General features: G+C 74.3%; 34 protein-coding genes and 1 tRNA gene (2 of these 35 only partly in view). 20 read left to right on the top strand and 15 right to left on the bottom strand.

Features of this window, described 5'->3' with window-relative positions; genetic code table 11:
- The 3 genes in view from hutH to ACFO60_RS21645 are tightly spaced (at most 44 nt apart) and all read left to right on the top strand, a layout consistent with a single transcriptional unit that may run on beyond the window.
- Positions 1 to 457, top strand: the end of a protein-coding gene (hutH, locus tag ACFO60_RS21635; protein WP_380842798.1) for a histidine ammonia-lyase. It extends 1,091 nt beyond the left edge of the window; the window shows 457 of its 1,548 coding nt (coding positions 1,092-1,548); its start codon lies beyond the left edge, outside the window; it ends in the stop codon at positions 455 to 457.
- Positions 458 to 501: 44 nt separating this feature from the next.
- On the top strand, positions 502 to 1,518 hold the full coding sequence (locus tag ACFO60_RS21640; protein WP_380842800.1) for a chorismate-binding protein: 1,017 nt from the start codon (positions 502 to 504) through the stop codon (positions 1,516 to 1,518).
- On the top strand, positions 1,515 to 2,345 hold the full coding sequence (locus ACFO60_RS21645; protein ID WP_380842802.1) for an aminotransferase class IV: 831 nt from the start codon (positions 1,515 to 1,517) through the stop codon (positions 2,343 to 2,345). Before ACFO60_RS21640 ends, ACFO60_RS21645 begins: the two co-directional genes overlap by 4 nt.
- Before the next feature lie 18 nt (positions 2,346 to 2,363).
- Here ACFO60_RS21645 and ACFO60_RS21650 read toward each other — a convergent pair whose 3' ends face one another.
- Complete coding sequence (locus ACFO60_RS21650) at positions 2,364 to 3,755, bottom strand: LVIVD repeat-containing protein (RefSeq protein ID WP_380842804.1); 1,392 nt, start codon at positions 3,753 to 3,755, stop codon at positions 2,364 to 2,366.
- 128 nt (positions 3,756 to 3,883) lie between these two features.
- On the opposite strand from ACFO60_RS21650, the gene ACFO60_RS21655 reads away from it, so the two are divergent.
- Complete coding sequence (locus ACFO60_RS21655) at positions 3,884 to 4,516, top strand: DUF305 domain-containing protein (RefSeq protein ID WP_380842806.1); 633 nt, start codon at positions 3,884 to 3,886, stop codon at positions 4,514 to 4,516.
- A 117-nt stretch (positions 4,517 to 4,633) separates the two neighbouring features.
- Here ACFO60_RS21655 and ACFO60_RS21660 read toward each other — a convergent pair whose 3' ends face one another.
- Positions 4,634 to 5,047, bottom strand: coding sequence for an SsgA family sporulation/cell division regulator (locus tag ACFO60_RS21660; protein WP_380842808.1), 414 nt, complete (start codon positions 5,045 to 5,047; stop codon positions 4,634 to 4,636).
- A gap of 445 nt (positions 5,048 to 5,492) precedes the next feature.
- On the opposite strand from ACFO60_RS21660, the gene ACFO60_RS21665 reads away from it, so the two are divergent.
- Positions 5,493 to 5,567: transfer RNA gene (locus tag ACFO60_RS21665), tRNA-Val, on the top strand.
- 101 nt (positions 5,568 to 5,668) lie between these two features.
- On the opposite strand, the gene ACFO60_RS21670 is transcribed toward ACFO60_RS21665, so the two are convergent.
- Positions 5,669 to 5,803 (bottom strand): hypothetical protein, encoded by a 135-nt coding sequence (locus ACFO60_RS21670; protein ID WP_380842809.1) that lies wholly within the window; start codon positions 5,801 to 5,803, stop codon positions 5,669 to 5,671.
- A gap of 92 nt (positions 5,804 to 5,895) precedes the next feature.
- Positions 5,896 to 6,888, bottom strand: coding sequence for a quinone oxidoreductase family protein (locus ACFO60_RS21675; RefSeq protein ID WP_380842811.1), 993 nt, complete (start codon positions 6,886 to 6,888; stop codon positions 5,896 to 5,898).
- An 88-nt stretch (positions 6,889 to 6,976) separates the two neighbouring features.
- Between ACFO60_RS21675 and ACFO60_RS21680 the strand changes: the two genes are divergently transcribed.
- From ACFO60_RS21680 to ACFO60_RS21705, 6 genes are all read left to right on the top strand, one after another.
- Positions 6,977 to 7,399, top strand: coding sequence for a MarR family winged helix-turn-helix transcriptional regulator (locus tag ACFO60_RS21680; RefSeq protein WP_380842813.1), 423 nt, complete (start codon positions 6,977 to 6,979; stop codon positions 7,397 to 7,399).
- Positions 7,400 to 7,631: 232 nt separating this feature from the next.
- Positions 7,632 to 9,101, top strand: a complete 1,470-nt coding sequence (locus tag ACFO60_RS21685; RefSeq protein ID WP_380842815.1) for an amidohydrolase — start codon at positions 7,632 to 7,634, stop codon at positions 9,099 to 9,101.
- 68 nt (positions 9,102 to 9,169) lie between these two features.
- Complete coding sequence (locus ACFO60_RS21690) at positions 9,170 to 10,132, top strand: hypothetical protein (protein ID WP_380842817.1); 963 nt, start codon at positions 9,170 to 9,172, stop codon at positions 10,130 to 10,132.
- A gap of 137 nt (positions 10,133 to 10,269) precedes the next feature.
- A complete protein-coding gene (locus ACFO60_RS21695; RefSeq protein WP_380842819.1) occupies positions 10,270 to 10,929 on the top strand; it encodes a M15 family metallopeptidase in 660 nt (219 codons plus the stop codon).
- 275 nt (positions 10,930 to 11,204) lie between these two features.
- Positions 11,205 to 12,179 carry a cellulose binding domain-containing protein gene (locus ACFO60_RS21700; protein ID WP_380842821.1) on the top strand — a complete coding sequence of 325 codons (975 nt, stop codon included), beginning with the start codon at positions 11,205 to 11,207 and terminating at the stop codon, positions 12,177 to 12,179.
- Positions 12,180 to 12,687: 508 nt separating this feature from the next.
- The gene (locus ACFO60_RS21705; protein WP_380842823.1) at positions 12,688 to 13,167 is read left to right on the top strand and encodes a DoxX family protein; all 480 of its coding nucleotides are present in this window, start codon (positions 12,688 to 12,690) and stop codon (positions 13,165 to 13,167) included.
- Positions 13,168 to 13,264: 97 nt separating this feature from the next.
- Here ACFO60_RS21705 and ACFO60_RS21710 read toward each other — a convergent pair whose 3' ends face one another.
- From ACFO60_RS21710 to ACFO60_RS21720, 3 genes are all read right to left on the bottom strand, one after another.
- Positions 13,265 to 13,564, bottom strand: a complete 300-nt coding sequence (locus ACFO60_RS21710; protein WP_380842825.1) for a hypothetical protein — start codon at positions 13,562 to 13,564, stop codon at positions 13,265 to 13,267.
- A gap of 266 nt (positions 13,565 to 13,830) precedes the next feature.
- Positions 13,831 to 15,564 (bottom strand): FAD-dependent monooxygenase, encoded by a 1,734-nt coding sequence (locus tag ACFO60_RS21715; RefSeq protein ID WP_380842827.1) that lies wholly within the window; start codon positions 15,562 to 15,564, stop codon positions 13,831 to 13,833.
- A gap of 333 nt (positions 15,565 to 15,897) precedes the next feature.
- A complete protein-coding gene (locus ACFO60_RS21720) occupies positions 15,898 to 16,560 on the bottom strand; it encodes a TetR/AcrR family transcriptional regulator (protein WP_380842829.1) in 663 nt (220 codons plus the stop codon).
- Positions 16,561 to 16,756: 196 nt separating this feature from the next.
- On the opposite strand from ACFO60_RS21720, the gene ACFO60_RS21725 reads away from it, so the two are divergent.
- Both ACFO60_RS21725 and ACFO60_RS21730 read left to right on the top strand, forming a co-directional pair.
- A complete protein-coding gene (locus ACFO60_RS21725) occupies positions 16,757 to 17,755 on the top strand; it encodes a siderophore-interacting protein (RefSeq protein WP_380842831.1) in 999 nt (332 codons plus the stop codon).
- 96 nt (positions 17,756 to 17,851) lie between these two features.
- Positions 17,852 to 18,799 carry a methionyl-tRNA formyltransferase gene (locus tag ACFO60_RS21730; RefSeq protein ID WP_380842833.1) on the top strand — a complete coding sequence of 316 codons (948 nt, stop codon included), beginning with the start codon at positions 17,852 to 17,854 and terminating at the stop codon, positions 18,797 to 18,799.
- A 10-nt stretch (positions 18,800 to 18,809) separates the two neighbouring features.
- Here the strand turns inward: ACFO60_RS21730 and ACFO60_RS21735 are convergent, their stop codons facing one another.
- From ACFO60_RS21735 to ACFO60_RS21745, 3 genes are read right to left on the bottom strand one after another with little or no spacing between them, the layout of a single operon-like run.
- A complete protein-coding gene (locus ACFO60_RS21735; protein WP_380842835.1) occupies positions 18,810 to 19,634 on the bottom strand; it encodes an ABC transporter ATP-binding protein in 825 nt (274 codons plus the stop codon).
- 4 nt (positions 19,635 to 19,638) lie between these two features.
- Positions 19,639 to 20,724 carry a FecCD family ABC transporter permease gene (locus tag ACFO60_RS21740; RefSeq protein WP_380842837.1) on the bottom strand — a complete coding sequence of 362 codons (1,086 nt, stop codon included), beginning with the start codon at positions 20,722 to 20,724 and terminating at the stop codon, positions 19,639 to 19,641.
- Between the two features lie 2 nt (positions 20,725 to 20,726).
- On the bottom strand, positions 20,727 to 21,752 hold the full coding sequence (locus tag ACFO60_RS21745) for a FecCD family ABC transporter permease (protein ID WP_380842839.1): 1,026 nt from the start codon (positions 21,750 to 21,752) through the stop codon (positions 20,727 to 20,729).
- Between the two features lie 204 nt (positions 21,753 to 21,956).
- Here ACFO60_RS21745 and ACFO60_RS21750 point away from each other — a divergent pair, with 204 nt between their 5' ends.
- Positions 21,957 to 46,280: a non-ribosomal peptide synthase/polyketide synthase gene (locus ACFO60_RS21750; protein ID WP_380842841.1), complete on the top strand. Its 24,324-nt coding sequence runs from the start codon at positions 21,957 to 21,959 to the stop codon at positions 46,278 to 46,280.
- 126 nt (positions 46,281 to 46,406) lie between these two features.
- Positions 46,407 to 46,613: an MbtH family protein gene (locus ACFO60_RS21755; protein WP_380842843.1), complete on the top strand. Its 207-nt coding sequence runs from the start codon at positions 46,407 to 46,409 to the stop codon at positions 46,611 to 46,613.
- Between the two features lie 235 nt (positions 46,614 to 46,848).
- Here ACFO60_RS21755 and ACFO60_RS21760 read toward each other — a convergent pair whose 3' ends face one another.
- From ACFO60_RS21760 to ACFO60_RS21775, 4 genes are read right to left on the bottom strand one after another with little or no spacing between them, the layout of a single operon-like run.
- The gene (locus ACFO60_RS21760; protein WP_380842845.1) at positions 46,849 to 47,925 is read right to left on the bottom strand and encodes an iron-siderophore ABC transporter substrate-binding protein; all 1,077 of its coding nucleotides are present in this window, start codon (positions 47,923 to 47,925) and stop codon (positions 46,849 to 46,851) included.
- A 20-nt stretch (positions 47,926 to 47,945) separates the two neighbouring features.
- Complete coding sequence (locus ACFO60_RS21765; RefSeq protein ID WP_380842847.1) at positions 47,946 to 49,955, bottom strand: ABC transporter ATP-binding protein; 2,010 nt, start codon at positions 49,953 to 49,955, stop codon at positions 47,946 to 47,948.
- On the bottom strand, positions 49,952 to 51,694 hold the full coding sequence (locus ACFO60_RS21770; protein ID WP_380842849.1) for an ABC transporter ATP-binding protein: 1,743 nt from the start codon (positions 51,692 to 51,694) through the stop codon (positions 49,952 to 49,954). The genes ACFO60_RS21765 and ACFO60_RS21770 overlap by 4 nt, the downstream gene beginning before the upstream one ends.
- Positions 51,691 to 53,001: a lysine N(6)-hydroxylase/L-ornithine N(5)-oxygenase family protein gene (locus ACFO60_RS21775; RefSeq protein ID WP_380842851.1), complete on the bottom strand. Its 1,311-nt coding sequence runs from the start codon at positions 52,999 to 53,001 to the stop codon at positions 51,691 to 51,693. The genes ACFO60_RS21770 and ACFO60_RS21775 overlap by 4 nt, the downstream gene beginning before the upstream one ends.
- A gap of 494 nt (positions 53,002 to 53,495) precedes the next feature.
- Between ACFO60_RS21775 and ACFO60_RS21780 the strand changes: the two genes are divergently transcribed.
- From ACFO60_RS21780 to ACFO60_RS21800, 5 genes are all read left to right on the top strand, one after another.
- Positions 53,496 to 53,927, top strand: a complete 432-nt coding sequence (locus ACFO60_RS21780) for an SPW repeat protein (RefSeq protein ID WP_380842853.1) — start codon at positions 53,496 to 53,498, stop codon at positions 53,925 to 53,927.
- Positions 53,928 to 54,048: 121 nt separating this feature from the next.
- Positions 54,049 to 55,050: a DNA topoisomerase IB gene (locus ACFO60_RS21785; protein WP_380842855.1), complete on the top strand. Its 1,002-nt coding sequence runs from the start codon at positions 54,049 to 54,051 to the stop codon at positions 55,048 to 55,050.
- Between the two features lie 49 nt (positions 55,051 to 55,099).
- Entirely contained in the window at positions 55,100 to 55,525 is a 426-nt protein-coding gene (locus tag ACFO60_RS21790; protein WP_380842857.1) for a phage holin family protein, read from the top strand.
- Entirely contained in the window at positions 55,522 to 56,361 is an 840-nt protein-coding gene (locus ACFO60_RS21795) for a DUF3618 domain-containing protein (protein ID WP_380842859.1), read from the top strand. Before ACFO60_RS21790 ends, ACFO60_RS21795 begins: the two co-directional genes overlap by 4 nt.
- Positions 56,362 to 56,664: 303 nt before the next feature.
- Entirely contained in the window at positions 56,665 to 57,639 is a 975-nt protein-coding gene (locus ACFO60_RS21800; protein WP_380842861.1) for an alpha/beta hydrolase, read from the top strand.
- Positions 57,640 to 57,654: 15 nt separating this feature from the next.
- On the opposite strand, the gene ACFO60_RS21805 is transcribed toward ACFO60_RS21800, so the two are convergent.
- Positions 57,655 to 57,671: the end of a fluoride efflux transporter FluC gene (locus ACFO60_RS21805; RefSeq protein ID WP_380842863.1), read on the bottom strand. Its footprint extends 346 nt past the window's final position; the window shows 17 of its 363 coding nt (coding positions 347-363); its start codon lies off the right edge, out of view; the stop codon is at positions 57,655 to 57,657.

The following is a 57,671-nucleotide window of genomic DNA, read 5'->3' on the forward strand; positions in this document are numbered from 1 at the left end:
GCTGGACGTCGCCCGCAGCCACGGCCTGCCCGCATTCCTGGCCGACGACCCCGGCGTCGACTCCGGGCACATGATCGCCCAGTACACGCAGGCGGCCATCGTCTCGGAGCTCAAGCGCCTGGCCGTCCCCGCCAGCGTCGACTCCATCCCCAGCTCGGCCATGCAGGAGGACCACGTCTCCATGGGCTGGTCGGCGGCGCGCAAGCTGCGCCGCTCGGTCGACGGGCTCACGCGGGTGCTCGCCATCGAGATCCTCACCGCCGCCCGCGCCCTCGACCTGCGCGGGCCGCTGGAGCCCGCCCCCGCGACCGGCGCCGTGGTCGCCGCGCTGCGCCAGGAGGTCGCGGGCCCCGGCCCCGACCGGTTCATGGCCCCCGAGATCGAGTCGGTGGCCCGCCTGGTGGCCGAGGGCGGCGTCGTCACGGCCGCCGAGTCGGTGACCGGCCCGCTCGCCTGAGACGCGCATCGCGGGCCGCCCGGCGCACGCGGGAGAATGGACAGGTGTATTTCGCCCACGTCGGAGGCCTGCTGGCCACCGGGCTGCGCGATGTGACCACCGATCTCGGGGCTCTGGACGGGACCGGCTGGTGGGCCGTCGTGGTGACCTACGAAGGCAAGGTCACCTGCGCGCGCTTCGACCAGGTCAGGCGGGCGCCGCTGCCCGCGCCGTCCGGGCCGTGGCCGGCGTCCCTCGAGTGGACCGGCTCGCTGGACCGGCAGGGGTACGAGGACGGCGTGCGGCGGATCCGCGCGTACATCGAGCAGGGCGAGGTCTACCAGGCCAACCTGTGCCGGGTGCTGACCGCCGTGCTCCCGCCCGATTCCGACCCGCTGGTGCTGGCCGGGCGGCTCGCGAGCGGCAACCCCGCGCCGTACGCCGCCGCCGTCCGCGTGCCGGAGCTGACCGTGGTGTCGGCCTCGCCGGAGCTCTACCTGTCCCGGGACGGCGACGTCGTTGCGTCCCGGCCGATCAAGGGAACCGGCGTCACCGCCGGCGACCTGCTCGAAAAGGACCGCGCCGAGAACGTCATGATCGTTGATCTGGTGCGCAACGACCTCGGCAGGGTCGCCCAGGTGGGTTCGGTCACAGTCCCCGCCCTGTGCGAGGTCGAGCAGCACCCCGGCCTGGTCCACCTGGTCTCCACCGTCCGCGCCGAGCTGGCGGCGGGGCAGGGCTGGCCGGAGCTGTTCGCCGCCACCTTCCCTCCCGGCTCGGTGACCGGCGCGCCGAAGTCCTCCGCGGTTCGTATCATCAATGAACTCGAACCAGAGCCGCGGGGGCCGTACTGTGGGGCTGTGGGCTGGGTCGACGCCGACCGTCGGCGGGCCGCGCTGGCCGTGGGCATCCGCACGTTCTGGGTCGAGCACGACCTCATCCGTTTCGGCACGGGAGCCGGCATCACCTGGGGCTCCGATCCGCGGCGCGAGTGGCGCGAGACCGAGCTGAAGGCTTCCCGCCTCATCGCGCTCGCCTCAGGGAGGGCCGTGAGGAAGCAAGAATGGAGATTGGATAGATGAACGTTCCGGTCTGGGTCAACGGCGAACTGCTCGATCCCGCGCAGGCCAGCGTTTCCGTGTTCGACCACGGGCTGATGGTCGGCGACGGCGTGTTCGAGACGATCAAGTGCATGAACGGCGAGTCGTTCGCCCTCACCCGGCATCTGGACCGGCTCAAGCTCTCGGCCGAGCGCCTCGGCCTGCCCGAGCCCGACCTGGACGCGATCGCCGCCGGCGTGCGCGCCTGCCTTTCGGCCGCGCCGCCGTGGCCGCTCGGCCGCATCCGCATCACCTACACCAGCGGCAACGGCCCCCTCGGGTCCGACCGCGGCAACCAGGGCACCAACGCCGTCGTGATCGTGGGCGCGCAGGCCCCGTTCCCCGAGAGCGCCGCGGTGACCGTGGTGCCGTGGCCGCGCAACGAGCGCGGCGCGCTCGCCGGGATCAAGAGCACCTCCTACGGCGACAACGCCAAGGCGCTCGCCTACGCCAAGGAGCGCGGCGGCCAGGAGGCCATCTTCGAGAACCTCGCCGGCGACCTGTGCGAGGGCACGGGCAGCAACATCTTCATCGTCCGCGGCGGCACCCTGATCACGCCCACGCTCGCCTCCGGGTGCCTGGCCGGCGTGACCCGCGCGCTGGTGCTCGAATGGCACGGCGGCGAGGAGGCCGACGTGCCGATCTCGGCGCTGTACGAGGCGGAGGAGGCCTTCCTTACCTCCACCACCCGCGACGTCCAGCCCATCCGGCTGGTGGACGACACCGTGCTCCCCACCGCGCCGGGCCCGATCACCGCCAAGGCGATGCGCGTGTTCGCCGAGCGCGGCGCGGCCGACATCGACCCCTGATCGCCGCGGAGCCGGCGGTCACTCCGGGTAGGACACCTGGGTCTGGGCGTTCAGCTCGGTCATCTTGACGCCCTTGGCGGGGTCGGTGAGCGGGTCGTCGATCGCGATGACGTCCAGCCCCTTGGTGATGTCACTGGAGTAGATGTAGCCGTTGTAGTAGTACGCCGACCATGAGCCGCCGAGCGTGGGCTCGTCGCCGGGGGCGGCGAGCGGCGCCGGGTCGACGTAGGCGATCTCCTTGGGGTGGTCGGCGTCGGTGAGGTCCACCACCGAGACACCGCCCTGGTACCAGGCCTGCACCATGATCGTCTTACCGGGCACGGGGAGCAGCGAGCCGTTGTGCGCCACGCAGTTCTCCGTCGCCGTCTGGTAGCGCGGGATCTTGAAGTACGCCCTGCGCTCCAGCTTGCGGTCCTTGGTGATGTCGTAGACCGCGTCCGCGCCCTTCTCCGGCCCGGTCTTGGCGTCGCAGGCGGGGGCCACGCCGCCGCCGAGCTCGTCGGAGAAGATCACCTGGCCTCCGTCGTTGCTGAACGTCGCCGAGTGCCAGATGGAGAAGTTGTCGGTGTCGGTGATCTGCTGGAGAACCTCCGGCCGTGCCCGGTCGGAGATGTCCATCAGGATGCCGTTGCCGATGCACGCGCCCGCGGCCAGGTCCTTCTCGGGGTACACCGTGATGTCGTGGCAGCCGCTGGTCGCGCCCGGCCGGGTCTCGTCGGCGCCGTCGTGGAACAGCACGGGCTCGGCGACGATCCTCGCCTGCGCGGGCGCGGCCACCGGCACCTCCACGATCGCGATCGTGTCGTGCGGGGGCTTGCAGGTCGAGGAGTTCTCGTCAGGCCCGAACGAGGAGACGTACAGGTAGACCTTGCTGGGATCGTCCTTGGCGGGCACCAGCGTGTGGGTGTGCGAGCCGCACGCCGTGGCCAGCGCCTTGACGTAGCGAGGGTGGGCCTTGTCGGAGATGTCGAAGATCCGGATGCCCTCCCAGCCGCCGAACGGCTCGCCGTGCTCGCTGTCGCACTTGTCGCCGTCCCGCGGGTCGTCCACCGACAGGAACAGCAGGTTGCCGGTGACCGAGATGTCGTTCTGCCCGCCGGGGCACACGACCCGCGTCACCACCTTCGGCTTGGCCGGATCGCTGATGTTGAGGACCGTGAAACCCTCGTAGTTGCCGACGTAGGCGTAGTCGCCTTGGAAGGCCAGGTCGGTTCCCCAGGCGTTCTCGCCGTCGAACGGCGCGGAGGGCGCGACCCGCGCCACGAGCTTGGCGTTGGGGCTGTGCCGGTCGCCCTCGGGGGAGGCGGAGGAGGACGTGGCGGCGGGGCCGGACGGCTTCGCGGTGGCGGCCTGCGGCACCGGCGCCGGATCTCCGGCGCACGCCCCGAGCAGCAGGACCGCGCCCGCCATGGACGCGAACATGCCGATTCGCCGCCTACCCACAATGCCCCCCGAAGTCCATATTGCATATGGGAATGTGTCGCAGTATGGAAGCTATGTCGATCCGGAGCCGGGCGTGTGGGGTTTTTGTAACGGTTGTGCTGGCATCCGGGCTGGCTTCCACCGTGACCGGCTGCGCGGGCGAGACGCCCGACGCGGGTGAGCCCCTCGTCGCCGGCACCGGTGCCCCGGTGATCGTCCCCGGGGCGCCCGGGGATCACGGCCGGACGGCGAAGCCCGGCGAGCGGCTCGGCCGCCCGGGCCCCGGGCCCTCCGCCGCCGACGTCCGCTTCACCGAGCGCATGGTCCCGCACCACCGGCAGGCGCTGGAGATGGCCGGGCTGGCCTCCTCACGCGCCGCGGATCCCGGCGTGCGCCGCCTCGCCGGGCGCGTCTCGGCGGCGCAGCGGCCCGAGATCGACGTGATGACGCGCTGGTTGCGGGCGCTCGGCCGCGAGGCCGCCGCGGGGCACGACGGGCACGGCGCCTCGCCCGGTCCCGACGCCTACGGGATGGCGAGCCTCACGGAGATGAACACGCTGCGCGCCTCGCGCGGGGCGGCCTTCGACACGCTGTTCCTGCGTCTGATGATCAGGCACCACGAGGGGGCGGTGAAGATGGCGGGGGAGGAAATGGCGGGCGGGACCGACCAGATCATGCGCAAGGTGGCCCAGGACATGGCGTCCGGTCAGCGCGTGGAGATCCTCAGAATGCGCGCGCTGATGCGCTAGAAGCCCGGCCGGCAGGCCCGTGGCCGGACCGTGCCGTGGCGCGCGGCGGCCCGGCGGCCCCTGCCGGTCACCTCCGGCGTCCGGCTCTGGCGCGCGTGCTGTGTGAGCGGCGGGAGGTCAGGAGCTCCACAGCATGTTCGTCAGCTCGTCGTCCAGGTCCATGAAGTCGGTCTCGCGACCGGCGGCCACCAGTTCGTAGGTGCGGTGCAGGAACTCGGTCAGCGGTGGCAGCGGGACCTCGAACAGGGCCTGGCCGAAAGGGGAGGTGAGGCTGATGTTGAGCGTCCGCTCGCCGTCCGCCCGCGCCGGCCACACCTGGACGTCTCCGTCGCCCACCCGCCTGACGATGCCGACGGTCAGCAGCTCGCGGGCGAAGATCCACTCGACCGGTTCGTCGTTCCCCACGTGGAAGGCCATCCGGATGGCGTAGGGGTCGTCGGCCGTGTAGCTCAGACCGGCGAGCAGGGGGACGGTCGTACGGTCGGGGACCACAAGTCGAAGGCCCAGCTCGGCAGAGACGGTGGCGTTCATCGTCAGCCAAACCTTTCGTCGGTGGGTCCCCTGCGCGGGGCTTGGGTTGCGGTGCTCTGAAGGACTTCGTCCGGAGCTGTGTCTGCGGAACGAAGAGACCTGCAGGAGAGATTCCGCTCCTGGGCCCTTCTGTAACGCATATCACAGCGCGACATTTGCGCCTCTACCTGGTCAAACATCGCTTAGAGGTGCGTGTTTGCGAGGGTTTTAGCTGTCGTCCGGCCGTCCTACTGGGCATCTGCGGGTGTGTCGGAGTAAAGATCATAAGTGGTGCGATTCGGATGAGTATGGGGCATGACGATGCTATGACAACAGGGTGCCGCGCCGCCGGACTCCTGGGAACCTTTCGGGATCGGATCTTCGTCTCGCTTCGCCAGGACCCCCTGGGGTGAGGTATGGTTTTCTCCGTCGGCAAGACCCCCGAGCGGGGGTCACGCCAGCACGAGGGCGATTAGCTCAGCGGGAGAGCGCTTCGTTCACACCGAAGAAGTCACTGGTTCGATCCCAGTATCGCCCACCACGTCAGAGGCCGCTTCCCTTTCGGGGAAGCGGCCTTTTTGATCTTCCGAGTGACCACGCTCCGTCCTCAGTCCTCCAACGCCCGCAGTTGCCCTCACTCGGTCACCGGCACCTCTTCCACCACACGACTTTGCCGGTGCCACAGGCGCCGGGGTCGACTCCCCGTGCGGTGGTGAGGCGTTCGACGATGCCCAGCCCGCGGCCGCCCTCGTCGTCCAGGCTCGTTCGACGTCGCATGCTGGAATGCGTGGAACCCGCGCCTCAACGACCGCTCCGTCAACGCCGACGTGCCGAGGCTCGCCGAGATGGAAGATTCCGCTTGTTGATTCCTATCCGACCTTGAGGGCCAGCTTCCCGACGTAGTGATCGTTCAGGGCGCGATGCGCGTCTGCGACTCGCTCCATCGGGAAGGTCCGGGCGATGTGGACCTCGAAGGAGCTCGCCTCGATGATCGCGTTCAGCCGATCGGTGGCGGTGCGATCCCCGTCGTGGTGGAGCACCTTCGCGGCCGGTGACGTAACGGGATCGGGCACGACACCGTTCGGCCACGCGATCCGTCCCGAGTCCTTGACCGCGCGAAGAGACCGTTCGGCGGTCTCGCCTCCCGCGGTGACCAGAGCCGCGTCGAGCCCGCCTGGTGCGAACTCCGATGCCGCCGCCAGCACATCGACTTTGCGACCGTCGATGGCGTCGTCGGCGCCCAGCCGCCGGGTCAGGGCGACACCGTCGTCACCAGAGGCCACGGCCAACACCCGGATGCCGCTGTGCCGCGCCAGCTGCACGGCCATGTGCCCGACACCCCCGCTGGCCCCGAAGACCATGAGCGTCTCGTCCGGCCGCAGGCCGAGCAGGTCGAGGCCGCTCAGCGCGGTCAGGGCATCCCAAGCCATCGCGCCGGCCTGTTCGGTCGGCATCCGGTCGGGCACGCGTGCCACGAACTCCGCCTCGACGACGCCGTACTCGGCGTAGAAGCCGCCACGCGACGCCGGCATCGTCGAAGCGTAGACACGCTCGCCCACCTCGAACCGGGTGACGTTGCGCCCGACCGCGGCCACCGTGCCCGCCGCGTCCCAGCCGAGGACATAGGGGAAGGTCGACGCGATGCCGAAGACACCGTCGTAGTGCCCCTCCCGCTCGACCGCGTCCCAGGACGCGGCCCCCGCGTACTCCACCCGGATGAGGACGTCGTCGTCGCCGACCTCCGGGCGCGGTATCCGGCGCGACGAGAGCTCGTCGATTCCGCCGAACCGGTCAAGGACGACCGCGTTCATCTGCGGCACCACGCGCGCGCCGCTCGCTGCGCCCTGAACTCCGCCGTCCATCGGCCCTCCTTGTTTTTACTTGAGTGACTCAAGGACATTGGACCATGATTACTTGAGTGAATCAAGCAATCTCTCTAGACTGGGAGCCATGGCGCTGCCGAACAGACCCGTGACCACCTCATCCGAGGCCGAGGCCGTCTTGTTCGACCTGGTCGACGTGTATGACCGCGCCTACGAGGCGGCCGCGGCCGAGCTGTCGCTCAGCCCGGCGCAGGCATGTGTGCTCGGGCGACTCGATGAGCTACGCGGCATGGGCGCCCTGGCCGAGGAGCTCGGCTGCGATGCCTCCAACATCACCCAGATCGTCGCGCGCCTCGAAGCGCTCGGCCTCGTGACCCGCGAACCGGATCCCCGGGACCGCCGCGCACGACTCGTCGCGCGAACCCCCCGAGGAGACGAGACCAACCACCGGTTCGCGACAGCCTTCACCTTCGCCCGCACGGCGGTCGGACGACTCTCACCCGACGAACAGGACCAGTTGACAGCGCTGCTGCGAAAAGCACTGGGCTGACACGCACCCGCAGCCCCACCCGACCGAGGCGGATCCAGCGGCTTCAGCGGACGTCCCGAGGCGGTCAAGGCTGGACGACCCGATCCGATGCCGTCACGGTCATGTCGGCGGCGGCCTTCGGGATCACGTCCACTTCCCTGACGTGACCGGCCCCGGTTTCGGGATGATCGGGCGGAGAGGTGCGTGGTCCCGGACAAGTCATGATTCTCGCAAGCGGGTTAGGGTTCGCGGCATGTCTTTCAGTGCTGCGGCTTCGGCGCGGGCGGATCTGGTGCTGGCCAACGCGCGGGTCGGTCTGGGGGGCGCGCCGCGGCAGGTGCTGATCGCCGGGGGACGGGTGGCCGAGGTGCGCGCGGAGCCGTCCGGGGTACGGGGCGCCGAGGTCGTGGATCTGCAGGGGGCCACGCTCTTACCCGGGCTGTGGGACGCGCACGTGCACAGCGTGCAGTGGGCCCAGGCCCGGCGGCGGATCGACCTGAGCGGCGCGCGTTCGGCGCGGGAGGCCGCGGCCCTGGTGGCACAGAGCCCGCGCACGCCGGAGCCGGTCATGGGGTTCGGCTTCCGCGACGCCCTGTGGCCCGACCGGCCGCACAAATCGCTGCTCCCCGCCACCCATCCCGTCGTGCTGATCAGCAACGACCTGCACATGATCTGGCTCGGTCCCGCCGCACTCGCCCTCATCGGCAGGCCGGACCATCCGAACGGCGTGCTGCGTGACGGCGAGTGCTACGACGCGCTGGCCGCGCTGCCGGCGCCTCCCACTGCGCGGCTGGACGCGTGGGTGGCCGAGGCCACCGCCGCGGCCGCGGAGCTCGGCGTGGTCGGCCTGCGGGACTTCGAGTTCGCCGACAACGTCACCGACTGGACGCGCAGGGCCGGCGAGCGGGACGTCGCCGTGCGCGTCGCCTGCTCGATCCCGCGGAACCGGCTGGAGGAGGCGATCGCCCGCGGCCTGCGCACCGGTGACCCGGTGCCCGGTTCGGACGGGCTGCTGGAGGTGGGCCCGGTGAAGATCTTCCTGGACGGTTCGCTCAACACCCGCACCGCCTACTGCGACGACCCGTACCCGGGCTCGGCGGGACACGGGCGGCTGGAGATGTCGCCGGAGGAGCTGGCCGAGACGATGGCGCTGGCCGCCCGGCACGGCCTGCACCCGGCCGTGCACGCCATCGGCGACCTCGCGGCCTCGATCGCGCTCGACGCCTTCGAGCTCGTCGGCTGCCCGGGGCGCATCGAGCACGCACAGTTGGTCCGGGCGGGTGACTTCCCCAGGTTCGCCCGGCCAGGGCTGGTCGCCTCGGTGCAGCCGGCGCACGCCCCCGACGACCGGGAGGTCGCCGACGACCAGTGGCGGGGCCGCACCTCACGGGCGTTCGCGTACGCGGGCCTGCTCGCGGCGGGCGCGAGGCTGGAGCTCGGCTCCGACGCGCCGGTCTCGCCGCTCGACCCCTGGGACGGCATCGCCTCGGCGGTGGCCAGGACCGACGACGAGCGCCCGCCGTGGCATCCCGAGCAGGCCATCCCGCTGCGGGACGCGCTCGCGGCGGCCGCCGGGGGGCGCACCGGTGTCAGGGCGGGCGACCCGGCCGACCTGATGGTCCTGGAACGGGACCCGTCCCTCCTCGGCCCGCGGGAGCTGCGCCGCCCGGCGGTGCTCGGGACGCTGCTCGGCGGCCGCTGGACGCACCGGCGGGGGATCTGAGCGGCCGAACGGCGTTGACATAACTCCATAGTTTACCTACCTTTTTAATAGGTAAATTGGAGGTGGCCGTGAGCGCGGTGACGGTGGCCGGCCGGCCGATGCCGGATCTGACGGCGGATCTGACGGCGGGGAGACCGCTCGGCGGCCTTCCCGTGCTCGTGCGGGGGATGGGGCCAGGGCTCGCCGAGGCCCTCTCGCCGCTCACCGAGGGATACGGCGGGCGGTTCACCCAGAACCGCGGCGGAGAGGTGGTCTACCTGCCGTCGGGCGCCGAACCGCTGATCTACCTGGGCTCGGGCCGCGGCGTGCCCTGCCACGCCGCGATCGCCTACCGGCCGCACTGCGCGACCGTGCCCGAGCCTCGCTTCGCCGCGCCCGGTGCGCTGCCGCGCGGGCCGGCGCACTTCCGGCGCGAGGTGTGGCCGCTGGTGGCCAAGGACCTCGCCTTCGCGTACTACCGCGAACTGCTCACCGCGCACCCTGAGCGGGCCCGGATGACCTGGGCGGAGTTCGCCCCGGCCTACGCCGCGGAGGAATGGGGGAGCAAGGCCGCCCGCGCGCTGATCAGGAACGCCGTGCCGCGCTTCGCCGACCGGCTCGATTTCGACCGGCTCGACCGCCCGCTCGGCGGGATCCGGTTCGGAGACCGTGCCGGCCTGCAGCGCTGGACGCGCGGCTACCTCGACGCCGACCTCACCCGGCGCGCCGATCCGTCCTTCGGCGCCGATCTCGCCCTCGCTCGCGCCCTGAGCCAGGCCCGCGACGCGCTGGCCGGAACGCGCCACGCGGACCCCTGGCTGGACGGCTTCACCCGTTTCGTCGCCGAGGGGCCGCCCGCCGCGCGACTGGTGGAACTGCGCGCGCTGGCCGCCGCCGGGGTCGTGATGTTCCTCGGCGCGAACCTGCAGGTGCGGCCGCATGGGCGTGAGGAGGTGTGGCGGGTGTCCGGCTCCGCCTGGCCCGGCACGGTGGAGGTCCACGCCGTCCTGGACGCGCGCGACATCGTGGACAGGCAGGAGGAGTACCGGTGAGACTCCTGTCGCCCGGTCTTGACAAGACTCTTCTATAAGAGTCGGATCCGGGGATTACAGAGTTCTTGAAGCACGCGCGCCCATCATGAGGGCGGCGTTTCCGCGTGGAGCGCCCTTGCTGACCTTGGAGGCTCCCCATGACGGAACTCGTGTACCTGTCCGACCCGCGAATCGCGGCACTCCCGGTGAAGGAGTGCGGCGAGCCGCTGGTGGACCTGCGCACCTTGAGCGACATCCGCGTCGACGGCCGCCTCGCCGACGCCGAAGGCGCGTACGCGCACGTGAGAAAGAGCGTGGCAGACCGGCTCGTGGCGGCGCAGACCCGGCTGCCGCACGACCTGCGGTTGCTGGTCGTGGAGGGCCTGCGCCCGTACGCGTTGCAGCAGGACTATTTCTCCGACTCCCAGGTCCGGCTGAGAGCCGCGAACCCGGAATGGGACGACGAGCGCACCTTCAAGGAGGCCAGCAAGTTCGTCTCGCCGCCCGACGTCGCGCCGCACGTCAGCGGGGGAGCGGTGGATCTCACTCTGTGCACCGCGCAGGGCGAGGAGCTCCCGATGGGCACCCAGGTCAACGCGACCCCACCGGAGAGCGACGAGGCGTGCTACACCGCCTTCGAGGGCATCTCCGCGCGGGCGCGCGACAACCGCGTCACCCTGGGGGACGCCCTCGCCTGGGCGGGGTTCGTCAACTACCCCACCGAGTGGTGGCACTGGTCCTACGGGGACCGCTACTGGGCCTTCCTCACCGGCACCGCCTCCGCCCGGTACGGTCCCGGCGAGGCGGCCGGCGCCTGAGCCCTCGCCGCTGAAAATTTCACCTCGCGCGCGGGGCGTCCTCGCGGAACGCGCGGTCGCCGCGCCGCCCCCGCGCGAGGGGTTGACCCCCTCCGGCGCGGGTGCGTTGATGCGACAGGGCGCATCTCGCCCCCCATGTCGCACGGCGGGGGATCCACGGCCGTGATCGCGCCGCCCGGAACCCGGCCGCACACCTTCTCACCGGCCGCCGCCGGTCGGCGGTCCCGCGCACCGGTCCCGCCGTCTCGCGTGCCACTGATCGAGAAAGGTGACCCATGCGGTTGACCAAACGCTGGGCGGCGGCGGTCGCGGTGGCGGCGGCGCTGCTCATCGCGCCGGCCTCGCCCGCCGAGGCGGCTCCCGTCCCGCCCCCCTCGCCAAGGCCCTCGCCGACCTTCCCCGACACCCGGCCGCCGTCCCAGCCGACCGGCCTCTGGGAGTGCGTGGCGGACTTCACCAACGCGGTGCCGTTCTGCTGGAAGCCCTCCACCGACAACGTCGCCGTCGTCGCCTACGACGTCTACATGCTGCAGGGCGACGCGTTCGCCCGCGTCGGCACGGTGACGGTGACCCCCGCCAACGCCGACCGGCCCTACTACGCCCAGACGAACCTGGTGGGGGGCAGGCTCTACACCTTCTACGTGGTCGCCAAGGACGCGGCGGGCAACCAGAGCGTCCCCTCCCCGCAGTACACGGCCCGCGCCCAGCAGGGACTTCCGGCGCCGAGCCCCACGCCGACCCTCTCGCCCACGCCGACGCGTTTCCCCACGCCCACTCCTTCGCCCACGCCCACTCTTTCGCCCACGCCGACGCGTTTCCCCACGCCCACTCCTTCGCCCACGCCCACTCTTTCGCCCACGCCGACGCGTTTCCCCACACCGACGCCCACGCCCACGCCTTCCCCCACCCCCACGCCCTCGCCGTCACCGGACTGCCTGGTGACCTACTCGGCGGTCGACTGGGGCACGGGCTTCTCCGCGAGCCTGCGCGTCACCAACGCGGGCGCGGTCCCGATCAGGAACTGGACCATGCGGCTCGCCTTCTCGGGGAACCAGCGGGTCACCTCGGCCTGGAACGCGACCGCGACGCAGGCGCCACCATGGGTCTCCTTCGCGAGCCCGGCCTGGCAGCCGGTGGTCGACCCTGGACGAAGTTTCTGGTTCGGGTTCAACGCCTCCTACAGCGGCGCCAACGACAGGCCGACCGGGTTCCTCCTCAACGGTGTGCCGTGCGCGGTGACGTTCGCGTGATCCAACCGCGCGCGAATTTACGCGCGCGGAAATATTAGAGGGAAACTTTCACGGGACCGCGGGTGGAGGCCGGAGGACGGTCACGCCGGAGTGATCGGAAAACGGCAGTTCAGGGATGGGACCGGCGGAGCGGAGGCGGGCGGGCGGCCGCCTCCGCTCCGGTGAGGCCGCGCGAAGCGTTGACTAGGGGTACCCCGGACCGGATTCTGGGTGGGCGCTCACCGGCCGCCGTCCACCCGTGGACGGCGCAGGGCGAAGCGTTCTCAAGGTCCATGGACGGGATAGCACGCAGCACAAGCGGAAAGGCAGGCGGCCGACGCCTGCGCCCTGAACTCCCGTTCTCGTGGGCGGGCGGACCCCGGCGCGCGTGCGCGCGTGACGCGGGGCCGTTCGAGGCAGCCGACGAGAACCGCTCCCCACCCCGGCCGCTCCGGCCGCGTTCCCGCATGGCCTTCTACGCCCATGCCCGGCGCGGCGCGCGGCGGTCACAGAGACCAAGAGGTGACTCATGAAAGTCGACAGGTTCGCAGGACCGGTTCTCTCGCTGTTCCGCGCCGTGACGGGTTTGCTGTTCATGTGCCACGGGCTCGCGTCGGTGTTCGGCGTCCTCGGCGGCAACCGCGGCTCTGGCCACGCCATCCCGTTCGGAACCTGGCCCGGTTGGTGGGCCGCGATAATCCAGCTGGTCTTCGGGGCGCTCGTCCTCGTGGGACTCTTCACCCGCGTCAGCGCCCTGCTCTCGTCGGGCTCCATGGCGTACGCGTATTTCATGGTGCACCAGCCGCAGGCCCTGCTCCCCTTGAACAACGGCGGCGAGGCCGCGGCGATGTTCTGCTGGGCCTTCCTGCTCATCGCGATGCTCGGGCCGGGCGTGTGGGCGCTGGACACGGTGATCCAACGCCACCGCAGCGCCGAGCCGGGCGCCTACGCGGCCACGCGGGGATTCGTCCGAGGGGTCGCCGCGGCGGTCCAGCCCCGGACGAGGTGACGGTACAGGCGACGGACGCACCCGCCGGCGGCACGCGATCGCGTGCCGCCGGCGGGCCGGGCCGGCTGTGGGCCGTCCACGGCGGGTGCGGCGTCGATCAGCGGGTGGAGGCGTCCTCCAGCCGCGCGGAGGCGCCGCGGGCGGCGGCCGACGGCGGTGACCCGCGCAGGGCCTCGCGGTGGAGACGGTACTCGTCGTCGTCGATCTCGCCGTCGGCGAACTTCCGGAACAGCGCGTCCTCCTCGTAGGAGAGGGCTCCTGGGAGCATGTCGCTTGACGGGTCGTGCAGCACGACCTTGACGCCGGCGATGATCGTCGCACAGAAGAGGACGACGCCGAGGCCGGTGAGCAGCAGCTCGGAGTTGCTCAGGGCGAAACCGTAAAGGTACATCTGCATGGTCTTCTCTTCTCTCGGCACGCGCCTGCCGGCGCGGAGGGCCGTGCTTCGAACCGGTCGGCAGGGGCGCACGGCCCGTGGGGATGGAACTCCGGCCGCGGGCGCCGCGGCGATCGTCCATCGCTCCGACGCGGAGCGGTCGAGGAAGGCCGTGGAGCTGAGGTCCCTGGCAGGAGGGGCATGCGACCCATCATGCTTCACCATCGCTTGACCTGCCAGGATGCGCTCTACCCGGGAGAATTTAAGCTAGGAGTAGCACACCCCCCCTAAAGCCCCGTCTGCGTCGTAACCTGACCAAATGGGCTGTGCTCGTCCCCTCGGAGACCTCCGGACTCCACCGGCGCGCCGAACCAGCGCGACAGCGCGGCGCGCAGTTCCTGCCGCTCCCGCTCATCCGGACGGGCGCTCTGGGTGGCCCACGCCACGTAGCAGTCCGGGCGCAGCAACAGCGCTGTGACGGGCGCGCCCGGATCGCGGGGGTCCGCGTCCGGCGCGGTGGGGCCGGACGCGGTCGCGTCATCGCCGGTGGCCTGCGGGGACGGGGCGGCAGGGCGCGCGGCGACGGCGTCCACCCGGTCGTGCCAGCCGGACGATTCCCGCCCCGGCGAGCCGTCCTCGGTGAGGTCCAGCAGCAGCGGCCGGGCGCCCGCGGTCAGCTCCGCGAGCCTGACCGGGCCGCTCCCGGTGTCCAGCGTCAGGTCCGGAGCCCATCGGCCGGTCAGCGGATGCGCCGCCCCGGCCTCGCCGCCTCCCATGTCGTAGCGGATGTCCGCTCCCGCCATCGTGTCCGCGATGTGCCGGGCGTTGCGCGGGTCGCGGAGCAACTCGCCGAACAGCTCGCGCAGCGCCGTGACATCGCTCCCCGGGGCGATCAGCGCGGACTGCGCCTGGGTGTGCATGGCCACCCGCTCGGCCGCCGGCCGCCGTTCGGCCTCGTAGCTGTCCAGCAGCTCCGGCGGGGCCCAGCCGTGGATCTCGGCGGCCAGCTTCCATCCCAGGTTGACCGTGTCCTGCAGGCCGAGGTTCAGGCCGGGACCGCCGATCGCGCTGTGCACGTGGGCGGCGTCGCCCGCCAGCAGGACCCGGCGGTCGCGGAACCTGGCGGCCAGACGCGTGTTGCCGCCGGTCAGCCGCCGCAGCAGGTGCGGCCCCTCACCCTCCGGCGGCCCGAACGGCACCTCGGCCCCAAGGACGCGCCGGGCGCTTTCCCGCACCTCCGGCAGGGCGAGGGCCGGCAGGGCCGCGGCCTCGCCCGGCTCCTGCTCCAGCTCCATGGTGCTGATCAGCGGCCCCGTGAGGAACGGGGCGAACACGAACAGGCCGCGTTCGGTGCGATGGTGCAGGAAGGGCGGGACGATCCCGTAGCCGGGAATGTCCAGCCCCCCGGTCACCGGGTCGATGATCTCGGCCGGCACGCTCACGTGCGCTGTGCGCGAGATCAGGCCGTCCCGGCTCACCCCCGGGAACTCGATGCCCGACAGCTTGCGGGTCACGCTGCGCCCGCCGTCCGCCCCGACCAGATAGCGGGCGGTCAGGCGGTAGACGCCGTCCGGCCCGGCGACCTCGGCGGTGACCCCGTCACCGTCCTGCGACAGCGTGGTCAGCTCGTGCCCCCGGCGGATCTCGACGCCGAGCTCGACGGCGCGCTCCTCCAGCATCTGCTCGACGCGGCGCTGCGGCACCTGGAGTATGTACAGCGGATTGTCGCGGTCGGGCAGCTTGGTCAGGTCCAGCGGCAGCGCGCCGAAAACGAAGGACGGCTGCGGCCGCAGCGGGCGCGGGCCGCCCAGCCGCTCGTACAGTCCCCGGCGGTCGAGCATCCGCACGACCTGGCCGACCAGGCCGTTGGCCCGGTTCTCCAGAGTGCGGGCCGCGAGCCGTTCCAGCACCAGCGGCCGCACGCCGGCCAGGCTCAGCTCGCAGGCCAGCATGAGCCCGTTGGGCCCGGCTCCGGCGATGACGACGTCGGCGGACACGGCCGCGGATCCGGTTTCGGACATGGTGGTTCTCCTCGCGTTCGGATGGCATGGCGAAATGGGCCGGCGGCACCGGCCTTTCGATGGGCGTGCGGGCAGCGGTCGCGGGCCAGGGTCGGCGCCGGCGACAGTGGTCGAAGGGCTGGGGACGGCCGGCGCGGGCCGGTCCACCGCCCGCCGTGGGCGGGGCCACTTCCGGCGGGCCGGGGCGGACGGCGGCGTGAGGCCGGTGCGCCGGTCGGATCAGAGGGCGGCGGTGCGGGGGTGAGGGCGGGTGGAGTCCTTCGGATCAGGCAGACCGGATCAGGCCACCGGGTCAGGCAGGCCGGATCAGGCCACGGGATCAGGCAGGCCGGATCAGGACGGTGGAGTCCTCGGATCGGGCAGGCCCGCCGAGAGCCTCCCCAGGGCGTCGTGCAGCAGCGGCATCAGCGGGGCCGAGCCGCCGGTGCGCACCCAGTGGTCCATGACCACGGCGAGCGCGGCCCCGACCGCCGCCGCCACCAGGCGCGGGTAGAGATCTCGGGCGACGTCGGTGCCGGTGCGCTCGGCGACCGCGGCCGCCAGCTCGGTCTCGGCGGCCGCGCCGGCCCTGAGGTACTCGCCCTGCAGCGCCGGTTCGGCGAGCATGACGCGAAGCCCGGCGGCCCACTGGTCGCGGGACACGTCCGGCGGGCCGGCGGCGTCATTGGGCGCGGTGTCCTCCCGCATGTCGAAGCGGGCCGTCACCGCGTTGACGACGGCCTCCCACAGTGGCTCGGACGCCGGCCGGGCGCGGAGCTCCTCCGCGATCAGCCGGGCGCGGTCGAGGTGCCGTGAGGCGATCGCCTCGGCCTTGCTGGAGAAGTAGTTGTTGAACGTGCGCGGGGAGACCCCGACCGCGGCGGCGATGTCCTCCACCCGCACGTCATCCCACCCGCGCTCGACGGTGAGCCGTATGGCCGCCCAGCTCAGGGCGATGCGGGTCTGCTGCTTCTTGCGCTCTCGCAGCCCCGTGCGCCCGTCCTGTCCGATGTCCACGCCCTCACCCTAGCAATTAATGCGCATTCAGAAAAGATGCGGGGCGCGCAATTTTTGGGGAGGCGTGGCGGGCGATCGCGGCAGAGGTCGGGGGAAGGCGAGGCCCCCTGCCGGAGGGCGGGCGGCGGGGGCCGGGTTGAGTTATTAGGTTAGGCAAAGCTAAGTTAAATCCAAGGAGATCTGGAGGAGGCAGCCCATGTCCGTCGGCACCGAGGAGACCGCTGGTCCCGAGACCGCGGAAGTGCCCGCGTACCGGGTCTTCCGCGTGCGGGTGACCCGCGTGGCCAGGCTCGGCCCGAGCTTCACGCGCGTCACCTTCACCGGCGACGACCTGTCCCTCTTCGCCGATCACGGGCTCGACCAGCGGATCAACCTCGTCTTCCCGCTTCCGGAACGCGGCTACCCGCACTTCCGGGAGGGCGACGACTGGTACCGGCGGTGGCGGACGCTGCCACCGGAAGACCGCAACCCCATCCGCACCTACACCGCCGGCGCCGTGCGCCACGGCGCCGGCGAACTCGACATCGACTTCGTGCTGCACGGCGCCACCGGCCCTGCCTCCCGATGGGCGCTGGCGGCCCGTCCCGGCGACCCGCTGGTGGTCGTCGGCCCGGACGTGCGCCACCGCGGCCCGGCCGGCGGTCGCGAATGGGCTCCGCCGCGGGACGCGACGCGCCTGCTGCTCGCGGGCGACGAGACCGCCGTCCCCGCCATCGCCGCCATCGCCGAGTCCCTGCCCGCTCACGTGTACGCCGAGATCATCCTCGAGGTGCCCGACCCCGCCGACACCCGGGTCCTGCTCGTCCCGCCCGGCGTCCGGGTCACCTGGCTGGCACGCGACGGCGCCGGCGACCACGGCGAGCGGCTGTTCGCCGCCGTCCGCGAAGCCGCGGCCCGCCTGGCGCCGGCCGGCAGGCAGGCCGCCGGGCCGCCCCCCGCCGTCGCGGGCCCGGCCGGCGGTCCGCGGGGCGCGTCCACGACGGCCCAGGAAAGGGCGGGGGAGCCGGAGGACGACGACCTCTGGGAGATCCCCGACCCCGGGGCCGCCGCTCAGGGCGGCTTCTACGCCTGGCTGGCCGGCGAGGCCGGCGTGGTCAAGCGGCTGCGCCGCCACCTGGTCGGAGAACTGGGCGTCGACCGCCGGACCGTCGCCTTCATGGGGTACTGGCGCCTCGGCCGCCCCGGCGGCGACTGAGACCACCGGCCCGCGCGCCGTCCCCCGGGCGGGGTTCTCCCTGTGCCGGCGGAGCTGAGAAGAACCTTACGAAGACTTGCGAGGAGAGGATCGTTCATGCGGGTCGTCATGTTCGGCTACCAGACGTGGGGCCATCGCACGCTGCAAGCCCTGCTGGACGCGGGCCATGAGGTGGCGCTGGCCGTCACCCACCCCAAGAGCGAGCACGCGTACGAGAAGATCTGGGACGACTCGGTCGCGGAACTCGCCGCCAAGCACGACGTCCCGGTGCTCCTGCGCAACCGCCCCGACGACCAGGACCTGCTCCTGGCGCTCCGCGACGCGGCGCCGGACATCATCGTCGCCAACAACTGGCGCACCTGGCTGCCGCCGGAGATCTTCGACCTCCCCCCGCACGGCACGCTGAACGTCCACGACTCGCTGCTGCCGTCGTACGCGGGCTTCTCGCCGCTGATCTGGGCTCTCATCAACGGCGAGAAAGAGGTCGGCGTCACCGCCCACCGCATGAACGCCGAACTCGACGCGGGCGACATCGTGCTGCAACGTGCCGTTCCGGTGGGACCGCGCGACACCGCCACCGACCTGTTCCACAAGACGGTCGACCTGATCGGGCCCATCGTGCGCGACTCCCTCGACCTCATCGCCGCGGGCCGGGCGACGTGGGTGCCCCAGGACCGCAGCAAGGCCAGCTTCTTCCACAAGCGGTCCATCGAGGACGGCCGCATCGACTGGAACTGGCCGGCCGAGGACCTGGAGCGGCTGGTGCGCGCGCAGTCGGACCCCTATCCCAACGCGTTCACCTACCACCGCGGCGAGCGCATCCGCATCGTGTCGGCGGCCGTGTCGCAGGCGCGGTACGGCGGCACTCCGGGGCGCGTCTTCATCCGCGAGGGGGACGGGGTGGTCATCGTCAGCGGCGCCGACGCGCGCGGCGGACGCCGCCCCGGGCTGGTCCTGCACCGGCTGCGCACCGACGACGGCGCCGAGCACGCGGCCACCGACTACTTCCGCGCCATGGGCGGCTACCTCACCGCCCGGCCCTGAACGCGGCGCGCTAGTGAGCCGCCTTCGCGCGCGCGGTGTCGTGGTGGCGGCTCATCGGAATGATCAACGGGGTGCCGCTGACCGGGTCCGTCGTGACCTGGCAGCGCAGGTCGAAGATGTCCTGCACCGTCTCGGCCGTGATGACGTCGGCGGGCGCGCCCTCGGCGACGATGCGGCCCGACTTCATGGCGATGACGTGGTCGGCGTACCGGCACGCCTGGTTGAGGTCGTGCAGGACCATCACGATCGTGCGGTTCTCGCGCCGGTTGAGGTCGGTGATCAGGTCGAGGACGTCGATCTGGTGCGCCAGGTCGAGGAAGGTCGTCGGCTCGTCGAGCAGGAGCACCGGGGTCTCCTGCGCGACGGCCATGGCGATCCAGGCCCGCTGGCGCTGTCCGCCGGACAGCTCGTCGACCGCGCGGCCGGCGAGGTCGGCCATGCCGGTGGCGGCCAGCGCGCCGTGGACGGCCTGCTCGTCGGCCGCCGACCACTGCCGCCACCAGGTCTGGTGCGGCGAGCGGCCGCGCGTGACCAGGTCGATGACGGTCAGCCCCTCCGGTGCGACCGGTGACTGCGGCAGGATGCCGAGGCGCCGGGCCAGTTCCCTGGTCGGGATCGAATGCAGCGCGCGGCCGTCGAGCCGGACGGCGCCCTGGCGCGGCGTCAGCAGCCGCGCCAGCGCTCGCAGCAGCGTCGACTTGCCGCAGGCGTTGGCGCCCACGATGGCGGTGACGCGGCCCGGCGGGACGACCAGGTCGAGGTCCGCCACGACCAGCCGGTCGTCGTACGCCAGGTGCAGGCCGCTCGCCCGCAGGTCCGGGTGGATGGTCGACATGCGTTCAGCCTCCTGAGCCCGCGCGGTCGGCGCGGATGAGCAGCCAGAGCAGGATCGGCGCGCCCAGCACGCCGGTGACGATTCCGACCGGCAGTTCCGTGCCGGAGATCAGCTCGCGCGCGGCGAGGTCGGAGGAGAGCACGACCAGGGCCCCGGCCAGCCCCGAGGCCACCGGCGGCGGCCAGGAGGTGCCGGCGAGCCGCTGCGCGATCTGCGGCGCGGCGAGCGCCACGAAGGCGACCGGCCCGGCCGCCGCGGTGCCGAAGGCGACCAGCCCGACCCCCGTGAGCAGCAGCGTGAACCGGACCTGCTGCACGGGGGTGCCGAGGCCGGCGGCGACGTCGTCGCCGAGCTGGAGCGTGCGGGTCAGGCGGCCCAGCGTCAGCGCGAGCGGCACCAGCACCGCCATGGCGAGGGCGAGCGGCGCCACCTGGTCCCAGTCGCGGCCGTTGAGGTTGCCGACCAGCCAGCCGAGCGCGGCCTGCGCCTGGAACCGGCCGCCCTTGGCGACCAGGTAGTCGGTGGCGCTGGTGCACATCCACGACACTCCGATGCCGACCAGGATGATCCGGTAGCCGGTGGCGCCGCGGCTCCACGCCAGGAGGTAGACGAGCAGGCCGGTGCCCAGCGCGCCGAGCAGCCCGAGCGTCTGCGGGCCGAGGCCGCCGTCCCATCCGAGCACGATGCTCGCGACGACGGCGGTGCCGGCCCCCTGGGTGAGCCCGATCATGTCCGGACTGGCCAGCGGGTTGCGGGTCATGGTCTGGAAGATCGAGCCCGAGACGCCGAAGGCGACGCCGGCCAGCAGCCCGACCAGGGCGCGCGGCAGCCGCAGTTCGCGGACGACCAGCAGCGTCCCGGGGTCGCCGTGCCCGGCGAGCGCCTGGACGACCGAGGTGAGGCCGATCGGGTAGTCGCCGATCGAGACGCCCCAGCAGAAGACGAGGAAGGTGACGGCGGCGAGCGCCGCGCACACGGCGACCAGGCGAGGGCGCAGCACCCCGGAGACGGGCGGCACGGCCGACCGGAACGTGCGGCGGGAGGTGCCGGGCAGCGCGGCGGCCGGGGGGACGGGGGAGGGGGAGGCCATGCTCACACTTCCGCGAGTCGCCGCCGGCGGACCAGGGCGATGAAGAACGGGCCGCCGATGAAGGCGATGAGGACGCCGGCCTGGATCTCGGAGGGTCGCGCGGCGACCCGCCCGATGATGTCCGCGGCCAGCACCAGGCAGGGCGCGAGCACCGCCGACAGGGGCAGCAGCAGGCGGTGGTCGGGGCCGAACCCGGCGTGCTGCGCGAGGATCCGGGCGGCGTGCGGCACCACGAGCCCGACGAAGACCACAGGGCCGATGACCGCCACCGCCGCGCCGGTGAGCAGCGTGACGGCGATCGCGCCCTGGAGCCGGACCATACCGAGCCGCCGGCCGAGCGAGGCGGCCACGTCGTCGCCGAGGGCCAGGCTGTTGAGCGCGGGAGCGCAGGCCAGCGCCAGCACCGTGCCGACGGCGATGAACGGCAGGACCCGGAGGACCGTGTCGCCGTCCTGGTCGGCGAGCGAGCCGGCCGACCAGAAACGGTAGCGGTTCAGCGCCTCAGGGTCGGTCAGGACGACGGCGTTGGTGAGCGAGAACAGCAGCGCGCTCACGGCGACCCCGGAGAGCGCGAGTTTGACCGGTGTCAGGCCCGAGCGTCCCTGCCTGCCGAGCAGGTACACGACGACGCTCGCGGCGAGCGCGCCCGCGAACGCGAACCAGATGTATCCGTACAGCGTCCCCAGGCCGAGCACCGCGACCGACACCACGATCGCGAAGGCGGCGCCGGCGCTGATGCCGAGCAGGCCGGGGTCGGCGAGCGGGTTCCGCGTCAGCGCCTGCATGAGCGCGCCGGACAGCCCGAGGGCCGCGCCCGCGGCCAGGCCCAGCGCGGTGCGGGGGACGCGCACCGACCAGACGACGTTGTCGACGAGCTGGTCGGGCGGATGTCCGAGCAGCGCCTGGACGACCTGGTCGAGGGGGAGGGCGCGGGCGCCCAGCGTGATCGACAGCAGGCACAGCGCGACGAGGACGGCGCCGAGCAGCGCCACGAGGATGACGGGACGGAGTCCCGCGCCGCGCGTCACCGAACTGTTCCCACGTTTTGAGTCCCTTCCCAGCTTAGGTAAGGCACGCCTTAACTGTAGCCCCCAGAGTTGGGCGGCTCCCTCTGGCGCCGATCTACTTACTTAGGTAATCCTTACCTTAGTATGACTCGCGATCAGGGTCACTTTGGCCTGTTTCGTCCAGCTTGGGAGGCTCGGTCACCTGTGTCGGCTACTGGAGAAGTGATGGCGTACTGGCACCGGCGGCTCGCCCCGCTTCCGCAGGAGACGGTCCTCCCGATCGACTTCCCGCACCCCCTGGCCCCCGCCGCCGGCCGCGAGACGCGCAGCCGCACGCTGGCCGCCGGCCTCGCCACCGCCTCGCCCGCTGACCTCCGCGACGCCTCGCCCGCTGACCTCCGCGAAGACGCCGCGCCCGAGGATCGCCTGCTCGCCGCGTACGTCGCGCTGCTGCACCGCTACAGCGGCTCCGACGACGTGTGCGTGGGCCACGACGGGCTGCCGCTCCGCGTCGAGCTGGACGGCGGCACCACCTTCGGCGAGTTGGTGCGGCGCGTGGCCGGCGCCCGCGAGGAGGCCCGCGCGCACCGCGTCCCGCTCTCCGGCCTCGTGGCGGACCTCAAGCCCGAGCCCACGCGCGGCGGCGGCCTGTTCTTCAACGCCGCCATGGCGACCGGCGGCGTCCACGAGACCCACGCCGCCGCGGGACCGCTGGACCTGTCGCTGGAAGTCGTGCCCCAGGTGACCGCGGGAGCGGTGGCCGCCGCGGCGTGCGAGGCGCGGCTCACCTACCGTCCCGACCTGTTCGAAGCCGCGACCGCCGACCGGATCCTCGGCCACTACGAGACGCTGCTGGCCGACGGGCTGACCCGGCCGGACACCCCCGTCGCCGAGCTGGAACCGATGACCGCCGGGGAGCGGCGCCGCGTCCTGGTCGAGTGGAACGACACCGCCCACGAGGTCCCGCCGCTCACCTGGCCCGAGATGTTCGCCGAGCAGGTCCGCCGCCGCCCGGACGCCGTCGCCCTGGTCTTCGAGGACGTCACCCTCACCTACGCCGAACTGGACGAGCGCGCGAACCGGCTCGCCCACGCGCTGATCGCGCGCGGGGCCGGGCCCGAGCGTGTCGTCGGGCTCGCCCTGCCCCGGTCGGCCGAGCTCATCGTCGCCGAGGTGGCCGTCCTGAAGGCCGGAGCCGCCTACCTGCCGCTGGACACCGACTACCCGGCGGACCGCATCGCGTACATGCTGGCCGACGCCGCGCCCGCCTGCCTGGTCACCACCGCGGGCACCGTGGCCGAGATCCCCCCGTGCGACGGCGTCGAGACGCTGGTCCTCGACGCGCCGGAGACCGCGCGCGAGCTGGCGGCCCGCCCGGGCCACGACCCCTCCGAGGCCGACCGCGGACGGCTGTCGGTGCTCAACGCGGCGTACGTCATCTACACCTCCGGCTCCACAGGACGTCCGAAGGGCGTGGTGCTGTCGCACGCCGGCGTGGCCAAGCTCGTCGCCACCCAGAGCGAGAGGTTCGGCGTCGGGCCGGACAGTCGTGTCCTGCAGTTCGCCTCGCCGAGCTTCGACGTGGCCTTCTGGGACCTGTGCCTCGGCCTGCTCTCGGGTGGCCGCCTCGTCGTCGTGCCGTCCGAGCTGCGGGTGCCCGGTGCGCCGCTCGCCGACTACGCCTGCGCCAACGGCGTCACGTTCATGATCCTGCCCCCGGCCCTGCTCGCCGCCATGCCGGACGACGTCCTGCTGCCCCCCGCCGCCACCCTGCTGGCCGGCACCGAGCGCGTCTCGCCCGAGCTGGTCGGCCGCTACGCGCGCGGCCGGATGATGTTCAACGCCTACGGCCCGACCGAGGCGACCACCAACTCCACCCTCGGCCTGTGCGACCCCGACACCCCCGCAGGCGCCATCGTGCCCATCGGCGGCCCGGACCCCGGCACCCGGGCCTACGTGCTCGACGCCCGCCTCCGGCCGGTCCCCGCCGGGGTCGCCGGCGAGCTGTACCTCGGCGGGGCCGGCCTGGCCCGCGGCTACCTCGGACGTCCGGACCTGACCGCCGAGCGGTTCGTCGCCGACCCCTTCGGCGCGCCGGGAGAGCGGCTGTACCGCACGGGCGACCTCGTGCGGTGGAAGGCCGACGGGCGGCTTGAGTTCCTCGGCCGCGCCGACTCGCAGGTGAAGATCCGCGGCTACCGCATCGAACCCGGAGAGGTCGAGTCGGTGCTGCGCGGGCACCCGGCCGTGGACCAGGTCGCGGTCGTGGTCCGCGAGGACCGGCCCGGAGACCGGCGGCTGGCCGCCTACGTCGTGCCCTCCCTCACCGCCGGGCCGGGCCGCGACGACACCGAGCGGGTCGAGGAATGGAAGGACCTCCACGAGCTCCTCTACGCGGCCGCCGGCTCCGAGGGCGTTTCCGAGAGCGCCCGCTCCGAGGGCGTCGGGGAGAACTTCGCCGGCTGGAACAGCATGTACGACGGCCGGCCCATCCCGGTCGCCGAGATGCGGGAATGGCGTGACGCCACGATCGCCCGCATCAGGGAACTGCGGCCCCGCCGGGTGATGGAGATCGGCGTCGGCAGCGGGCTGATCCTCTCCCGCATCGCCCCCGGCTGCGAGGTCTACTGGGGCACGGACGTCTCGGAAGAGGCGGTGCGGTCACTGCGCGCCCAGGTCGCCACCGAACCGAGGCTCGCCGGCCGGGTCGAGCTGCGCGCCCAGCCCGCGCACGACGTCACCGGGCTTCCGGAGGGGTTCTTCGACACCGTGGTCGTCAACTCCGTCGCCCAGTACTTCCCGAGCGCGGAGTACCTGGCGGACGTGCTGCGCAAGGCCGGGACCCTCCTGGCGCCGGGCGGCAGCGTCTACCTCGGCGACGTGCGCAACCTGCGGCTTCTGCGCTGCCTGCGGGCCGCGGTCGAGACCCGGCGCGGCGCCGGCCAGGAGGACAAGCAGGCCCTGCGCGCGGCCGTCGAACGCTCGGTGAGCTGGGAGGGCGAGCTGCTGCTCGACCCCGGCTTCTTCGCGGCCCTCGCGGACTTCACCGCCGACATCCGCGTCAAGCGCGGCGGCAGCCACAACGAACTCACCCGCTACCGCTACGACGTGGTCCTGCGCAAGCGGGAGGCCCGGCCGGCCCGAGCCGGAGCCGGGACGGATTCTTCCCCCATCTCTCCGCGTGGCCGGAGAAGCGGCCCGGCCGGGGGCGAACCCGGCGCGGAGATCGGGCGGGCCGCGCGCGGCACGGAGGAGTCCGGCGGTATCGCGCCCGGTGTGGAGGAGTCCGGATGGGCCGGCCTTCGTGAGGGGGAGATCGGGCGGGCCGCGCCGGACGCGGACGGGTCCGGCGGGACCCGGCTCGGTGTGGAGGGGTCCGGATGGACGGCGCTTCGTGAGGGGGGGATCGGGCGGGCGGAGCCGGATGCGGACGGGTCCGGCGGGACCCGGCTCGGCGTGGAGGGGTCCGGATGGACCGACCTTCGCGAAGAAGAGATCGGGTGGGCCGAGCTCGGCGGGATGGACGGGCTGGAGGCGCGCCTGGCGGCGGGCCCGGCCCGGCTCCGGGTCGGCGCGGTGCCGAACGCGCGGCTGGCCGAGGACCTCGCCGCGCTGTCGGCCATCGAGGACGGCAGCCGTCCCGCCCCGCAGGTGGACGCCGCCGACCCCGAGATCCTGCACGCGCTCGGCGCCCGCCACGGCTACCGGGTGGCCGTGACCTGGAACGGCCACGCGGACGACGGCGGCCTCGACGTGGTCTTCGCCGCCGGGGACGCGCCTCTCGGCGACCTCTACCGCCCGGCCGCGGCCTTCCCGCACGCCAACCGCCCCGCGCCGTTCCGCGACGTCACCGCCCTGATGAAGACCCTGCGCTCGCACGCGGCCGAATGGCTCCCCGAGTACATGATCCCCTCCGCGTTCGTCCCCCTGGACCGGCTTCCGGTCACCCCGAGCGGGAAGATCGACGGCTCCGCGCTTCCCGCGCCCGAACACACCGCGCCCGGCTCGGGCCGCGCCCCGCGCGACGCCCGCGAGGTACTGCTGTGCGCGCTGTACGCCGAGGTGCTGGGCCACCGGTCGGTCTCCGTCGACGAGGACTTCTTCGCGGCCGGCGGCGACAGCATCGTCGCCATCCGGCTGCTCGTCCGCGCACGCGAAGCGGGGCTGCGGCTCACCTCCCGCGACGTCTTCCGCCACCGCACGGTCGCGGCGCTCGCACGGGTCGCGGTGGACCGCGCGGACGGCGTGACCACCGGACGCGCGGGCACGGACGCGGGCGCCTTCACAGGCACGGATACCGGCACCGGCGACAGCGACGGCGACGGCGACGGCCGGTCCGCCCGTGATGGCGGATCCGCCCGTCATGGCGGGACCGTCCGTGATCGCGGGACCGTCCGTGATGGCGGATCCGCCCGTCATGGCGGGACCGCCGGTGATGGCGGCACCGTCCGTGGCGGCGCAGGTGCCCCCGGAACGGCGCGGGGCGCGGCGGACGCGCCGCTCCTGCTGCTCGCGGACGACGAGCTCGCCGAGGTGCAGGGCGACCACCCGGTCTCCGTCGGGGAACTGCTGCCGCTCAGCCCGCTCCAGGAGGGTTTCTTCTTCCACTCGCTGGTGGACGGTGCGGACGGCGACGCCTACGTGGTCCAGCAGGTCGTGGAGCTGGCCGGTCGGGTCGACGGCGAAGCCCTGCGCCGGGCGGCCCAGGGGCTGCTCGACCGGCACGCCCCGCTGCGCGCCTGTTTCCGCCGCCGCCCGGACGGACGGCCTGTGCAGATCATCGCCGACCGGCTGGACCTGCCCTGGCGCGAGGTGGACCTGACCGCGCGGGACGCCGGGGAGCGGCGGCCGCTCGCGGACGCCGTCGCGGCCGAGGAGCGCGAGGGCGGCTTCGACCTGGCCAGCCCGCCCCTGCTGCGGTGCGCGCTGGTCAGGCTCGAGCACGACCGGAGCGTCCTGGTGCTGACCTTCCACCACATCGTGGCGGACGGCTGGTCGCTGCCGGTCCTCCACCGCGAACTCATGACCCTGTACACCGTCCCCGACGCCGCCGAGACGGTCGTTTCCGCGGCTACCGGCGCAGCCGTCCCCGAGGCCGCCGGGGCAGCCGTTTCCGAGGCCGCCAGGGCGGTCGTGCCCGAGGCCGACCGGGCAGCCGTTTCCGACGCCGCCGAGGCGGTCGTTTCCGGGGCTGCTGGGGGAGCCGTTCCTGGGGCTTTCGGGGCGGTCGTCCCGGAGGCTGCCTGGGGCGCCGTTTCCGCGGCCGCTCCTGTCGTCGTCCCCAATGAGGCCGCGTCGATGCGGCCGGCCGCGGAGACCGTGGTGGCCGCGTTGCCGCCGGTGGCTCCGTACCGGGCGTACCTGCGCCGCCTGGCCTCGGCGGACCGGGACGCCGCCCGCGCGGCCTGGCGGACCGCGCTCGCGGGACTCGACGAGCCGACCCGCCTGGTCGCCGCCCCGGCGGGCGACGCGCGGCTCAATCCCGGACAGGTGCGCGTCGAGCTGCCCGAGAACGTCACGGCGCGGCTCGCGGCACGGGCGAGAGAGCACGGAGTGACCCTCGGCGCGGTCGTCCAGAGCGCGTGGGGTCTCCTCCTCGGACGCCTGACCGGCAGCCAGGACGTCGTCTTCGGCACCACGGTCTCCGGCCGGGACGCCGAGGTCGACGGCATCGAGTCCATGGTCGGCCTGTTCATCAACACCCTGCCGACCCGCTTCCGGTGGCGGCCCGCCGACACCCTCGCCGAGCTGGCCGGGCGACTCCAGGCCGAGCAGGCCCGGCTCCTGGACCACCAGCACCTCGGCCTCGCGGAACTGCAGCGCGTCGCCGGGCTCGCCGGCCGAGGCGAACTGTTCGACACCCTCGTCGTCTTCGAGAACTACCCCTCGGAGATCGGCCCGGCCGACCCCTCAGGAACGCTGAGGATCACCGGCCACGAGTTCCACGACGCCGTCCACTACCCGCTCGCCCTGATCGTCAAGCCCGGACGGCGGCTCGACCTGCGGCTGAAGTACCACGCCCAGCGCCTGGACGGCGAGGCCGTACGGCGGATCGCGGACCGGCTCACCCGCACCCTGCGAGCCATCGCCGACGACCCCGGGCAGAACGCCGCCCGCGTCGACCTGCTGTCGGACGGCGAGGCGGCGCGGGCCCGGCTCGCGGGCGAGGAACGGGAGGTCGCCGAGACGACACTGGCCGCCGCCTTCGAGGCCCAGGTGGCGCGCACACCGGAGGCCACGGCCGTGGTCTACGACGGCGAGACCCTCACCTACGAGGAACTGGACGCGCGCGCCGAGACTCTCGCCCGCCGCCTGCGCGCTCGGGGCGCCGGTCCCGGGAGCGTCGTCGCGGTCGCCGTCCCGCGCTCGGCGGAGCTGATGGTGGCCCTGCTCGGCGTGCTGAAGTCGGGCGCGGCCTATCTGCCGCTGGACACCGACTACCCGGCCGACCGCATCGCGTACATGCTGGCCGACGCGGGGACGGGCACGGTGGTGACGACCGCCGCCGCCTCCCGGCTGCTCCCGGAGGCGCGAGCCGTCGACCACCTCCTCATCGACCTCCGAACCACCCCGCCCGAGCCGGGTCCGGCCGTGTCGCACCCGGCCGTGCCGGGTCTGGACGAGTCGGGCCTGGCCGTGCCGCACCTGGCCGAGCCGGGTCTCCGGCTCGGGAGCGCCGGGCCGGACGATCCGGCGTACCTGATCTACACGTCGGGGTCGACCGGTCGCCCCAAGGGCGTCGTCGTGACCCACCGGGCGATCGTCAACCGGCTGGCCTGGATGCAGGGCGAGTACGGGCTGCGCGCCGACGACCGCGTGCTGCAGAAGACGCCGTCCAGCTTCGACGTGAGCGTCTGGGAGTTCTTCTGGGCGCTGTGCGAGGGCGCCGCCGTGGTGCTCGCCAGGCCCGACGGGCACCGTGACCCCGCCTACCTGTCCGCCCTCATCGGCGAGCAGCGCGTCACCACGATGCACTTCGTGCCGTCGATGCTCGAGGCCTTCCTGAGCGCCGGCGAGGTCACCGCCGACCCGTCATGGGCGGCCGGCCTGCGGCGGGTGTTCAGCAGCGGCGAGGCGTTGCCCGCCGCGGCCGCCGCGCGCTGGCACGCGCTCACCGGCGTGCCGCTGCACAACCTGTACGGCCCGACCGAGGCGGCCGTCGACGTGACCTGCCACCGCTGGGACGGATCGGCGGGCACCACCGTGCCCATCGGGCGTCCGGTGTGGAACACCGGGCTGCGGGTGCTGGACTCCTGCCTGCGCGCGGTGCCGGCCGGCGTGCCCGGCGAGCTGTACCTGACCGGCGTCCAGCTGGCCCGGGGGTACCACGCCCGGCCCGGCCTGACCGCCGAGAGGTTCGTGGCCGACCCGTACGGCCCGGCCGGCGGCCGCATGTACCGGACCGGAGACCTGGTGCGCCGCCGCGAGGACGGCGTCGTCGAGTACCTCGGCCGTACCGACCGGCAGGTCAAGCTCCGGGGCAACCGCATCGAGCTCGGCGAGGTCGAGGCCGCCCTGACCGCCCTGCCCGCCGTGGCCCAGGCGGCCGTGACCGTCCACGGCTCCACACTGACCGCCTACGTCGTCCCCGCGAACCCCACCGGGGCGGCCGGGGACGGTGCCGGGGCAGGCGGCGAGGAGCATGGGTCCGGCACGGCCGGGAGTGGCGCGCGGGCCGGCGGGGCGGCAGACGGGTTCGGCGCGGCCGGGGACGGTGCCGTTCGGGCCGGTGGTGAAAAGCGCGGGTTCGGCGCGGCGAGGGATGGCGTCGGCGCGGCGGGGGGCAGGGTGGGCGGGCTCGACACGGGCGCGCTCGGCGCCGCCCTGGCCGGGACGCTGCCCGCGTCCATGGTGCCCGGCGCGTACGTCGAGCTGGACGCCCTGCCGCTGACGCCCAGCGGCAAGCTCGACCGCGACGCCCTGCCCGCCCCGCAGGCGGTGCGCGCCACGGCGCGGGCCCCGCGCGACGAGCGCGAGCGCGTCCTGACAGAGATCTTCGCGGCCGTGCTGAAGCTCGGCGAGGCCGGCGTCGACGACGACTTCTTCATGGTCGGCGGCGACAGCATCAGCTCGATCGGCGTCTCCAGCCGCGCCCGCCGGGCGGGTCTCGACCTGAGCCCCCGTGACATCTTCGAGCACCGCACCCCCGCCGCCCTGGCCGCGATCCTCGCCAGCGCCGCCGACGCCGCCGCGGGCGCCGGTACCGCCGCGGGCGCCGGTACCGCCGCGGGCGCCGCGGACTCCGGTACCGCCGGCGACCCCGGCACGTCCGCTGCCGCCGACGGCCGGACCGCCGGTGCCGACGGCCGGATCGCCGCCGCCGACCGTCGCAGCGTCGGTGCCGGCTCCGGCGGGCCGGGCGCCGGGTTCGAGCTCACCGACGGCGAGCACGAGCGGGTGCGGCGGCTCGGCGGCGGTTCCGTGACGGACGTCTGGCCGCTGTCGCCGCTTCAGGAAGGCCTGTTCTTCCACTCGACCTACGACGACGGCTCGACCTACGACGATGGCGCCCTCGACGTCTACACCGTGCACGAGTCCTTCGACTTCGCCGCCCGCCTGGACGCCGACCGCCTGCGCCACGCGACCAGGGTGCTGCTGGCCCGCAACCCCGGCCTGCGCGCCGGGTTCACCAGCGACGGGCTGCGCCGCCCGGTGCAGTTCATCGTCGGCGACCCCGGGATACCGCTGGAGGAGGCCGACCTGTCGGGCCTTCCCGCCGCCGAGCAGGACGCGCGGCTGCGCGAGCTGATGGACGCCGAGCGCGCCCGCAGGTTCGACCTGGCCAGGCCGCCGCTCTTCCGGATGCTGCTGATCCGGCTCGGCGAGGCCCGGGGCGACCGGCTGGTCATCGGCCGGCACCTGCTGCTGTGGGACGGCTGGTCGGCCTGGCTGTTCCTCGGCCGGCTCTTCGCGCTCTACGAGACCGGCGGCGACGAGCGCGGGCTGCCGCGCCCCGGCTCCTACCGCGACTATCTGACCTGGCTGGAGGAACAGGACCCCGGGACCGCCGCCCGCGCCTGGCGCGCCGCGCTCGCCGGCCTGGACGAGCCCACCCTGCTCGCGGCCTCCGCGGGCCGGGACACGCGGCCGGTCATCCCCGAGAGCCTGGAGACCCTCCTGCCCGAGAGCCTGGGCCACCGGATGCGCGACGCCGCCCGCAGCCGGGGTCTGACGCTCAACACGCTGCTCACCACCGCCTGGGGTCTGACGCTGGCCGCCGTGACCGGCCGCACCGACGTCGTCTTCGGCACGACGGTCGCCGGCCGTCCGAGCGAGGTGCCCGACGTCGAGAACATCATCGGCATGTTCCTCAACACCGTCCCCGCCCGCATCGCGTTCGACCCGGCCGAGCCCGTGCCGGACCTGCTGCGGCGCGTCCAGCGCGAGCGCCTGGCCCTCATGCCGTACGAGTATCTGGGCCTGGGCGTCCTGCAGGCCGAGACCGGCCACCGGCAGCTGTTCGACACGCTCTTCGTGCTGCGCGACGGCGACACCGAGGAACGACTCGCCGAGCTCGCCGACCGGCACGGCGCCACCGCCGTCGCCAACGTGGACGCCACCCACTATCCCGTCAACCTCGTCGTGACGCCGGGGAAGCGCATCCGCGTCACCCTCGCGCACCGGCCCGACGTCATCGGCCGCCCGCGGGCCCAGGCGCTGCTCGACCGCTTCGCCCTGCTGCTGGAGCGGCTGGTGGACGGCCTGGACGCGCCCGCCGGGCGCCTCGGCCACTCGCTGCCCGCCGAACGCGCCGAGCTCGCGCGGGAACGGGCCGCCGGGCGCGTCACCGTCCCGAAGGAGACCATCGCCGACCTGCTCGCCGCCCAGGCCGCCCGCACCCCCGGGGCCACGGCCCTGGTCTTCGGCGGCCGGAGCGTCACCTACGCCGACCTCGACGCCCGCGTCAACCGCTTGGCGCGGCTGCTGCTCGCGCGCGGCGCGGCCCCTGAGAAGATCATCGCGCTGGCCCTGCCCCGGTCCATCGACATGGTGGCCGCGCTGTTCGCCGTGCTGCGGACGGGCGCGGCCTACCTGCCGCTGGAGCTGGACCACCCGGACGAGCGGCTCACGATGACGCTGGACGACGCCCGCCCCACCCTGCTGCTGACCACCGGCGCCGTCGCGCGGCGGCTGGAGGCGGGCGTCCCGGACGTCCCCCGCGTGCGGCTCGACGACCCCGCGGTCGCCGGGGAGCTGGCGGGGCTCTCGGGCGACCCGGTCACCGAAGCCGACCGCCCCCGCTTCAGCCTGGAGCACCCCGCGTACGTCATCTACACCTCCGGCTCCACCGGCCGTCCCAAGGGCGTCGTCACCCCTTACCGCGGGCTGACGAACATGCAGCTCAACCACCAGAAGGAGATCTTCGCCCCGGCCGTCGCCTCGGCGGGCGGCCGCCGGCTGCGCATCGCGCACACGGTGTCGTTCGCCTTCGACATGTCGTGGGAGGAACTGCTCTGGCTGGTCGAGGGGCACGAGGTGCACGTCTGCGACGAGGAGCTGAGGCGCGACGCCGAAGCCCTGGTCGCGTACTGCGAGACCCACCGCGTGGACGTCGTCAACGTCACCCCGACCTACGCGCACCTGCTGATCGAGGAAGGGCTCCTCGACGGGCACCGCCCGCCGCTGGTGCTGCTCGGAGGGGAGGCGGTGTCCGAGACGGTGTGGAGCCGGCTCCGCGACACCGAGGGCACCTACGGCTACAACCTCTACGGGCCCACCGAGTACACGATCAACACCCTCGGCGGCGGCACCGGCGACAGCCCCACCCCCACCGTCGGACGTCCCATCCGCGGCACCCGCGCCCACATCCTGGACGCCTGGCTGCGCCCGGCTCCGCCCGGCGTCCCCGGCGAGTTGTACATCGCGGGCGTCGGCCTGGCCCGCGGCTACCTCGACCGGCCCGGGCTGACCGCCGAACGGTTCGTCGCCGACCCCTACGGCGAGCCGGGGGAGCGCATGTACCGCACGGGCGACCTGGTGCGGCGCCGCGCCGACGGGAACATCGACTTCCTCGGCCGCACCGACGACCAGGTCAAGATCCGCGGCTACCGGGTCGAGCTGGGAGAGATCGAGACCGCCCTCGTCCAGCACCCGGAGGTCGCCCAGGCTGCCGTGATCGCCGCCGAGGACCCCTCCACCCCCGGCGCCCGGCGCCTCGTCGGGTACGTCGTGCCCGCCGAGCCCACCGGCGAGCAGCGGGCGTCCGCCGAACGGGACTGGATCGGCGAATGGCGGGAGGTCTACTCCGACGAGTACGAGCGCATCGGCACCGCCGTCCTCGCCGAGGACTTCGCGGGCTGGGACAGCAGCTACGACGGCAAGCCCATCCCGCTGGAGCACATGCGCGAGTGGCGCGAGCAGACCGTCGCCCGCATCCGCGAGCTGCGCCCGCGCCGCGTCCTTGAGATCGGCGTCGGCTCGGGGCTGCTGCTGTCACGCCTGGCGCCCGAGGCGGAGGCGTACTGGGCGACGGACTTCGCCGCACCCGTGATCCGCAAGCTCGGCGAGGACCTGCGCCACGACCCCGGGCTCGCGGCCAAGGTCGAGCTGCGCTGCCAGGCCGCGCACGACACCGGCGGCCTGCCCGCCGGCTACTTCGACACGATCGTCATCAACTCCGTCATCCAGTACCTTCCGGACGTCGACCACCTGACGAGGGTCATCCGTGGCGCCATGGGACTGCTGGCGCCGGGCGGCGCCCTGTTCGTCGGCGACGTGCGCAACCTCCGGCTCGCCCGCGCCTTCCACACCGGCGTCCAGCTGGCCCGCACGGGCGGCGACACCGGGCCGGACGGACGGCACGCCGTCGAGCGCGTCCAGGCGGCCGTCGAGCGCGGGATCGCGCTGGAGAAGGAACTGCTCGTCGACCCCGACTACTTCGCCACCCTCGGCTTCGGCGTCGACCTGCGCACCAAGCGCGGGCGCCACCACAACGAGCTGACCCGCTACCGCTACGACGCCGTCCTGTACAAAGGCGAGCCCGACGTCCGCCTCGGCGACGAACCGGTGCTGCGCTGGACGGACGCGCTCACCGTCCAGAAGGACGGCGACCCGCGGACCGGCGGCCCCGCCGGCGCGACCCCGGCGAACGCGGCGGACCAGTCCGCCGCCGGCACGACCCTGGCGGGGCGGGCCGGCGAGCTCGCCGCCGGCGAGGCCCCGGCGAGCTCGGCCGACCTGTTCGCCGCCGGTGTGGATTCGGCGGGGTGGGCGGGCGAGCTGGTCCGCCGCCTGCGGGAGTCGCGGACGGGACGGCTGCGGGTGGCCGGGGTCCCCGACGCCCGCGCCGGCAGCGAGCGCGGCGCCGCGCCGGCCGGGGGCGTCGAGCCCGAGGACCTGCACGCCCTCGGGGAGCGTGAGGGCTACCGCGTCCTCACCACCTGGTCGCGCGAGCCGGGCGCCTACGACGCCGTCTTCGTGCGGGACGGGTTCCGGTTCACCTCGGGCCTCTACCTGCCGGGCGGCGGCACGGCCCCGTACGCGAGCACCCCGGCCTCGGCGGCCGGCGCGAGCGGCCTTCCGCGCCGCCTCCGCGAGGACCTCCGGCGGCGGCTGCCCGACTACATGGTGCCGTCCGCGTTCGTCACCCTCGACCGGCTGCCCATGAACGACAACGGCAAGCTCGACGTGCGCGCGCTGCCCGAGGCCGAGCCTGCGGTGCCGGCCGCCGGCGGGCGGGGGCCCGCCACACCGGAGGAGGAGGTGCTCTGCCGCCTGTTCGCCGAGGTGCTGGGCCTGCCCGCGGTGGGCGCCGAGGACGACTTCTTCGAGCTCGGCGGCCATTCGCTGCTCGCCACCCGGCTCATCAGCCGGGCCCGCACCGAGCTGGGCGCCGAACTGGCCATCCGCGACCTGTTCGAGGCGCCGGCGCCCGCCCTGCTGGCCGGGCGCGCGGGCTCCGGCCGCCCGGCCCGCCCGGTCGTGGAGCCGGTGGCGGACCGGCCCCGGCGCGTCCCGGTGTCGCCGGCGCAGCGGCGGCTGTGGCTGGCCGAACGGCTCAGCGGCGGCGACGCCTACCACTTCCCGCTGGTCTTCCGCCTGCGCGGCGCGCTGGACACCGGCGCGCTCCACCTGGCGCTACGCGACGTGGTCGCCCGGCACGAGGCCCTGCGCACCGTCTTCCCCGAGGACGGCAGCCCGCCGCCCGCCCTCGCGACCGGCCGGTCCGGCCCGCACCAGGTGCCCTCGCCTGCGGAGGAGGCCGGGCCGTACCAGCGGGTCCTTGGCATCGACGAGATCGGGCCGTTCTTCGGCGTCGAGGACTGCCCGCAGGACCGGCTGGAGGACAGGATCGCGGCCGCGATGGCCAGGCCCTTCGACCTCGCGGCCGAGATCCCGCTGCGCGCCGAGGTGCTCCGGGCAGGGCCGGAGGACCACGTGGTGACGATCGTCCTGCACCACATCGCCACCGACGAGTGGTCCGACCGGCCGTTCCTCGCCGACCTGGACACCGCCTACCGGGCCCGCCGCGACGGCCGGGCGCCCGAATGGGCGCCGCTGCCGGTGCAGTACGCCGACTACACGCTCTGGCAGCGGCGGCTGCTCGGCGAGCCGGCCGGCCCGGACGCCGAGGGCTCCCGTCAGCTCGCCTTCTGGGCCGCGACGCTGGCCGGGCTGCCGGAGGAGATCGCGCTGCCGCTCGACCGGCCCCGCCCGGCCCGGCCGACCGGCCGCGGCGGCCAGGTGCGCGCGGAGCTGCCCACGGCCACCACCCGCGCCCTGCGCGACCTGTGCGCCGAGACGGGCACCAGCATGTTCATGCTGCTCCAGGCCGCTGTCGCCACCCTGCTGCACCGGATGGGCGCGGGCACCGACATCCCGCTCGGCGCGCCGATCGCCGGGCGCACGGACAGCGCCCTGGACGACCTCGTCGGCTTCTTCGTCAACACCCTGGTGCTGCGCGCCGACCTGTCGGGCGACCCGACGTTCACCGAGGTGCTGGCCCGGGTCAGGGACGCCGACCTGGCCGCGTTCGAGCACCAGGACCTGCCGTTCGAGCAGGTGGTCGAGGCGCTCAACCCGCCGCGGGTGCCGGGACGCAACCCGCTGTTCCAGGTGATGCTCGGCTACCACTACCGCCCCGGCGGCGACCCGCGGGTGCTGGACCTGCCCACCGAGTGGTGGCCGGCCCGCATCAGGACCGCCAAGTTCGACCTGGACTTCACCTTCGTCGACCACGCCGGCGAGGACCGCGTCACCCTGCTGCTGGAGTACGCCGAGGACCTCGCCGAACCGGAGACGGCCCAGGCGATGGCCGGCCGCGCCGTCGCGCTGCTGGGCCTGCTGGCCGCCGACCCGCACCAGCCGGTCGGCCGGCTGTCCGTGCTGACCGACGAGGAGCGCCGCGCGTCGCTGGGCGCATGGAACGACACCGCGCGGCCGGTGGAACGGCGCACGGTCCCCGAGCTGTTCGCCGACGCCGCCCGCGCCCACCCCGGCCGGGTCGCCCTGGTCGCCGGCGGCCGCCGGCTGACCTTCGGCGAGCTCGCCGCCGAGGCCGGCCGCGTCACCGGGCTGCTGCTGCGGCACGGGGTGACGGCGGGGAGCGTGGTGGGGCTGGCACTGCCCAGGGCCGAGATGGTGCCCGCCATCCTCGGCGTGCTCCGGGCCGGCGCCGCGTACCTGCCGATCGACCCCGGCTACCCGGCCGAGCGCCTCGCGTACATGCTCGACGACGCCGCCCCGGCCCGCGTGCTCACCACCGCGGCCATCGCCTCCGGCCTGCCCGCCGGCCGGGCGGGCGTCCTGCTCCTCGACGACCTCCGCACCGCCGCCGGGCCGGACGGCCGCTCCGGCGGCGCCGCGCCGGAGCCTGGAGCCGCGCCGGAGCCCGGAGCCGCGCCGCAGCCTGGCGCGGTCGCGTACGTGATCTACACCTCCGGCTCCACCGGCCGGCCCAAGGGCGTGCTCGGCACCCACCGCGGCCTGAGCAACCTGTTCGGCTCGCACCGCGCCGACCTCATCGAGCCGGCCGCCCGCGCCGCCGGACGCGAGACGCTGCGCGCGGTGCACGCCGCGTCGTTCGGCTTCGACGGCTCCTGGGAGCCGATGCTGTGGCTGCTGGCCGGGCACGAGCTGCACGTCGTCGGCGAGGACACCATGACAGACCCGGCCGCGCTGCTCGCCTACCTCGCCGACCGGCGCATCGACTTCGTCGACCTCACCCCCACCTACCTGGAGGAACTGGTCCACCACGGCTTCCTGGACCCCGGCCGCCACCGCCCGGGGGTCATCGCCGTGGGCGGCGAGGCGACGCCCCCGCCGCTGTGGGACCGGTTGCGCGCGCTGCCGGGAACGGTGGTGCACGACCTGTACGGCCCGACCGAGTGCGCCGTCGACGCCTACGGATGGCACGGCCCGAGCCCGGAGCGCCCGCGGCCCTGGGCGGCGCCGCTGGCCAACATCCGCGCCCACGTCCTGGACGACACGCTGCGGCCGGTCCCCGCCGGGGTGCCGGGCGAGCTGTACCTGGCGGGCGAGGGCCTGGCCCTCGGCTACCTCGGCCGTCCCGGGCTGACCGCCGAGCGGTTCGTCGCCGACCCGTCCGGCGCGCCGGGCGGCCGCATGTACCGCACCGGCGACCTGGTGCGGCGCCGCGCCGACGGCACCCTGACGTTCCTCGGCCGCGCCGACGACCAGGTGAAGCTGCGCGGCTTCCGCATCGAGCTCGGCGAGATCGAGGCGGTGCTCCGCGCCCACCCCGGCGTGGCGCAGGCCGCCGTGACGGTCCGCGAGGACACCCCTGGCGCGCGGCGGCTCGTCGCCTACGCGGTCCCCTCGCCCGGCCGGGACGTCGACCCCGCCGCGCTGCGGGCGCACGCCGCCGCCGCGCTTCCCGATCACATGGTCCCGGCCGCGTTCGTCGAGCTGCCCGCCCTGCCGAGGTCGAGCAGCGGCAAGCTGGACCGCCGCGCGCTGCCCGTCCCGGGCGCGGCGGCCGGCACCGCCGGGCGGCGTCCCCGCGACGCCCGCGAGGAGATCCTGTCCGAGCTGTTCGCCGCCGTGCTCGGCGTCGGACGGGTGGGCGTCGACGACGACTTCTTCGCGCTCGGCGGCCACTCGCTGCTGGCGATGCGGCTGGTCAGCCGCATCCGCACAGTGCTCGGAGCCGAAGTCGGCCTTCGCGCCGTCTTCGAGGCCCCGACCGTCGCCCGCCTCGCGGGGCGGCTGCGCGAGGCGCCGGGAGGCCGGCCCCCGCTCGTCCCCGCACCCCGCACCGGGCCGCTGCCGCTGTCGTACGCCCAGCGGCGGCTGTGGGTGCTGCACCGGCTGGAGGGCCCGGGCGCCACCTACAACATCCCGATGGCCTGGCGGCTGTCGGGCGACCTGGACCGCGACGCCCTCCGCGACGCCGTACGGGACCTGATGATCCGGCACGAGAGCCTGCGCACGGTGTTCCCCGAGGTGGACGGGCACCCCCGCCAGCACGTCCTGGACCCCGGCGAGATCCCCGCCGTCACCTTCTTCGAGCGGGTGGCGCGGGACGCGCTTCCCGGGCGGCTGGCCGAGGCCGCCGGGCACGGCTTCGACCTCGACCGGGAGCCGCCGCTGCGCGCCCGGGTGTTCGAGGTGGCGCCGGAGGAGCATGTGCTCCTCCTGGTGCTCCACCACATCGCCGGCGACGAGTGGTCGGACCGGCCCCTGTGGCGCGACCTGTCCACGGCCTACCGGGCCCGCCGCGAGGGAGCGGCGCCGCAGTGGGCCCCGCTGCCCGTCCAGTACGCCGACTACACCCTCTGGCAGCGCGAGCTGCTCGGGGACGCCGCCGGCCCCGGCAGCCTGGAGGCGCGCCAGTTCGGCTTCTGGCGTCGCGCGCTGGCCGGACTGCCGGAGGAGCTGGCGCTCCCCGCGGACCGGCCGCGCCCCGTGGAGAGCGGCCACCTCGGCGGGGCGGTCGGCCTGTCGCTCCCCCCGGAGCTGGAGCGCGGCCTGCGCGGGCTCGCCCGCGACCACGGCGTCAGCATGTTCATGGTGGCGCAGGCGGCGGTCGCCGCGCTGCTGCACCGGCTGGGCGCGGGGGAGGACATCCCCCTCGGCGCGCCGATCTCCGGCCGGGACGACGAGCGCCTTGAGGACCTGGTCGGGTTCTTCGTCAACTCCCTCGTGCTGCGCACCGACCTGTCCGGCGCGCCGACCTTCGGCGAGCTGCTGAGGCGGGTGCGCGAGACCGACCTGGCCGCCTACGAGCACCAGGACCTGCCGTTCGAGCGGCTGGTCGAGGCGGTCAACCCCGCCCGCTCGCTGGCCAGGCACCCGCTGTTCCAGGTGATGGTCGTCTACCTGGCCGACCAGGGCGCCGCCCCCGGCCTGGCGGGGCTCGACGCCCGGCCCGAACCGCTCGGCCAGGAGACCGCGAAGTTCGACCTGAGCTTCGACTTCGTCGAGCAGGGCGACGGCGAGGGCATCCAGGGCTGGATCGAGTACAGCGCCGACCTGTTCGACCGCGACACGGTCGAAGGGCTCGCGCGGCGGCTCGTGCGGCTGCTTGAGCAGGTCGCCGCCGACCCGGGCCGGCAGGTGCGGCACCTGGAGATCATGGACGAGAGGGAGCGCCGGCTCGTCACCGAGGAGTGGAACGCCACCGCGCGGGCCGTGGAGTCCGCCACCCTGCCCGAGCTGTTCCGCGCCCAGGCGGCCCGCACGCCCGGCGCGCTCGCCCTGGTCTGCGGCGACGAGCGCCTGACCTACGCCGAGCTGGACGCCCGCGTCGAGCGCACGGCGCGGACGCTGGCCGCCATGGGAGCCGGACCCGAGCGCACCGTGGCGGTCGCGCTGCCGCGCTCCGCCGATCTGGTCGTCGCCCTGCTGGCGGTGCACCGGGCGGGCGCGGCGTACCTGCCGCTGGACGCGGACTACCCGCGCGAGCGCGTCGAGTACATGATCGAGGACGCCCGCCCGGTGTGCGTGCTGCGGGACGGGCTGCCCGACGGTCCGCAGGGAGAGCTGCCCGCCTCCTACGACCCCCGGCACCCGGCGTACGTCATCTACACCTCCGGGTCCACCGGCCGGCCGAAGGGCGTGGTGGTGCCGCACGAGGGCATCGTCAACCGCCTGCTGTGGATGCAGGACGAGTACGGCCTCACCGCCGCCGACCGTGTGCTGCAGAAGACGCCCTCCAGCTTCGACGTGTCGGTGTGGGAGTTCTTCTGGCCGCTGATCACCGGGGCCGCGCTGGTGGTGGCCCGGCCCGACGGCCACCGGGATCCGGCGTACCTGGCCCGGCTCATCCAGGACGAGGGCGTCACCGCCGTGCACTTCGTGCCGTCGATGCTGCGGGCGTTCCTCGCCGACCCGGGCGCCGCGCGGTGCTCGGGACTGCGCCGGGTGCTGTGCAGCGGCGAGGCGCTGCCCGCCGACCTCGCTGCGCGCTGCCACGCCGTGCTGCCCGCCGAGCTGCACAACCTGTACGGGCCCACCGAGGCGTCCGTCGACGTGACGGCCACCCGGGTCCGTCCCGGCGCCGGGCCGGTGCCGATCGGCCGGCCGGTGTGGAACACGCGGGCGTACGTCCTTTCCGCCGCGCTGCGCCCGGTGCCGCCGGGGGTGCCGGGCGAGCTGTACCTGGCGGGCGTCCAGCTCGCCCGCGGGTATCTCGGCCGTCCCGGCCTGACCGCCGAGCGCTTCGTCCCCGACCCGCACGGGCCGTCCGGCACGCGCATGTACCGGACGGGCGACCTGGCGCGCTGGAGTCGTGAGGGGGAGCTCGAGTTCCTCGGCAGGGCCGACGACCAGGTCAAGATCCGGGGCTTCCGCGTCGAGCCGGGCGAGATCGAGGCGGTCCTGACCCGCCACGAGGGGGTCGAGGACGCCGCGGTGGTCGCGCGGGACCAGCGCCTCATCGCCTACCTCACCCCGGCCCCCGGCCGGGCGGCGCCGGCGGCCGGCGCGCTGCGCGACCACGCCGCGGCCGCGTTGCCCGAGCACATGGTCCCGGCGGGGTTCGTCGTGCTCGACGCGCTGCCGCTCACCCCGAACGGCAAGCTCGACCGCAGAGCCCTGCCCGCGTTCGACTTCGCGGCCGAGACGACCGGCACCCTGCCGCGCACCCCGCGCGAGGAACTGCTGTGCGAGCTGTTCGCCGGCGTGCTCGGCCTGCCGCGCGTCGGAGCCGAGGACGACTTCTTCACCCTCGGCGGCGACAGCATCGTCGCCATGCAGCTGGTCGGCCGGGCGCGGTCGGCCGGGCTGGTGATCAGCCCACGGGACGTCTTCCGGCACAAGACCGTGGCGGCGCTGGCCGCCGTCGCGGGTGTGCCGGACGCCGCCGCCGCGCCGTCCGCCGCGCTCGTCACCCTCACCGAGGACGAGCGCGCCGAGCTGCCGGCCACGGGCGTCGCCGATGTCCTGCCGCTCACGCCGCTCCAGGCGGGCCTGCTGTTCCACGCGTCGTTCGACTCCGGCGACGACGGGCCGGACGTCTACACGGTGCAGATCTCCTACGAGATCGACGGCCCGGTGGACGCCGCCCGGCTGCGCGAGGCCGGGCAGGCGCTGCTGGACCGGCACGACAACCTGCGCGCCGGCTTCCGGTACCTGTCCTCCGGCCGCCCGGTGGCCGTCGTGCCGCGCGCGGTCGCCCTGCCCTGGCGCGACGTGGACCTCTCGGAGTTCGACGAGCCCGCCCGGGAGGCCCGCTGGACCCGGCACCTCGCTCAGGAGCGGCGCCGGTTCACCCCGGCCGAGCCGCCGCTGCTGCGGATGATGCTCGTCCGCCTCGCCCCCGGCCGCCACCGGCTGGTCCTGTCCCACCAGCACCTCCTGCTGGACGGCTGGTCGATCCCCCGGCTCGTGCGCGAACTCGCGGACCTGTACGCGCACGGCGCGGACGGGGCGGTCCCGCCCGCCGCGCCGTACCGGGACCACCTCGCGTGGCTGGCCCGCCAGGACGCGGCCGTCTCCGCCGGAGCCTGGGAACGGGCGCTGGACGGCCTGGACGAGCCGGCCCGCCTGGCGCCCGCCGACCCGAACCGGACCCCGATCGTGCCCGAGACGCACACCACGCACGTCACCCGTGAGGTGACCGAGGCCCTGTCGGCTCTCGCCCGGTCACGCGGCCTGACGGTCAACACGCTGGTCCAGGGCGCCTGGGGCATCCTGCTGTCCCGGCTCACCGGCCGCGGCGACGTGGTCTTCGGCGCGACCGTCTCCGGGCGGCCCCCGGAGCTGGACGGAGTCGAGTCGATGATCGGCCTGTTCATCAACACGATCCCCGTGCGCGTCAGGGTCCGCGACGGCGAGAGCCTGGCGGCGTTCCTCGGCCGCCTCCAGGACGAGCAGTCCCGGCTCATCGCCCACCAGCACGTCGGCCTGGCCGACATCCAGCGACGGGCCGGTCTGGGCGAGCTGTTCGACACGCTCGTGGTCTTCGAGTCCTACCCCGACGCGGAGGAGCCCGCGCCCGGGGCCGCCGGCGGCCTGCGCGCCGCCGTGCTCGACCACCAGGACTCGACGCACTACCCGTTCACCTGGGCGGTCGAGCCGGGCGACCGCCTCGTCCTGACCGCCGAGTACCGGCCCGACCTGTTCGACCGCGCGACGGCCGAGCGGATGGCGGCCTCCATGGTGCGGATCTTCGAGGCGATGGCCGCCGACGCCGACCGGCTCGTCGGCCGCGTCGACATCCTCACCCCCGCCGACCGCCACACCATCCTGCGGACGTGGAACGGCATCCCCGGCGCCCTCGCGACCACCTCGGCAGAGCCGGAAGCCCAGGCCCAAGCGGCCGCTCCAGAGCCGTCCGGGTCCGCCGGGGTCGTCCCGTCCGGGTCCGCCGGGTTGGCCGGGGTCGTCCCGTCCGGGTCCGTGCCGTCCGTGCCGTTCGGGTTGGCCGGGGTCGTGCCGTCCGTGCCGTCCGGGTTGGCCGGGTCCGTGCCGTCCGTGCCGTCCGTGCCGTCCGTGCCGTCCGTGCCGTCCGTGCCGTCCGTGCCGTCCGTGCCGTCCGTGCCGTCCGTGCCGTCCGTGCCGTCCGTGCCGTCCGTGCCGTCCGTGCCGTCCGGGTTGGCCGGGGGCGTGCCGTCCGATTCCGGCGGGTTCGTGCCGTCCGAGGGCGCCGTTCACGGGCTCTTCGCGGTCGCCGGCTCGGGTTCCCGCGCCCCCGCCTCCGTCTCGGGGCTGTTCGAGGCGCAGGCGGCCGCCGCCCCGGAGGCCGTGGCCGTGGTCGCCGGGCAGGTCCGCTGGACCTTCCGGGAGCTCAACGAGCGCGCCAACCGGCTCGCGCGGCTGCTCGCCGAGCACGGCGCGGGGCCGGAGCGGATCGTCGCCCTCGCGCTGCCGCGCTCGGCGGACTACATGCTCGCCGTCCTCGCCGTGCTGAAGTCCGGTGCGGCCTACCTGCCCGTGGACGCCGACCTGCCCGCCGAGCGGGTGCTCGGCATGCTCGACGACGCCAGGCCCGTCCTCGTCCTGACCAGCGAGGAGCTCTCGGCCGTCCTGCCGGACGGCGGCGTCCCGCATCTGCGGCTCGACACGCCAGGCACCGCCCGCCGCCTCGCCGCGCAACGCGCCGACGACCTCGCAACCACCCCCGACCCGCGCCACCCGGCGTACGTGATCTACACCTCCGGCTCCACCGGCCGGCCCAAGGGCGTGGTGGTCTGCCACGGCAGCGTCGTCAACCTCTTCCACAGCCACCGCCGGACGCTGCACGAGCCGGCCAGGCTCGCCACCGGCCGCCGGCACCTGCGCGTCGGCCACGCCTGGTCGTTCTCCTTCGACGCCTCCTGGCAGCCGCAGCTGTGGCTGCTCGACGGGCACGCGCTGTACATCCTTTCCGACGAGACGCGCCGTGACCCCGAGCTGACGGCCGCGGCCGTCCGGGAGCACGGCCTGGACTTCATCGAGGTCACCCCGTCGTTCTTCGCGCAGATGGCCGCCACCGGCCTGGTCGAGGACGGGGAGTGCCCCCTCGCCGTCGTCGGCGTCGGCGGCGAGGCGGTGCCGGACGCGCTCTGGGCCGACCTGGCCGGCCTGCGGTCCACCGAGGCGTTCAACCTCTACGGCCCCACCGAGGCCACCGTCGACGCCCTGGTCGCGCGCGTCAGGGACAGCGGGTCCCCGCTGGTCGGCCGCCCGGTCGCCGGCACCCGCGCCTACGTGCTCGACGCCGCGCTGCGGCCCGTCCCGCCCGGCGTCACCGGTGAGCTGTACCTCGCGGGAGCGGGCCTGGCCCGGGGGTACCTCGGCCGCCCGGGCCTGTCGGCCGAGCGTTTCGTCGCCGACCCGTTCGGCGCGCTGTTCGACCAGCCCGGCGCGCGCATGTACCGCACCGGCGACCTGGCGCGCTGGACCGCCGACGGCCGCCTCGACTACGGAGGGCGAGCCGACGACCAGGTGAAGATCCGCGGCTTCCGCGTCGAGCCGGCCGAGATCGAGGCCGTGCTGGACCGGCACGAGTCCGTCGCCCAGGTCGTGGTCGTCGCCCGCGAGGACCGCCCCCGGGTCAGGCAGCTGGTCGCCTATGTGGTCGAGGCCGAGGGCGCCGAGCCCGCCGGCCCGGCCGCGCTGCGCGCCCATGCCGCAGCCCTTCTGCCGGAGTACATGGTGCCGGCGGCGGTGGTCGTCCTTCCCGAGCTGCCGCTGCTGTCCAACGGCAAGCTCGACCGCAAGGCGCTCCCGGCGCCGGACTTCACCACGCGCGCCGGCCGCGAGCCTTCCGGCGAGGTGGAGCGCACCCTCGCGGCGGTCGCCGCCGAGGTGCTCGGGCTGCCCGGCGTCGGCGCCGACGACGACTTCTTCACTCTCGGCGGCGACAGCATCGTCGCGATGCAGCTGGTCAGCCGGGCCCGCGCGGCGGGGCTGCGGATCACCCCGCGCCAGGTCTTCCAGCACCGCACGGTCGCCGCGCTGGCCACCGTCGCCGTCGCGTCCGGCCCGGACACCGGCGGCCGCGCGCACGACGACGGCACCGGCACGGTTCCGCTGACGCCGATCATGCACGCCATGCGGGAGCGCGGCGGCCCGATCGGGGGCTACCACCAGGCGGCGCTGCTGCAGACCCCGCCGGACCTGGACGAGCCCGCGCTCGCGGCCGTGCTCCAGGCCGTCGTGGACCGGCACGACATGCTCAGGGCCCGCCTCGTGCGGACCCGGCCCGCGGCCGGCGACCCGAGAGCGCACTCCGGCACCGCCGGCCCGGAAGCGCGCCCGCCTGTCCCCGGTACCGGCGACGCGGGAGCGGCCGCGCGGTCATCCGCCTCCGGCACCGGCGACGCGAGAGTGTGGTCGTCGGCCTCCGGCACCGGGGACGCGAGAGTGTGGTCGTCCGTCTCCGGTACGGGCGACGCGGGAGTGTGGTCGTCGGCCTCCGGCACCGGGGACGCGGACGGGGCCGAGCGGTGGTCCTTGGACGTCCCCGCCCCCGGCACGACCGGAGTGGCGTCCTGGCTCGTCCGGGTCGACACGGCGGGCGCGGACGAGGCGGCGCTCCGCGCGGCCATCGCCGAGCACGCCCACGCGGCCCGCTCCCGCCTCGACCCGGACGCGGGCGCCATGGTCCAGGCCGTCTGGTTCGACTCCGGCCGGGGCGTCCCCGGACGGCTGCTGCTGCTCGTCCACCACCTGGTGGTGGACGGGGTGTCCTGGCGGATCCTGCTGCCCGACCTGGCCGCCGCCTGGCGGGACGTCGCCGACGGCCGCCCGGTGGCGCTGCCACCGGTCGACATGTCGTTCCGCCGCTGGTCGCACCTGCTGGGCGAGCGCGCCACAGACCCCGCCCGCGAGGACGAGCTGCCCCTGTGGACCTCGACTCTCTCCGGCGGCGACACGATCCCGGTGGCCGCGCCGCTCGACCCGGCGCGTGACGTGGTCGCCACGACGCGATACCTGTCACTCGCCCTGCCGGCCGAGTGGACGGCCCCGCTGCTCAGCCGGGTGCCCGCCGCCTTCGGGGCGACCGTCAACGACGTGCTGCTGACCGCCCTGGCGCTGGCCGTCGCCGACCGGCACCGCCGGACGGACGGGCGCGGCTCCGGCACCGCGGTCCTGGTGGACCTGGAAGGCCACGGCCGCGAGGAGGAACTGGCCGGCGACGCCGACCTGTCGCGCACGGTCGGCTGGTTCACCAGCGTCGTCCCGGTCCGCCTGGACCCCGGCCACGTGGACCTGGACGACGCGCTCGCCGGCGGACCGGCGCTGGACGAGGCGCTGGGCCGGATCCGGGCGCACCTGTCCTCGCTCCCCGCGGCGGGCGTCGGGCACGGCCTGCTGCGGCACCTGAACCCGGTGACCGGGCCGGAGCTGGCCCGCCTCGGCGAGCCGGCGATCGAGTTCAACTACATGGGCCGTTTCGGCCGGCCCGAGGCGGCCGACTGGTCCTACGCGCCGGAGGACGACGCGGCCGACCTCGACGCCGACCCCGGCATGCCGATGTCGCACGCGCTCACCGTCAACGCCCTGACCGAGGACCACCCCGGCGGGCCCGAGCTGGCCGCCCACTGGTCCTTCGCCTCCGAGGCGCTGACGGAGGAGACGGTCCGGGACCTCGCCGAGACGTGGTTCCGGATGCTGCGAGCCTTGGCCGGCCGCGCCCAGGCGCTGGGCGGTGACCGCTGACCGATGCCCCGACGACCGTCCCTCGGCCTCCCCGAGCCCCGGCCGGCGCCACCGAGGCGCTGTGCGGCCACCACTGAGACCACCTCGACCCCGATAACCGTTTTCCGACATGAGGAGACAACCGAGATGAGCAACCCCTTCGAGAACCCCGACGGCGTCTACTCGGTGCTGGTCAACGCCGAGGGCCAGCACAGCCTGTGGCCGGACTTCGCCGAGGTCCCCGCCGGGTGGACGGCCGTCCACGGACCCGCCGCCCGGCAGGAGTGCCTCGCCTACATCGAGGCCAACTGGACCGACATGCGCCCGAAGAGCCTCGTGGACCAGGACGGCTGACCCCGCCGCGGCCGCACCCGGCAAGAAGCCGGGTGCGGCCGCCGCACGCGAGAGGGCGGGCACGCGGGCGAGGAGCAAGGCGCGTACCGAGAGGCGCGTACTCAGAAGCGCGTACCGAGAAGCGCGTACCGAGAAGCGCACGTGAGAGGCGGCGCGCACGCGAGAGGGGCCGGGCCGCGAAGCGATTCGCGGCCCGGCCCCTCTCGTCGGTCGGTGCCCTGTCCGCGGAGGTGGGTCAGGAGGCCGGCTCGGTCACCTTGGTGGCGGGGGAGCCGTCGACGGCCGCCGCGAGCTGCGGCGCCAGCCGTTCGAGCGTGTACGGCAGGCTCAGCACCGAGACGAACGAGAAGGCGTTGCCGTAGTCGCCGGTCTCCCTGACGAAGATCTCGCGGCCCTGCTGGACCACCTTCAGGTCGCTGTACAGCTTGTCCTTGTGCAGCTTGGCCGCGTCCGCCGCCGGGTCGGCGACGATCCACACGATCGCGCCGGTGTCCAGCAGGTCGGTGCGCTCCTTGCTGATGTTGGCGCCGAACTCATCGCCGACGGCCTTGTCCAGGCCGGGCGGCAGCGAGAAGCCCAGCGAGCTCAGGATGCGCGAGCGGTTGTCCTGAGGTCCATACACGAAGATCCCCTCGTAGGGGGTGGCGATCACGGCGGTGGCGCCGGCGAACTCCGGGTGCTCCTTCTTCGCGGCCGTGAACTCGGCCTCGACGTCCCCGACGAGCTTCTTCGCCTCGGTCTCCTTGCCCAGCGCCCTGCCGATGATCTCGGTCTGCCGCTGCCACGGGACGCCGTAGTCGGCGTACTCCTTGGGCTGGGCCACCACAGGGGCGATCTTCGCCAGGGTCTCGTACTGGTCCTTCGTCAGCCCCGAGTACAGGGCGAGGATCAGGTCGGGAGCCAGCGAGGCGATCTTCTCCACCTGCGGTCCTGTGCCGGTGTCCTTCAGCACGGCCGGGACGGCGCCGGCGCCCAGCCTGCCCGCGGCCCAGGGGCCGATGGCGCCCTTGTAGCCGCCCAGCCACTCGGTGGTGCCGACGGGCACCGTGCCGAGGGCCAGCACGGAGTCCTGGTCGGTCAGGCCGACCGTGACGATCCGCTTCGGGGCGGCGGGAATGGCGGTGCTGCCGTACTTGTGCTCGATGGTCACCGGGAAGGCGCCGCCGCCCGGAGCGCCGGAGGCGGGACCGGCGGATCCGGCGGATCCGCTGCCGCTGCCGGATCCGGAGCCGCAGGCGGCGAGGGCGCCGCAGAGCAGCAGGACGGAGGCGAGCACCACGGCGATCCGGGTGCCTCTGGTGGAACGGGACATCGAGTTTCCTTCGACTTTCGTCAGACGGTTGGTGCGTTGTGCGTGGGGGGGCTTTGCGGGGCGCCGGAACGGGCGTCCGACCAGGATTCCCAGAGCGCGGCGTAGGGTCCTCCGGCGGTGCGCAGTTCGTCGTGGCCGCCGCTCTCCACGACCCGGCCGCCGTCCATGACGACGACGCGGTCGGCGGCCGCGGCCTGGGTGAGACGGTGGGCCACCACCAGGGCGGTGCGGCCCTCGATCGCCCGCCCGGCGGCCTGCTCCAGAGCGCGGGCCCCGGCGCTGCCCGCCTCGGCCGTCGCCTCGTCGAGTACGGCCACCGGCGGGTCGGCGAGGACCAGCCTGGCCAGGGCCAGCTGCTGGGTCTGCGTGGCGGTGAGGCGGTGACCGCCTTCGCCGACGACCGTCAAAAGGCCCTCTGGCAGCGTTTCGACCCAGGTCAGGGCATCGACGCGGGCCAGGGCCTCGCGCAGGTCGCCGTCGGAGGCCTGCGGCCGGGCCAGCCGCAGGTCGTCGGCGAGCGGTCCGGCGAAGACGTGCACCTCCTGGGTGACCAGTGCCACCGCCGGGCCCGGCCGGTCCCGCTCGGGGACGGCCAGCCGTACCGAACCGGTGGTCGGATGGTGGACGCCGGCGATGAGCTTGGCGAGCGTGGTCTTGCCCGCTCCGCTGGCGCCGACCAGCGCGACACGCTCGCCGCGGCGGATGACGAGGTCCACGGCGTGCAGCACGGGCCGTCCGGCCTCGTACGCGTACCCGGCCCCGCTCACGACCACCACGGCGTCCGCCGGGTCCTCGGCGGCCGGTGACCGGTCGCGCCGCCCGCCCGGCTCCGCCGGGTCCTCGGGGCTCACCTGGCTCGCCGGGCTCACCGGGGTCTCCGGGCTCGCCGGGCTCGCCGGGCTCGCCGGGCTCGCCGGGCTCGCCGGGGTCTCCGGGGTCTCCGGGGTCCCCGGGGTCCCCGGGTCTTCCGCCGCCGGTCCGCCGGCGACGCCGACCAGCCGGGCGAGGCTCGCGGCGGCCGACTGGGCGTCGTCGGCCAGGACCAGCGCGGAGTTGACCGGCGAGAACAGGCTGTGGAAGTACAGCGCCGCGGCGGTCGCGGCGCCGATGGAGGCGGCGCCGCCGCGCACCAGGAGGAAGCCGACGACCAGGACCGCGGCCAGGCCGGTGTACTCCGCCAGGTGCAGGCGGCTGTAGAAGCGCAGCACCAGCCGTACCCCGCGCATGGTCAGCTCCACCGCCGACCACGACCGCCGGGTCACCCGCTCGGCGTGTTCGGCCTCCAGCCGGAACGCGCGCACGGTGGAGGCGCCGCCGATGCTGTCCAGGAGCTGCTGCCGCTGGGCTCCGTCGGCGACGCGCTGGCGGGCGTACAGCGGCACGGCGTTGCGCACGTACCAGCGTGCGGTGTGCGCCTGGATCGGCACCGCCAGCAGCGCCGCGAGCAGGAACCGCCAGTCGAGCACGGCGAGCGCCCCGAGGGTGAGCACGATGGCCAGCAGCGAGCGGGCCAGTTCGGGAAGGGCGTTCCGCATCGCCTCGGCGACCTGCGAGACGTCGCCGGTGACCCGGGAGGTGAGGTCGCCGGACCCGGCGCGCTCCACCTGCGCGAGGGGCAGGCGCAGGGCGCGTTCGACGAACCGCTCGCGCAGCCGGGCGAGCACGGTCTCCCCGAGCCGGGATATCAGGGACAGCCCGAGCGCGGTGCCGGCCCCCTGGGTGATCGCGACCAGCACCAGCAGCGCCGCGGGCAGGGTGAGGGTCTCCGCGGGACGCCGGCCGGCGACGAGGTCGACGATGTGCCCAAGCAGCGGCGGGGTGAGCAGGCCGGCGGCCGTGGCGGCGACCATCACCGAGAACCCGCCGAGCGCCAGTCCCCGGTGCGGCCTCAGCAGTTCCCTCGCGGCGGCCCAGGTCCGAGCCGCGCTCGCCGTGGGCAGCAGCACCCGTCCCTCCTCCGGCGCGGCGCCGGGCGCGGTCGGTACAGGCGCGCGGTGATCCTCGGCGGGGCCCGCCGCCGTGCCGGTCATGCCAGCACCGCCGTCCGGTAGGCGGCCTGACGCCGCACCAGCTCGGCGTGCGGGGCGGTGTCGGCGACCCGGCCGTCGTGCAGCAGGACCACCCGGTCGGTCACCGCGAGCAGCGCGGGACTGGTGGTGACCAGGATCGTCGTGCGGCCGCGCCGGAACTCGCGGACGCCGGCGGCGACGCGCGCCTCGGTGACGGCGTCCACCGCGGTGGTCGGGTCGTGGACCACCAGTACGGGACGGTCGGCCGCCAGAGCCCGGGCGAGGGCCACGCGCTGGCGCTGCCCGCCCGACAGCGAGCGTCCGTGCTCGCTCACCGGCGTCTCACCGCCGAGCGGCAGCGCCCGGACGATCTCGTCGGCGCCGGCCGCCGCCATCGCGCGGGCGATCCGGCCGGAACCGTCGCCGCCGGGCGCGGTGGCGCCGGGGCCGACGTTGTCGTGCAGGGTGCCTTCGAACAGGTCGGCGTCGTGCCCGGCGACCAGCACCGCCATGCGGATGTCGGCCGGGTCCAGCTCGCGCAGCGGCACGCCGTCCAGCTCGACCATCCCGGCCTCGGGGTCGGCCTGGCGGCCGAGACAGCGCAGGAGCGCCGCCGCGTCCGCCGGGTCGGTCGCGGCCACGCCGAGCATCTCGCCGGGGGCGACGTCCAGGTCCACCTCGCGGAGCCCGCCGTGGCCGACGCCGCGCAGCCGAACCGCGCCCCGCACGGGGCGCGGCAGCCGCGCGCCGCCGGAGGTCACCTCCGGCGGCGCGGCCAGGACCCCGGCGATGCGCGCCGCCGAGGCCCGGCCCTGGGCGAGGTCGGCGTTGACGAAGGAGAACACCTCCAGCGGCCCCAGCAGGAACAGCGCGAGACCGACCGCGGAGACGAGCTGGCCCAGGCTGATGTCACCCTGGACGGCGAGCCGCCCGCCGACGAGCGCGACGACGGCGATGAAGCACCCCGTCAGGGCGAGCACCATGCCGCTCTGCAGCGCCTCCGCACGAGCCGCCCGCAGCGTGGCCACCAGAGAGTCGCGGCTGGTGCGCCGGTAGCGGGCGACGGCCGCGGACTCCGCGCCGATGCCCTTGAGCACGCGAAGCCCGGCCACCAGGTCGGTGGCGACACCCGAAGCGTGCGCGGCACGCTCCTGCTCGGCCTCGCTGCGGCGCTCCAGGGGCTTGCTGAGCAGGTGCCCGAGCCACAGCAGCACGGGCGTCCCGATCAGGACCATCAGGCCGAGCGGCACCGAGATCCGCAGCAGCACGACGGCGCCGACCAGCAGCCCCGTCAGCGCCGAGATCCCGATCATCAGGGCCATGGCGACGGCGCCGACGCGCTTGGCGTCCTCGGTCGCGATGGAGGCCAGGGCGCCCGGCAGCCTCCCGTTCTCCGCACCGCCGCCGGGGTCGAGCACGCGGCGCACGAGCTCGACGCGCAGGGTGTGCGCGCCCTGTTCGGCGGCTCGTTCCCCGGCGCGGGCGCCGAAGCGGAAGCTGAACGACAGTCCCACGTAGACGACGGCGAGCACCGCGAGCCAGAGCAGCAGCGCCCCCGCGTCGCCCTCGGCGACGGCCTGGTCGATCACGACGCCGATCAGGACCGGGACCAGCGCCTCCCCGGCCTGGTGCGCGGCTCCGAGCGCCGAACCGAGCGCGACGTCGCGCCGCTGCCCCCGGAGGGTGCGAAGGAGGACCGCTCGCCCCGGCGCGCCGCTCCGCGCTCCCGCGGAACCGCCGCCGGCGTCGGGGCCGCTCACCCGGCGCCCTTCAGGGAGGCGGCGGAGGGCACGGACGGGCGTCCCGCCGTGCCGAGGATCGAGCCGAGGATCTCCCCGGCCCGTACGGCGGTGGTCGACAGCAGCGTGGAGGTGATGCCGTGGGTGTGCTCGGTCGCGCCCTGCAGGTAGATGCCGCAGTCCATGTCGCCGGTGGTCTCGACGCGGTGGTCGCGGCCCACCCGCAGGGCGCCGCGCTCGTCGCGCCGGCAGTACCCGCCGGCCGCGCCGAGCAGGTCCAGCGGGTCGACCGGCCGGTATCCGGTGGCGTAGACCACGGCGTCCGCCCGCAGCCGCTCCGTCTCGCCGTTCGCGAGGGACCGCACGGTCACGTCCACGTGCGTGCCCTCGTCGCTCAGCCCGGTCACCCGGGACATGTTGAGGACGCGCAGACGCTCGGTCCCGGCCGCCCGCTCCTCGTACACTCGCCGGTACAGCTCCCGCAGCAGGTCGAGGTCGACGACGGCGTAGTTGGTGTTGCCGTGGTAGTCGAGCAGCATCCGCTTCACCTGCTCGGGGGCGGCGTAGAAGTCGTCCACGGCGGCCGGGTCGAAGATGCGGTTGGCGAAGGGGCTGTCGTCGGCCGGGCTGTACCCGTACCGGGCGAAGACCGCGCATATCTCGGCGCCGGGGTATTTGCGGTGCAGGTGTTCGGTGACCTCGGCGCCGCTCTGCCCGGCGCCCACGACGACGAACCGGCGCGGCGCGGCGGGCAGGCCGGCCAGGCGGGTGAGAAGCTCCTGGCTGTGCCACACCCGGCCGTCGGTCACGACCCCGTCCGGCAGCGTGGGCCGCAGGCCGGCCGCGACGACCAGGTTGCGGGCGCGGTAGGTCGCGAGCTCGCCGTCCGGCCCGCCGCTCTGGACGACGACGTCGAGCAGCCCGACGCGGCCGTCCGCGTCCTCGACCGGCCGCACGGTGACGACCTCGGCGCCGTACCGCACCTGGTCGTCGAAGTCGGCGGCCGCCCACGACAGGTAGTCGTGGAACTCCAGCCGGGTCGGGTAGATGGTCTTGAGGTTGATGAAGTCGGCCAGCCGGCCCTTGGCGTGCAGGTAGTTGACGAAGCTGTGGCGGCTGACCGGGTTGCGCATGCTGACCAGGTCCTTCAGGAAGGACACCTGCATCGTGGCGCCGTCGATGAGCATGTCACGGTGCCAGCCGAACGCCTGCTGCTTCTCCAGGAAGACGGCGTCCAGGGGGCTGTCCCCGCGCTCGCCGAGGGCGATGGCGAGGGCGAGGTTGGACGGGCCGAAGCCGATGCCGGCCAGATCGTAGACGCGGGTCACGGCGTCCGCTCCTTCATGCGGTCTGGTCCTTCGTGCGATGGGGGCGATGCCGGGAGGGGCCGGACGGGGGATCTTCGGGCCGGGCCGATCCGAGGGGGCCGGGGGATTCCCGTCGTGGCCGGTGGTGCCGTGCGCCGGCATGCGGCCTCCGGGCGTCGTAGGATGGAAGTAATGGTTAGGTATAGCTAACCTAAATAAGGTAAGGCATGCCTAAGTAACCATCCCGCGCTCATGGCTGTCAAGCCGCGGCCGGGTCCGCGGCGGAACCGGTGGGGTGGCCGGCGTCCGGTCTCGGGCGGCGCGCGGACCACTCGGGGTCATGGAGCCCATGGACGGCCCGAGGGCCCCGGCGAAAATGGCCGCTATGGCGCTCAATCTGATGATCAGTCATGACGATTGGAATTATTTGCCCAGGTCACCGTGACCGCCGTCTCTTTTACGGGTATGGCCGAAATTGATCCGTTCCGCGAAGAAAAACGGGAGGCGGTGAGGTCATGACTAGACCGACCGGCCTGGAAGCACACCCCGACATCGTGGCCATGCGGGCCAAGTACGAGCGGGCGAGCTCCAGCACGGCGGCACAGATGATAGACGGGCTGACGCTTCTGGCTGGGCTCTACCTCGCGATATCTCCATGGGTGGTGGGGTTCAACGGCCTGTCCCGGCTGTCGGTGAGCAATATGGTCACCGGGCTGGCCCTGGCCGCCCTCGCCCTGGGGTTCGCGTCGGCGTTCGGCCGGACGTACGGGCTGACATGGATCGCGCCGATCCTCGGGGTCTGGACGATCGTGTCCCCGTGGATCATCCGGTCGCATACGACCGGGTCGATCTGGAACAACGTCATCACCGGCATCGTCATCCTGCTGCTCGGCCTCGGCGCCATGGCGGTGGGGAGCCGCAAGATGCCGATGCCCATGCGGCAGTAGAGGAGCGGCCGGCAGGGTGTGGCGGGTCCGCCCGCCACACCCGCTGCGCGCCCCCGGCCGGCGGCCCGGCGCCGCGACGGTTCACCCGGCCGTTTGCCGCGCTCGGCACGGGTATGGGGTCATGGTGGAGCTGCGACAGAGCAATCCCCTCGAACCGGGCATTCGCCGCAGGCGCCGGGGGCGAGGGTTCAGCTATCACTGGCCGGACGGCCGGCCCGTCAAGAACCGCCGCATCCTGGCCAGGATCACCGCCCTCGCCATTCCTCCGGCGTGGCGGGAGGTGTGGATCTGCCGGGACGCCGACGGCCACATCCAGGCCGTCGGCACCGACACGGCGGGCCGGCGGCAGTACCGGTACCACGACGTCTGGCGGGAGGAGCAGGACCGTGCCAAGTTCGACCGCGTGTGCGAGATGGCGCGGCGGCTGCCGGCCTTCCGCGAGCGCGTCGGCAAGGACCTCGGGAAGCGCGGCCTCACGCGCGACCGCGTGCTCGCCGCCGCGGCCCGCATGCTCGACATCGGCTTCTTCCGCGTCGGCGGCGAGTCCTATGAGTCCTACGGGCTCGCGACGCTGCGCACCGAGCACGTGTCCTGCGCCGGCGGCATGGTGACCTGCGCGTACCCGGCCAAGGGCGGCAAGCCGCGAGAGGTGCGGCTCATCGACGCCGAGGTGTGCGAGGTCGTCTCCGCGCTCCACCGCGACGGCGAGGACGGTGAGCTGCTCCGCTACCAGGAAGGATCGGTCTGGGTGGACGTGCGCAGCGAGGACATCAACGCCTACCTGCGGGAGACCATGGACTTCGAGGTGACGGCCAAGGACTTCCGCACCTGGCACGCCACCGTGCTGGCGGCGGTGGGCCTCGCGGTCTCCGCCAGGGCCCGTAACCGGACCGGCAGGAAGCGCGCCGTGAGCCGCGTGATGAACGAGGTGGCCGACTACCTCGGCAACACCCCGGCCGTCGCCCGGGCCTCCTACGTCGACCCTCGCGTGGTCGACGCCTACGACAGGGGCCGCACGATCGAACGGGCGCTCGTCGAACTCGGCGCCGACGCCGGCTTCGGGCAACTCGCCACGCACGGCGGCGTCGAACGCGCGGTGATCACCTTGCTCCGCCGTTCATAGCCGCTCCCGGCCGCCGCCCGCCGGCGCCGGGGAAAGGAAAGGGAACGCCATGACCGACCTCAGGGACGGCCCGCCCGCCACCAAGCCGTACGCCACCCTCTCGACCGCCGACCTGGTCAAGAACCTGTCCGAGGACGTCTCCCGGCTGGTGCGTGACGAGATCAGGCTGGCCACCATCGAGCTCACCAGGAAGGGCCGCAGGGCCGGCCTGGGCGCCGGGCTGTTCGGCGGCGCCGGAGTGGTCGCCCTGTACGGAGGTGGCGCCCTGGTCGCCGCGCTGATCCTGCTGCTGGCCCAGGTGCTCGCGCCGTGGATCGCCGCCCTCATCGTCGGGGTGGCGCTGCTGATCGCCGCCGCGGTGCTCGGGCTGGTCGGCAAGCGGCAGGTCGCCGGCGCCACCCCACCCCTGCCCGAGGAGGCCATCCGCAGCATCAAGGCAGATGTCGACGCCGTGAAGGAGAGTGCACACCGATGACCGAAGACCCGATCGGCGCAGCCCAGCGCCCCACCGCGGGCGAGGTGGGCCTGCACAGGCAGGAACCCGGCACCGCCACGCCCGAGTCCGCCGGCCCGTCGCTGAACGTGCCGGAGGTCCACGCGCCTCCCAAGCCGTACGTGAAGCCCGTGGTCAGCCACGGCAGGGGAGACCCGCTCGCCGGACTGTCCGAGCCGCCGGAAAGGGCCGCCGCGGAGCAGGGCCGGACGCCCGAAGAGCCCGGCCGGACGCCCGGTGGGCTCCACCAGGCCGCCACCGGGCCCGGCCACGACTCGCCGAACGGCGATCGCGGAGGCACCCGCGTCTCCGAGGCCGACCGGCTGCGCGACGACATCGTGCACACCCGCGAAGAGCTCGGCCGCACGGTGGAGGCGCTCGCGCACAAGGTCGACGTGAAGTCCAGGGCGCAGCAGAAGATGGCCGACACCAAGGCCGTCGCCAGGCGGAAGGTCGCCGGCACCAAGGCCGCCGCCAAGGAGAAGGCCGCCGAGATGGCCGACCGCCTGCGCGGCGTCACCTCCCACACGCGCGCCGGCGCGCCGCCCGCGAGCACGGACTCCGAGATGGACACAGGGCTGGGCCTCGGCCCGGTCACGGCCCGCGAGCCGGTGCCCGAGCGGCTCAGGAGCATGGCGGAGGAGATGTCGGCCCAGGCCAGACGCCACCCCGGCGCGATCATCGCGGCGGGCGCCGCCACCGTGGCCGGAGCGGGCCTGCTCGCCTTGGTCCAGCGGCGCACCCGTCCGAGCACCTCCCACGAGGCCTGGCACGCGGCCCGGCGGGCCCGCGACCGCATGATGTCCCGCCACGGCTGACCCCGCGCGCCGCCCCGGCCCCGCGACGACCGCCGGGCCGGCGCGGCCGGGGACCGTCCGGTGACGCTCGCCGGGCCGGCGCGGCCGGGCAGCGTCCGGTGACGCCTCGTCATGCGGGCTCTCGGGCGGGCGATCTGCTGGGAAACAGCGGGTCATGGGCGGCATGTCGCAGTGGTGGACGGCGGCGGGGCGGGTGGATGCTCGAAGGTGTGCCGCCCGGCACCCGCCCGCCCCGCCGCCAGCCGCCGCGGAGCCCAGCCGCTCCGCCGTGCCCGTCGCGGCAGACCGCACGAGGTGAACCGCATGCCGCCGCATCCCAACATGGACCCCGAGCTGGCCGCGGGGCTGGAGCACGCCTTCATCCCGCCGGTGGACTTCGCCCGGATGTCGCCGGGAGACCTGCCGGAGCTGCGCCGGCGGATGGCCGGCGCGTTCGCGGACATGCCGCCGCTCACCGGGCCCGGCGTGACGACGGAGGACCGGTGGGTGCCGGGCCCCGACGGCGCGCCCGACCTCAGGGTCCGGATCTACCGCCCGGCCGAGCGCCGCGGCCCGCAGCCGCTGCCGTGCCTGTACTGGATCCACGGCGGCGGGATGATCCTCGGCCTGGTGGAGATGGACGACGCCCGGGTGGCCGGCCTGGTGCGGGAGGTGGGCTGCGTGGCCGTGTCGGTGGACTACCGCCTGGCCCCCGAGCACCCGCACCCGGCTCCCGTCGAGGACTGCTACGCCGGCCTGGTGTGGACGGCGAAGAACGCCGGCGAACTCGGCGTCGACCCGTGCCGCATCGCCGTCGGCGGCGGGAGCGCGGGAGGTGGGCTGGCCGCGGGCACCGTCCTGCTGGCCCGCGACCGCGGCACCCCGGCCGTCGCCTTCCAGCTGCTGCTGTCGCCCATGCTCGACGACCGGGACGCCACCCCCTCTGCCGCGCGGTTCGAGGAGGCGGTGGCGTGGAACCGCGCCGCCAACGCCTTCGGATGGCGGATGCTGCTCGGGGACGCGGCCGGCGCCGAGGGCGTCCCGCCGTACGCCGCACCCGCCAGGGCCGCCGACCTGACCGGGCTGCCGCCCGCCTACATCGACGTCGGCGAGCTGGAGGTCTTCCGCGACGAGTGCGCCGACTACGCCCGGCGGCTCGTCCAGGCGGAGGTGTCCACCGAGTTCCACCTGTACCCTGGCGCGTTCCACGGCTTCGACGCCCTGGTGCCGGGGGCCGAACTCAGCCGCAGGGCCACCGCGGAACGGGCGGCGGCCCTGCGCCGCGCGCTCAGCCGCTGACCGCGCGCCCGCCGGTCAGCCGGTGACCAGGC

Source organism: Sphaerisporangium dianthi (assembly GCF_042654065.1).
GTDB lineage: Bacteria > Actinomycetota > Actinomycetes > Streptosporangiales > Streptosporangiaceae > Sphaerisporangium > Sphaerisporangium dianthi.

Bases quoted from the DNA above. Each gene is read 5' to 3' on its own strand.
- ACFO60_RS21800 (WP_380842861.1), top strand. From the start codon at position 56,665: ATGCCGCCGCATCCCAACATGGACCCCGAGCTGGCCGCGGGGCTGGAG.
- ACFO60_RS21715 (WP_380842827.1), bottom strand. From the start codon at position 15,564: ATGTCCGAAACCGGATCCGCGGCCGTGTCCGCCGACGTCGTCATCGCC.
- ACFO60_RS21645 (WP_380842802.1), top strand. From the start codon at position 1,515: ATGAACGTTCCGGTCTGGGTCAACGGCGAACTGCTCGATCCCGCGCAG.
- ACFO60_RS21785 (WP_380842855.1), top strand. From the start codon at position 54,049: ATGGTGGAGCTGCGACAGAGCAATCCCCTCGAACCGGGCATTCGCCGC.
- ACFO60_RS21740 (WP_380842837.1), bottom strand. From the start codon at position 20,724: ATGGCCTCCCCCTCCCCCGTCCCCCCGGCCGCCGCGCTGCCCGGCACC.
- ACFO60_RS21660 (WP_380842808.1), bottom strand. From the start codon at position 5,047: ATGAACGCCACCGTCTCTGCCGAGCTGGGCCTTCGACTTGTGGTCCCC.
- ACFO60_RS21725 (WP_380842831.1), top strand. From the start codon at position 16,757: ATGTCCGTCGGCACCGAGGAGACCGCTGGTCCCGAGACCGCGGAAGTG.
- ACFO60_RS21735 (WP_380842835.1), bottom strand. From the start codon at position 19,634: ATGTCGACCATCCACCCGGACCTGCGGGCGAGCGGCCTGCACCTGGCG.
- ACFO60_RS21790 (WP_380842857.1), top strand. From the start codon at position 55,100: ATGACCGACCTCAGGGACGGCCCGCCCGCCACCAAGCCGTACGCCACC.
- ACFO60_RS21730 (WP_380842833.1), top strand. From the start codon at position 17,852: ATGCGGGTCGTCATGTTCGGCTACCAGACGTGGGGCCATCGCACGCTG.
- ACFO60_RS21795 (WP_380842859.1), top strand. From the start codon at position 55,522: ATGACCGAAGACCCGATCGGCGCAGCCCAGCGCCCCACCGCGGGCGAG.
- ACFO60_RS21695 (WP_380842819.1), top strand. From the start codon at position 10,270: ATGACGGAACTCGTGTACCTGTCCGACCCGCGAATCGCGGCACTCCCG.
- ACFO60_RS21755 (WP_380842843.1), top strand. From the start codon at position 46,407: ATGAGCAACCCCTTCGAGAACCCCGACGGCGTCTACTCGGTGCTGGTC.
- ACFO60_RS21680 (WP_380842813.1), top strand. From the start codon at position 6,977: ATGGCGCTGCCGAACAGACCCGTGACCACCTCATCCGAGGCCGAGGCC.
- ACFO60_RS21760 (WP_380842845.1), bottom strand. From the start codon at position 47,925: ATGTCCCGTTCCACCAGAGGCACCCGGATCGCCGTGGTGCTCGCCTCC.
- ACFO60_RS21650 (WP_380842804.1), bottom strand. From the start codon at position 3,755: ATGGCGGGCGCGGTCCTGCTGCTCGGGGCGTGCGCCGGAGATCCGGCG.
- ACFO60_RS21765 (WP_380842847.1), bottom strand. From the start codon at position 49,955: ATGACCGGCACGGCGGCGGGCCCCGCCGAGGATCACCGCGCGCCTGTA.
- ACFO60_RS21710 (WP_380842825.1), bottom strand. From the start codon at position 13,564: ATGCAGATGTACCTTTACGGTTTCGCCCTGAGCAACTCCGAGCTGCTG.
- ACFO60_RS21700 (WP_380842821.1), top strand. From the start codon at position 11,205: ATGCGGTTGACCAAACGCTGGGCGGCGGCGGTCGCGGTGGCGGCGGCG.
- ACFO60_RS21705 (WP_380842823.1), top strand. From the start codon at position 12,688: ATGAAAGTCGACAGGTTCGCAGGACCGGTTCTCTCGCTGTTCCGCGCC.
- ACFO60_RS21685 (WP_380842815.1), top strand. From the start codon at position 7,632: ATGTCTTTCAGTGCTGCGGCTTCGGCGCGGGCGGATCTGGTGCTGGCC.
- ACFO60_RS21675 (WP_380842811.1), bottom strand. From the start codon at position 6,888: ATGGACGGCGGAGTTCAGGGCGCAGCGAGCGGCGCGCGCGTGGTGCCG.
- ACFO60_RS21670 (WP_380842809.1), bottom strand. From the start codon at position 5,803: ATGCGACGTCGAACGAGCCTGGACGACGAGGGCGGCCGCGGGCTGGGC.
- ACFO60_RS21780 (WP_380842853.1), top strand. From the start codon at position 53,496: ATGACTAGACCGACCGGCCTGGAAGCACACCCCGACATCGTGGCCATG.
- ACFO60_RS21750 (WP_380842841.1), top strand. From the start codon at position 21,957: ATGGCGTACTGGCACCGGCGGCTCGCCCCGCTTCCGCAGGAGACGGTC.